The organism is Mucilaginibacter endophyticus, assembly GCF_003351025.1.
Classification (GTDB): Bacteria; Bacteroidota; Bacteroidia; order Sphingobacteriales; family Sphingobacteriaceae; genus Mucilaginibacter; species Mucilaginibacter endophyticus.
In genome coordinates this window covers 1-57,082 of sequence record NZ_QPCG01000010.1, presented here as the reverse complement: position 1 = coordinate 57,082, position 57,082 = coordinate 1, and the positions used below count along the sequence as shown (strand labels likewise).

61 protein-coding genes (1 of these 61 cut by a window edge) are annotated in these 57,082 nt (G+C 45.2%); 22 read left to right on the top strand and 39 right to left on the bottom strand.

Annotated features, from left to right (window positions below):
* The 17 genes from DUL71_RS28455 to DUL71_RS28345 all read right to left on the bottom strand — a co-directional run.
* Positions 1–738: the 5' portion of a helix-turn-helix domain-containing protein gene (locus DUL71_RS28455; protein ID WP_114941211.1), read on the bottom strand. It extends 66 nt beyond the left edge of the window; the window shows 738 of its 804 coding nt (coding positions 1–738); the start codon lies at positions 736–738; its stop codon lies beyond the left edge, outside the window.
* Positions 739–768: 30 nt separating this feature from the next.
* Positions 769–2,187 (bottom strand): aldehyde dehydrogenase family protein, encoded by a 1,419-nt coding sequence (locus DUL71_RS28450; protein WP_114941210.1) that lies wholly within the window; start codon positions 2,185–2,187, stop codon positions 769–771.
* A 409-nt stretch (positions 2,188–2,596) separates the two neighbouring features.
* Entirely contained in the window at positions 2,597–3,199 is a 603-nt protein-coding gene (locus DUL71_RS28440) for an FMN-dependent NADH-azoreductase (protein ID WP_114941208.1), read from the bottom strand.
* Between the two features lie 40 nt (positions 3,200–3,239).
* Positions 3,240–3,491, bottom strand: a complete 252-nt coding sequence (locus DUL71_RS28435) for a hypothetical protein (protein ID WP_114941207.1) — start codon at positions 3,489–3,491, stop codon at positions 3,240–3,242.
* Positions 3,492–3,542: 51 nt separating this feature from the next.
* Complete coding sequence (locus DUL71_RS28430) at positions 3,543–3,959, bottom strand: adenylate/guanylate cyclase domain-containing protein (RefSeq protein WP_114941206.1); 417 nt, start codon at positions 3,957–3,959, stop codon at positions 3,543–3,545.
* Positions 3,960–4,399: 440 nt separating this feature from the next.
* Positions 4,400–5,323: a helix-turn-helix domain-containing protein gene (locus DUL71_RS28425; protein WP_114941205.1), complete on the bottom strand. Its 924-nt coding sequence runs from the start codon at positions 5,321–5,323 to the stop codon at positions 4,400–4,402.
* A 1,240-nt stretch (positions 5,324–6,563) separates the two neighbouring features.
* Entirely contained in the window at positions 6,564–7,037 is a 474-nt protein-coding gene (locus tag DUL71_RS28415; RefSeq protein WP_161964530.1) for a Crp/Fnr family transcriptional regulator, read from the bottom strand.
* A 442-nt stretch (positions 7,038–7,479) separates the two neighbouring features.
* Positions 7,480–8,949, bottom strand: coding sequence for an aminotransferase-like domain-containing protein (locus DUL71_RS28410; protein ID WP_114941203.1), 1,470 nt, complete (start codon positions 8,947–8,949; stop codon positions 7,480–7,482).
* A 30-nt stretch (positions 8,950–8,979) separates the two neighbouring features.
* Positions 8,980–9,630 (bottom strand): sterol desaturase family protein, encoded by a 651-nt coding sequence (locus DUL71_RS28405; protein WP_208645674.1) that lies wholly within the window; start codon positions 9,628–9,630, stop codon positions 8,980–8,982.
* 711 nt (positions 9,631–10,341) lie between these two features.
* Complete coding sequence (locus DUL71_RS28390) at positions 10,342–10,788, bottom strand: GNAT family N-acetyltransferase (protein WP_114941200.1); 447 nt, start codon at positions 10,786–10,788, stop codon at positions 10,342–10,344.
* Between the two features lie 667 nt (positions 10,789–11,455).
* Positions 11,456–13,039, bottom strand: a complete 1,584-nt coding sequence (locus DUL71_RS28380; protein ID WP_114941198.1) for an MFS transporter — start codon at positions 13,037–13,039, stop codon at positions 11,456–11,458.
* On the bottom strand, positions 13,036–14,079 hold the full coding sequence (locus DUL71_RS28375) for an HlyD family secretion protein (protein WP_114941197.1): 1,044 nt from the start codon (positions 14,077–14,079) through the stop codon (positions 13,036–13,038). The genes DUL71_RS28380 and DUL71_RS28375 overlap by 4 nt, the downstream gene beginning before the upstream one ends.
* Before the next feature lie 24 nt (positions 14,080–14,103).
* Positions 14,104–15,465 (bottom strand): TolC family protein, encoded by a 1,362-nt coding sequence (locus DUL71_RS28370; RefSeq protein ID WP_114941196.1) that lies wholly within the window; start codon positions 15,463–15,465, stop codon positions 14,104–14,106.
* Between the two features lie 87 nt (positions 15,466–15,552).
* Entirely contained in the window at positions 15,553–15,933 is a 381-nt protein-coding gene (locus DUL71_RS28365) for a group III truncated hemoglobin (RefSeq protein ID WP_114941195.1), read from the bottom strand.
* Between the two features lie 15 nt (positions 15,934–15,948).
* Positions 15,949–16,356, bottom strand: a complete 408-nt coding sequence (locus DUL71_RS28360) for a cytochrome C (RefSeq protein ID WP_114941194.1) — start codon at positions 16,354–16,356, stop codon at positions 15,949–15,951.
* 290 nt (positions 16,357–16,646) lie between these two features.
* The gene (locus DUL71_RS28350; protein ID WP_114941192.1) at positions 16,647–17,654 is read right to left on the bottom strand and encodes a cytochrome c; all 1,008 of its coding nucleotides are present in this window, start codon (positions 17,652–17,654) and stop codon (positions 16,647–16,649) included.
* 17 nt (positions 17,655–17,671) lie between these two features.
* Complete coding sequence (locus DUL71_RS28345; protein WP_244228860.1) at positions 17,672–19,798, bottom strand: cbb3-type cytochrome c oxidase subunit I; 2,127 nt, start codon at positions 19,796–19,798, stop codon at positions 17,672–17,674.
* Between the two features lie 656 nt (positions 19,799–20,454).
* On the opposite strand from DUL71_RS28345, the gene DUL71_RS28340 reads away from it, so the two are divergent.
* On the top strand, positions 20,455–21,240 hold the full coding sequence (locus tag DUL71_RS28340; RefSeq protein WP_114941191.1) for a sensor histidine kinase: 786 nt from the start codon (positions 20,455–20,457) through the stop codon (positions 21,238–21,240).
* A gap of 107 nt (positions 21,241–21,347) precedes the next feature.
* Here the strand turns inward: DUL71_RS28340 and DUL71_RS32455 are convergent, their stop codons facing one another.
* From DUL71_RS32455 to DUL71_RS28315, 8 genes are all read right to left on the bottom strand, one after another.
* The gene (locus tag DUL71_RS32455; RefSeq protein ID WP_208645673.1) at positions 21,348–21,779 is read right to left on the bottom strand and encodes an NAD(P)/FAD-dependent oxidoreductase; all 432 of its coding nucleotides are present in this window, start codon (positions 21,777–21,779) and stop codon (positions 21,348–21,350) included.
* Entirely contained in the window at positions 21,752–22,036 is a 285-nt protein-coding gene (locus DUL71_RS32715) for an FAD-dependent oxidoreductase (protein ID WP_208645672.1), read from the bottom strand. The genes DUL71_RS32455 and DUL71_RS32715 overlap by 28 nt, the downstream gene beginning before the upstream one ends.
* Positions 22,037–22,047: 11 nt before the next feature.
* On the bottom strand, positions 22,048–22,443 hold the full coding sequence (locus DUL71_RS32585; protein ID WP_341867753.1) for an FAD-dependent oxidoreductase: 396 nt from the start codon (positions 22,441–22,443) through the stop codon (positions 22,048–22,050).
* Between the two features lie 11 nt (positions 22,444–22,454).
* Positions 22,455–22,625 (bottom strand): NAD(P)-binding protein, encoded by a 171-nt coding sequence (locus DUL71_RS32735; RefSeq protein WP_208645671.1) that lies wholly within the window; start codon positions 22,623–22,625, stop codon positions 22,455–22,457.
* Between the two features lie 103 nt (positions 22,626–22,728).
* On the bottom strand, positions 22,729–23,181 hold the full coding sequence (locus DUL71_RS28330) for a DoxX family protein (protein WP_114941190.1): 453 nt from the start codon (positions 23,179–23,181) through the stop codon (positions 22,729–22,731).
* Between the two features lie 52 nt (positions 23,182–23,233).
* Positions 23,234–24,442 carry an NAD(P)/FAD-dependent oxidoreductase gene (locus DUL71_RS28325; protein WP_114941189.1) on the bottom strand — a complete coding sequence of 403 codons (1,209 nt, stop codon included), beginning with the start codon at positions 24,440–24,442 and terminating at the stop codon, positions 23,234–23,236.
* Positions 24,443–24,691: 249 nt separating this feature from the next.
* Complete coding sequence (locus DUL71_RS28320) at positions 24,692–27,022, bottom strand: sensor histidine kinase (RefSeq protein ID WP_114941188.1); 2,331 nt, start codon at positions 27,020–27,022, stop codon at positions 24,692–24,694.
* A gap of 68 nt (positions 27,023–27,090) precedes the next feature.
* Positions 27,091–28,992 (bottom strand): sigma 54-interacting transcriptional regulator, encoded by a 1,902-nt coding sequence (locus DUL71_RS28315; RefSeq protein ID WP_114941187.1) that lies wholly within the window; start codon positions 28,990–28,992, stop codon positions 27,091–27,093.
* A 420-nt stretch (positions 28,993–29,412) separates the two neighbouring features.
* Here DUL71_RS28315 and DUL71_RS32435 point away from each other — a divergent pair, with 420 nt between their 5' ends.
* The 5 genes from DUL71_RS32435 (at position 29,413) to DUL71_RS28285 (ending at position 35,975) form a co-directional block, all read left to right on the top strand.
* Complete coding sequence (locus tag DUL71_RS32435; protein ID WP_208645670.1) at positions 29,413–32,094, top strand: sigma 54-interacting transcriptional regulator; 2,682 nt, start codon at positions 29,413–29,415, stop codon at positions 32,092–32,094.
* A gap of 285 nt (positions 32,095–32,379) precedes the next feature.
* A complete protein-coding gene (locus tag DUL71_RS28305) occupies positions 32,380–33,138 on the top strand; it encodes an SDR family oxidoreductase (RefSeq protein ID WP_114941186.1) in 759 nt (252 codons plus the stop codon).
* A 270-nt stretch (positions 33,139–33,408) separates the two neighbouring features.
* Positions 33,409–33,831 carry a cupin domain-containing protein gene (locus tag DUL71_RS28300; protein ID WP_114941185.1) on the top strand — a complete coding sequence of 141 codons (423 nt, stop codon included), beginning with the start codon at positions 33,409–33,411 and terminating at the stop codon, positions 33,829–33,831.
* An 81-nt stretch (positions 33,832–33,912) separates the two neighbouring features.
* Positions 33,913–34,668 carry an SDR family oxidoreductase gene (locus DUL71_RS28295; RefSeq protein WP_114941310.1) on the top strand — a complete coding sequence of 252 codons (756 nt, stop codon included), beginning with the start codon at positions 33,913–33,915 and terminating at the stop codon, positions 34,666–34,668.
* 908 nt (positions 34,669–35,576) lie between these two features.
* Complete coding sequence (locus DUL71_RS28285; protein WP_114941183.1) at positions 35,577–35,975, top strand: hypothetical protein; 399 nt, start codon at positions 35,577–35,579, stop codon at positions 35,973–35,975.
* A 1,145-nt stretch (positions 35,976–37,120) separates the two neighbouring features.
* Here DUL71_RS28285 and DUL71_RS32095 read toward each other — a convergent pair.
* Positions 37,121–37,276 (bottom strand): hypothetical protein, encoded by a 156-nt coding sequence (locus DUL71_RS32095; protein ID WP_154402499.1) that lies wholly within the window; start codon positions 37,274–37,276, stop codon positions 37,121–37,123.
* 37 nt (positions 37,277–37,313) lie between these two features.
* Between DUL71_RS32095 and DUL71_RS28275 the strand changes: the two genes are divergently transcribed.
* A complete protein-coding gene (locus tag DUL71_RS28275; RefSeq protein WP_114941181.1) occupies positions 37,314–37,514 on the top strand; it encodes a hypothetical protein in 201 nt (66 codons plus the stop codon).
* A 637-nt stretch (positions 37,515–38,151) separates the two neighbouring features.
* Here DUL71_RS28275 and DUL71_RS28270 read toward each other — a convergent pair.
* The 5 genes from DUL71_RS28270 to DUL71_RS28245 all read right to left on the bottom strand — a co-directional run bounded on the left by DUL71_RS28270 (position 38,152) and on the right by DUL71_RS28245 (position 41,047).
* A complete protein-coding gene (locus DUL71_RS28270; RefSeq protein WP_114941309.1) occupies positions 38,152–38,310 on the bottom strand; it encodes a lmo0937 family membrane protein in 159 nt (52 codons plus the stop codon).
* Positions 38,311–38,465: 155 nt separating this feature from the next.
* On the bottom strand, positions 38,466–38,882 hold the full coding sequence (locus DUL71_RS28265) for a DUF1810 domain-containing protein (protein ID WP_244228859.1): 417 nt from the start codon (positions 38,880–38,882) through the stop codon (positions 38,466–38,468).
* A gap of 18 nt (positions 38,883–38,900) precedes the next feature.
* Positions 38,901–39,236 carry a hypothetical protein gene (locus DUL71_RS28260; RefSeq protein WP_114941179.1) on the bottom strand — a complete coding sequence of 112 codons (336 nt, stop codon included), beginning with the start codon at positions 39,234–39,236 and terminating at the stop codon, positions 38,901–38,903.
* Positions 39,237–39,555: 319 nt separating this feature from the next.
* The gene (locus tag DUL71_RS28250; RefSeq protein WP_114941177.1) at positions 39,556–40,422 is read right to left on the bottom strand and encodes a DUF808 domain-containing protein; all 867 of its coding nucleotides are present in this window, start codon (positions 40,420–40,422) and stop codon (positions 39,556–39,558) included.
* A 370-nt stretch (positions 40,423–40,792) separates the two neighbouring features.
* Entirely contained in the window at positions 40,793–41,047 is a 255-nt protein-coding gene (locus tag DUL71_RS28245) for a hypothetical protein (protein WP_114941176.1), read from the bottom strand.
* 86 nt (positions 41,048–41,133) lie between these two features.
* On the opposite strand from DUL71_RS28245, the gene DUL71_RS28240 reads away from it, so the two are divergent.
* The 4 genes from DUL71_RS28240 (at position 41,134) to DUL71_RS32710 (ending at position 42,731) form a co-directional block, all read left to right on the top strand.
* A complete protein-coding gene (locus DUL71_RS28240; RefSeq protein ID WP_114941175.1) occupies positions 41,134–41,562 on the top strand; it encodes a hypothetical protein in 429 nt (142 codons plus the stop codon).
* Positions 41,563–41,796: 234 nt separating this feature from the next.
* A complete protein-coding gene (locus tag DUL71_RS32085) occupies positions 41,797–41,967 on the top strand; it encodes a hypothetical protein (protein ID WP_154402497.1) in 171 nt (56 codons plus the stop codon).
* Between the two features lie 134 nt (positions 41,968–42,101).
* Entirely contained in the window at positions 42,102–42,539 is a 438-nt protein-coding gene (locus tag DUL71_RS28235; RefSeq protein ID WP_114941174.1) for an Hsp20/alpha crystallin family protein, read from the top strand.
* 60 nt (positions 42,540–42,599) lie between these two features.
* Positions 42,600–42,731 carry a hypothetical protein gene (locus DUL71_RS32710; RefSeq protein WP_279629802.1) on the top strand — a complete coding sequence of 44 codons (132 nt, stop codon included), beginning with the start codon at positions 42,600–42,602 and terminating at the stop codon, positions 42,729–42,731.
* A 191-nt stretch (positions 42,732–42,922) separates the two neighbouring features.
* On the opposite strand, the gene DUL71_RS28230 is transcribed toward DUL71_RS32710, so the two are convergent.
* Complete coding sequence (locus tag DUL71_RS28230) at positions 42,923–43,423, bottom strand: DUF4142 domain-containing protein (RefSeq protein WP_114941173.1); 501 nt, start codon at positions 43,421–43,423, stop codon at positions 42,923–42,925.
* Positions 43,420–44,421, bottom strand: coding sequence for an SDR family oxidoreductase (locus DUL71_RS28225; RefSeq protein WP_114941172.1), 1,002 nt, complete (start codon positions 44,419–44,421; stop codon positions 43,420–43,422). The genes DUL71_RS28230 and DUL71_RS28225 overlap by 4 nt, the downstream gene beginning before the upstream one ends.
* A gap of 105 nt (positions 44,422–44,526) precedes the next feature.
* Between DUL71_RS28225 and DUL71_RS28220 the strand changes: the two genes are divergently transcribed.
* The 4 genes from DUL71_RS28220 (at position 44,527) to DUL71_RS32580 (ending at position 47,982) form a co-directional block, all read left to right on the top strand.
* Positions 44,527–46,074 carry an FAD-dependent oxidoreductase gene (locus tag DUL71_RS28220; protein WP_114941171.1) on the top strand — a complete coding sequence of 516 codons (1,548 nt, stop codon included), beginning with the start codon at positions 44,527–44,529 and terminating at the stop codon, positions 46,072–46,074.
* The gene (locus DUL71_RS28215; RefSeq protein ID WP_114941170.1) at positions 46,064–46,507 is read left to right on the top strand and encodes a hypothetical protein; all 444 of its coding nucleotides are present in this window, start codon (positions 46,064–46,066) and stop codon (positions 46,505–46,507) included. Before DUL71_RS28220 ends, DUL71_RS28215 begins: the two co-directional genes overlap by 11 nt.
* Positions 46,504–47,550 carry a glycoside hydrolase family 130 protein gene (locus DUL71_RS28210; protein ID WP_114941169.1) on the top strand — a complete coding sequence of 349 codons (1,047 nt, stop codon included), beginning with the start codon at positions 46,504–46,506 and terminating at the stop codon, positions 47,548–47,550. The genes DUL71_RS28215 and DUL71_RS28210 overlap by 4 nt, the downstream gene beginning before the upstream one ends.
* 72 nt (positions 47,551–47,622) lie before the next feature.
* Positions 47,623–47,982, top strand: coding sequence for an SDR family NAD(P)-dependent oxidoreductase (locus tag DUL71_RS32580; protein ID WP_244228858.1), 360 nt, complete (start codon positions 47,623–47,625; stop codon positions 47,980–47,982).
* Positions 47,983–48,516: 534 nt separating this feature from the next.
* Here DUL71_RS32580 and DUL71_RS28200 read toward each other — a convergent pair.
* The 5 genes from DUL71_RS28200 to DUL71_RS28185 all read right to left on the bottom strand — a co-directional run bounded on the left by DUL71_RS28200 (position 48,517) and on the right by DUL71_RS28185 (position 51,906).
* Positions 48,517–48,990 (bottom strand): CinA family protein, encoded by a 474-nt coding sequence (locus tag DUL71_RS28200; RefSeq protein WP_114941308.1) that lies wholly within the window; start codon positions 48,988–48,990, stop codon positions 48,517–48,519.
* A 177-nt stretch (positions 48,991–49,167) separates the two neighbouring features.
* Positions 49,168–49,650 carry a hypothetical protein gene (locus DUL71_RS28195; protein ID WP_114941168.1) on the bottom strand — a complete coding sequence of 161 codons (483 nt, stop codon included), beginning with the start codon at positions 49,648–49,650 and terminating at the stop codon, positions 49,168–49,170.
* The gene (locus tag DUL71_RS28190) at positions 49,647–50,777 is read right to left on the bottom strand and encodes a zinc-dependent alcohol dehydrogenase (RefSeq protein ID WP_244228857.1); all 1,131 of its coding nucleotides are present in this window, start codon (positions 50,775–50,777) and stop codon (positions 49,647–49,649) included. Before DUL71_RS28190 ends, DUL71_RS28195 begins: the two co-directional genes overlap by 4 nt.
* A 26-nt stretch (positions 50,778–50,803) precedes the next feature.
* On the bottom strand, positions 50,804–50,965 hold the full coding sequence (locus DUL71_RS32080) for a hypothetical protein (protein ID WP_154402496.1): 162 nt from the start codon (positions 50,963–50,965) through the stop codon (positions 50,804–50,806).
* Complete coding sequence (locus tag DUL71_RS28185) at positions 50,965–51,906, bottom strand: manganese catalase family protein (protein ID WP_114941166.1); 942 nt, start codon at positions 51,904–51,906, stop codon at positions 50,965–50,967. The genes DUL71_RS32080 and DUL71_RS28185 overlap by 1 nt, the downstream gene beginning before the upstream one ends.
* 229 nt (positions 51,907–52,135) lie before the next feature.
* On the opposite strand from DUL71_RS28185, the gene DUL71_RS28180 reads away from it, so the two are divergent.
* From DUL71_RS28180 to DUL71_RS28155, 7 genes are all read left to right on the top strand, one after another.
* Positions 52,136–54,340 carry a hypothetical protein gene (locus tag DUL71_RS28180; RefSeq protein ID WP_114941165.1) on the top strand — a complete coding sequence of 735 codons (2,205 nt, stop codon included), beginning with the start codon at positions 52,136–52,138 and terminating at the stop codon, positions 54,338–54,340.
* Entirely contained in the window at positions 54,337–54,474 is a 138-nt protein-coding gene (locus DUL71_RS32075; RefSeq protein ID WP_154402495.1) for a hypothetical protein, read from the top strand. The genes DUL71_RS28180 and DUL71_RS32075 overlap by 4 nt, the downstream gene beginning before the upstream one ends.
* 117 nt (positions 54,475–54,591) lie before the next feature.
* Positions 54,592–55,059: a low affinity iron permease family protein gene (locus DUL71_RS28175; protein WP_114941164.1), complete on the top strand. Its 468-nt coding sequence runs from the start codon at positions 54,592–54,594 to the stop codon at positions 55,057–55,059.
* Positions 55,056–55,400 (top strand): inorganic diphosphatase, encoded by a 345-nt coding sequence (locus tag DUL71_RS32800; protein WP_114941163.1) that lies wholly within the window; start codon positions 55,056–55,058, stop codon positions 55,398–55,400. The genes DUL71_RS28175 and DUL71_RS32800 overlap by 4 nt, the downstream gene beginning before the upstream one ends.
* Complete coding sequence (locus tag DUL71_RS32705) at positions 55,376–55,552, top strand: inorganic diphosphatase (protein WP_161964529.1); 177 nt, start codon at positions 55,376–55,378, stop codon at positions 55,550–55,552. Before DUL71_RS32800 ends, DUL71_RS32705 begins: the two co-directional genes overlap by 25 nt.
* Positions 55,536–56,021: a DUF421 domain-containing protein gene (locus DUL71_RS28160; protein ID WP_114941161.1), complete on the top strand. Its 486-nt coding sequence runs from the start codon at positions 55,536–55,538 to the stop codon at positions 56,019–56,021. The genes DUL71_RS32705 and DUL71_RS28160 overlap by 17 nt, the downstream gene beginning before the upstream one ends.
* A gap of 87 nt (positions 56,022–56,108) precedes the next feature.
* Positions 56,109–56,666, top strand: a complete 558-nt coding sequence (locus DUL71_RS28155) for a YciE/YciF ferroxidase family protein (RefSeq protein WP_114941160.1) — start codon at positions 56,109–56,111, stop codon at positions 56,664–56,666.
* Between the two features lie 212 nt (positions 56,667–56,878).
* Here the strand turns inward: DUL71_RS28155 and DUL71_RS28150 are convergent.
* Positions 56,879–57,082: ATP-binding protein (locus tag DUL71_RS28150; protein WP_161964528.1), on the bottom strand; the 204-nt coding region annotated here is incomplete at its 5' end.

Here is a 57,082-nt window from a genome sequence, read left to right as displayed (position 1 = left end):
ATGTGAGAGATCCTGGAATCCAACTTCCATAAATACATCAAGCGGCTTCATTTTTTTTTCATGAATCATAAAATAAGCTTCATCCAATCTTTTCCTGACTAGCCATTTAGAAGGGGAATAGTGAAATGTTTTTTCAAAGTCACGTTTGAATGCCGAGAGGCTCCGCCCTGTTAAATATGCATATCGTGATATTTTTAGATTGTACCTGAAGTTCTGTTCCATATAGGCTTTAAGATCAATTTTGGACGGTTCAGTAAAATCAAACAGAATATTTTTTAATTCTGGTTGTACTTTTAAGAGAATAACCAAAATTTCCTCCAGCTTAAGTTTAACCAAAGAGTCATCATCGCCGCTAGGAAACGGGAAATATAGCTGAACAGAAGATATGAAAGCGCGGTAGAAACGGTGGTCTTTAAGCTTCAGAACCGGCGGCTTTTTTTGCCTGACTGGTAAAATGCTGATCTGACGCTCAGATGCAAATTCCTGAAGAAATTCTCTTGAAAACGTCAGCGTTACGGATCCGTAATCGCCGTTCACGGGGATTTTTACAAAACGTGCCAGGCTGTTCCTTATACCAAGCCTGAAGTCGCCCGCTTTAAATAATGAGGTTAAGGCCCCATCAACAACCTTTAGCGTCCCGGCCGTCTGGAACGCAAACATATGGTCGCTGATGAAGCTTTCCCCTGTTACTGATTTCGTGCTGTAATGAGCTTTGATTGCCTGTAATTTTCCATTCATGTTATAAATATTCAGTAATTCAATAAAGTATCAACTCCAGGCAATAACTTTAGGTTCGAGGTGCATTTCTATGCCATAACTCCAGCCAGTGCGCCCGATACCGGATTGTTTGAATCCCCCGAAAGGTGTCCTGGTTTCTGTATTGATAATCCCATTAATGATCACGCGGCCGGATTCAATTTGCCTTGATAGTTTTTGGGCTCTTGCAACATCTCCTGAGCTTATGTAAGCTGAAAGTCCGTAGATCGAATCATTAGCAATAGAAATTGCTTCTTCTTCAGTACGATAGCTGATCACTGATAATACCGGGCCGAAGATTTCCTCCCGTGCGATAACCATATCTGGAGTGACATTTGTGAAAACGGTGGGCTTCACGTAAAAACCATCCAGGCCATCAGGATGTCCCAGCCCTCCAATAAGTAATTTTGCTCCTTCATCGATGCCTTTTTGTATATAGGACTGTACACGGTCAAACTGCTGGGCGTTGACCATAGGACCGATTGAAGAGCTCGGATCATTTAAATGACCTGTTTTTATTCCCGCTACAGTCTGCGTCAGTAATTTTGAAACCAATTCAAGCCTGTGCGCAGGTACAATCAGGCGTGTGCCTGCATGGCAGGCCTGCCCGCTATTGCTGAACGAGATTGCTATAGCTCGGGGTATAGCGGATTCAAAATCGCAATCATCCAGAAGGATGTTTGGAGATTTTCCGCCAAGTTCTAAAATTGTCCTTTTCATGGTATCCGCAGCTATCTTGCCAATGGCTCTCCCTGTTTGTGTCGAGCCGGTAAATGAGATCATCGAGACATCCGGGTGCCTTGTTAGTGCAGAACCCACGACGGCCCCGGTTCCGTTTATGATATTTATCAGACCTGCGGGAATGTCCGCACTTATAAAGCATTCAGCCAAAAGCTGAGTCTCGATGGCATTAAATTCACTTGGTTTTATGACAATGGTGCATCCGGCAGCCAGCGCAGGTGCGATCTTGCCGCAGATGTGTATATAATCAGCGTTCCATGGTGTTATTGCAGCAACAACGCCAAGTGGTTCCTTGATGACAGCTGCTTTGTCGAAAAGTGTTTCAAATTTAATTTCTTCTAAAGCATTTTTGGCGTCGAGAAAGAACTGGGCGGCCAGTTTTGTCCTGCCCCTGGTTGCCGTTACCGGGGACCCATATTCCAGTATCGCTGCTTCACTCAATTCATCTTCCCGGTTCAGAACGGCATCGTGCAATTTCTGTAGTATTTCAGAACGCGCTTCAACAGAGCGGACCGCATGTTTTTTGAACGCTTTTTTTGCAGCCCGCACTCCAAGTTCTACATCCTGTTCGTTTCCCAGCCTAACTTCGCCGATAATTTCGGCTGTTGATGGGTTATATAAAGGCATCGTTTCACTGCCGATCGGTTGAATCAGTTTTCCGTCAACCAAAATTTGATTTACTGTTTTCATATGTTTTTTTTACAAAAATAAATCTGATTGTGCTTCGATACTTTGCCCGGTGGTCCAATTTTGGTTTGTTGAGTAGTCCAGGACAATTTTTTCATCAATGTGTTTTTGCAAAAGCAAGGAATGTTCCTGTTTTTCAAGTGTCTGTTTAACAGCTGTTTTATCGTTTTTTGCTTTGGTTGTACTTCGAAATAACGTAGAAAACCCGATCAGTAGCGATATAAAGTGTAGACAATAATTAATCATGTACAGCTGATTCTTCCGAACACAATGGGAACGTGGCCGAATGCGAGCCATTGTTTTCAGAAGCTACCGGGAGAATAACCTGTGCCTTACCTGATACAAAAGGCCACCTTGTAAAACAAGCGACCTCATACTATTGCTGAACTCTGAAAATTAAAATTTTTTTTGTTTAATCCAGGGTTATTGAGGCAATACCTTTTTCGACTGCATTGTCTTTAAATTCAGCCAGACCGGTTCCTTCTACCCTGAATGTCGTCACATCCGTCATCCCTAAAAATCCTAAGATCGTCGTTAGGTAAGGTGTAACGAAATCAAAACGCTTTGCATCCCCATCCGAATAGATTCCGCCGGAAGACATAGCGATATAGACTTTCTTTCCTTTAACAAGGCCTTCGGGGCCATTTTCAGTATAATTGAAGGTTTCTCCGATCCTCGTGATATGGTCGATCCAGGCCTTTAATGATGAATGGATCCCAAAGTTGTACAGCGGAGCTCCGATGACAATGATATCTGCACTCCTGATTTCCCCGATCGCATCGTCAGAATGGAACAACGCCTGAATAGCTTCCGGGCTTCTCTGATCGGCCGGAGTATAAAATGAGGTTACGTGATGTTCCTCCAGATGCGGGAAATTTTTTGAAATGAGGTCATAATTACGTATGGTGCTCCCTGGGTAAGTCTCCTGGATTTTGTTAACTATAGCTTCGCCTAGTTTGATACTAAATGATGAATTGCCTCGCGGGCTTGAAATGATATGAAGGATCTTTTTCATGTATCATTTGAATTTGTATATGGTGAATTTTTGTGGATTATTAACCTGCCACGGCCATATGATATGGTAGCTGATCTTCAGCCGGGGCTACGGGCGGGGCTTTTTCGTAAGGGTTACCCAAAAGATGTAATTTTACCGGATTGGACACCCCCCTGAGCATAACGGAAAACGACTCATGAGTTAAATCCTCATCAGCAAGCATGGAGAAGGCCTCCTCGGAAACCAACAAATTATTGTTGAGTATTTTTGTTTCTCCCTGAATACGTGACGCTATATTTACCGGAAGGCCCATGACGGTCAGTTGTGATCTCCCCAAAATTTTAGTCCTGCCTACGATAACATTTCACTGGTGCAGTCCGATGCCTATTTCCAGGATTGAATTGCAATAGGGAAAAATATGTTCCTGGTTGAATTCCTTGAGTTGGGCGAGTACAGCTCTTGCGGCTTTTAAAGAAGACCTCACCGCTGACCGAAGATCAGAGTTGATTCCAAAGACTGCGTAAATGTTATCGCCGCTTACTTCAATAATTTTGCCGCCTAGTGAAATGATCGTTTTACAAAAGCTTTCCAAAAGAATTCTGGCGATAAAAAGGACATCGTAATGAGCGTATGTATCCATTAACTTCGTGTAGTTCCTGATATCAAGGAAAAATATAGCAAGCTGCTTTTCCCTGCCAAGAGAGCGTCGGGCAAGGCAATGACTTTCTGAATTTACATCCGGGCAATGAATCTCGTTGTTATTTAGCTTTACACAGTACATCGAAATGATATTTAGTGGTTGATGGTGGCGGGCAGGATTTAAAATGTTCAGCAGAGGGAATTAATCGGAGTGTGTACCAGAAAATATCGCAGCTTTTTAACAAAGCGGTACCCTCCGGTAAGCTTTGTTATGACCGCTTTTAACGCAAAACAACACGTTAATCTCGTGTTATTAACTGAAGGTGGAATACCGATGTAAACCCTGAAGCGAAAACCATTTTTTCGGATTAACCGATTGAGAGACAATTTGCGGGTTCGATGTGAGTCTCTTTCAGTCTGTATTTGCTGAAACAAGCTGGCACAATATGAATGGGGTACTATTCTATTATATTTGCTTTCCATGACCTATGAATATTAGTGTTATTCGTTTTATTGAACACGCCAAAGTTCCGGTTATAGCGAGCGGGAATAGTCCCTATATTTCGGTAAATAGAACCAATTTTACAGTTGTTGCTGGTATTGTAACGGCGTTTTGCCTTCAAATTGTCTGAAGAATCGACTGAAGTGGGAGCTTGTATCGAACCCCAACCCCAGCGCGATTTCCTTTATGCTTTTTTGTGACTGGCTCAGGAGGAATTGAGCTTCGAGATAAATACGGCTATGGATGATGTTTAAAGCAGTTTGTCCGGTTTCCTTTTTCACAACTTCAAGGAGGTACTTAGGGGAGATATGTAATATTTGAGCATATTCCTGAACGCTGCGCTTCTCCAAAAAATAGCGGTCAACATGTTTTTTAAAATCCATTACGATCTTACTGTGCCTGCTGGCTTGTTTTGCCGCAGAAATTTTACACTTTTCGCAGGCTCTGCTCATTTCAAAAAGGGACTGAATCAGCAAGAGCCTTACTATTTGTTGATTATAGGCTTTTCGCTCCCGGTATTCCCGGTCAATCTGTTCAAATAGTGTTTTTAGCTGATAGAAAGCATCTTCGCTAAGATCATAAATAGGGGTTATGTCGGGGGAGATTTCCAACAGCTGCAGAATGACTTCTTCTTTTATGAATGACCGGGTGAGGAACTCCAGTTTGAAGAGTAGCATATAAAGCTCCAGATCGTCTGTTTTATCACGATAGGAACTGATATATTTCGGAGATACCAAATGAATGGTCAGAGGCTTAACGTCAATTGTGAATGGGCCAATGTTTTTCTGGGACTCTCCTTTCAAACAAAGTACCAGGATGTAAAAATCTGTTCTTAACGGTGGCCCGGTTTTCAGGGAACCTTGATTGCTTAACGGAATAAATTCTTCTGTAGTGGTGAACGGATCAAAATTGTTGATCCCAAAGGTCTCTAAACGGCTTTCATCAAAGGAGATATGGGATTTGACCGTAGTTCTGATACCAGATATTTTGGGTGATTTATTCATTGAACTAAATTAATGTAATTTGCTTTCCTGGAATGATGGCATAGCGTTAAAAATTAATTGAGAGGCCTTCATGACTTTTAAACTAGTCCTATCATTAAATTTGAGTATTGCTGATTTATTGCGGTCAGATTACCTCAAACTCCTCGCCCGGCAGGAGAAAAGTCTCTTTCGGCTTTTTAGAAGATATTGCCGAAATCAGGCCTCCCGGCCTAAACACATTCCGATCAATTATTTTGTCAATACATAAAAGGTTAAAATATGGCCGTCCCGTTAGATACGGCCACTTGTCGGCAATTTGGACGTTTGTTCTTAAAGACCGAATCCATAAGCTAACCTTAAGCCGATGAAATTATTAGAAGTCCCTCCCGTTTTAAATTTAGTATTGCCTTCCCATTTCACACCCGCATCAATATAATTCGAGCCTACGGGAAACTGATAGCCAACTTGAGGAGCATAGCTGAAAGCTGTCGAATTATCGTAACCGTTTTTTGCTTTATATAAAAGGAAGGATGCACCAGCTTGGCCCTGAATGTAAAAATTGTTTAGCGGAAAATATTTCAGACCCGCTTTTACCGGTATTATCTGCAGATCGGGACATTGGTCAGTTCGTTTTTGGAGAAGAAATTATTGAAGCCTGCAAGCCCTGTTAAATATATGGGGTTCCCGCTGATCGGTACATCAACCTGCACTGAACCTCCAAGGTTCCAATTGTACCGGTCATTCATGTTCCCGACAGGAATTCCGGATTCCGGACCAACGCTTAACCGGATTCCGGAATTGGTTTTTGTGTTTTGCGCTAAGGCTTTGTTTAATGTAATCTGGCTTATCAATACCAATGTCAAGAATAATTTGATGAAGTTTTTTATAATTTTTTGTTTTTAAAAATTGTATGATCTATCGTTCGAACGTTACAAAGTTGCATGGAGAGGGTATGCTGTAATAGCGACATTCGTCAAAAATATCTTGCCTTTACATAGGTGATTTCGTTGAATGGAGAGCTTATGGGGTGAGGACATCTGCCATTAAGCGCCGGCTATTTAGCTTACGACGAGTCATTATTACCTGTAAGGGAGAAGCCAGGCTGGAGATGATATAATCAAATTTCAGTAGTTCAGCGACGGATCGGATTTCGATCTATCTGAGAGATTGAATCCGGTCAAATTGTGGATGGAATTTCAACAGAAACAGTTTTGCAGATCAGAAACAAAATCAATTCGGTATTTGACATATATCAATAAGGTCAACGCTTTCTGAAGCGGCTTAGCGTTTCTACTTTAATGCCGAGGTACGAACCGATCATATTTTGCGAAAATCGCTGTATATATTCTGGATTACATGCGATCAGATCGTGAAATCTTTCTTCTGCGGTCATGCTTATCGCCGCGCGGATGCGTTTTTGTGTATCGATTGCAAGTTGTTTGTTTTGAAGCCTGACCATTTCGGCAATGGCCGGGACGGTTTGAGACAGGGTAACCAATTGTCCTGTTGTAAGCTGGAAGATCTGTGTTTTTTCTATGGCTTCAATGTTGTAGACCGAAGCTGTTTGCAGCTCCATACTCTCCCTGTCCACCATCAAGCTTTTTTCGATACTAAAAGCTATAATCGCTTCATATCCCCTGTCGTTAAGATTGTACATGTTCAGCGCCCCACTCGAAACAAAGGTCAGATACCGGCAAATATCTCCTTCCTGAAGCAGATACTGCCTTCTTCTCAACGTTTTAAATCTGACAGTTTGAGAAAGCAGGGTAGTTTCTTCCGTTGTCAGTCTGACCCCGGTGTAGGACTGAACGTTTTGAATCAATGTTCTGAATGCCTCATTCCATTCATTCTGCTCTGAATCCATCCTGCGCCGGCAACAGGTCGCATGTTTGTACCGGTTAAAATAGTTGTGGGCAATAATCTGGTTGCAGCTTGCATAATTGTAAAGGTTTCCGGTCAAAGCGTTCCAATAAGAACGCCTGTTTATAAACACCTGGTGGCCAGCATTTTATTTCGGGCCGGCATCTTATTGTATACTTTATTTCGCGTAACTGCTTAATCTCATGGGTTGTCAGTACAGCAGTCTGAATGTCGTATGGCGAACATTTGTAGAAACACGTAGCGGCATTTTCAGTTTAAGTGTGACTAGAAGAGGGGGCGAACGGTTCGCTGCTGGTCTAAGTAATCAGTTTGCTAAGTATACAGATTGCCTGGGTAATCTCTTGTTCTTCCAGGGAAGCAAAGCCGAGTCTGATCGAATTATTATGTCGTGAATGTTTATTGTGGCAGACATTGCCAAGAAGATGCAAGCCATTTTCTGCCGCCTTCTTGATGAGCTTTTTCAATTCACACGAGTGATCAAATTTCACCCATAAGGCCAGTCCCCCCTGAGGTATCTTAAAGGAAACTTTATCCCCAAGATATGTCGTAATCTGTGTTGACATCAAATGACACCTGGATGCGTAGACTTTGTTTACATGCTGTATGTGCCGGTCCAACGCGCCTGACATAATCATTTGTGCGATTACATATTCGCCAAAAACATCCCCTTTCAGGTCGAATAATCTTTTTAACTGTAGTGCACGCTGTGTAAGCCTGGGGGAGCTGACCATAAAGCCCAGCCGTACCGAAGGGCCCAGTAATTTGCTATAGGATCCTACATAGATGATTTTGCCGTTGTGGCAACTTGTAGCAAGCGGTAGTATAGGCCGGTTACTGTGGTGATAATCATAGTCGTAATCATCTTCCAATACCCAAAAATCAAATTTGGACATGAGTTGGAGTAACCCGAGCCTTCTTTCAGAACTCATCGTTACCGTTGTGGGATGGTGGTGATGTGGAGCGAGATAGAGCATTTTTACAGGTTTACTTTGGAGTATTTTTTCAAACTCTTCAATGATCATCCCTTCTTCATCAACGGCTATCCGGTTAATCACTGCTCCGGCGTTCTTAAAAGTTTCATCAGCAAATATATAATTCGGCTCTGTTACCACCACTGTTTCTCCTTTTTCAACAAGAAGAGTGATTGCAAGATAGATCGCCATTTGTCCTCCCCTGGTAATGATGATATTATCCTCTCCTGCATTTAACCCCCTCGTTCCGTTCAGAAATGTAGCGGTGGCAGTTTTTAATGAAGGATGACCGCCCTGGTCTAAAAAGTAAGCAGCCCGGTTGAGCGCAGTGTTGATGAAATGTTTGCGGTATTCTCGATTCATTTCCTGGTAGGGCGTAAGCCGGTAATCGGGAAGTCCGTCATTGATCAACAAGTCATTATCAGCTATCCTGCGTTTTTGGAGTTTGGGAATCTCCTCGTGTTCTGTTAGTGGCGGTTGTTCCAAATCTGTTTTTTCGAACTTATTTTGCGGGTGGAAAGATCTGGGCTTTATCAGAGGAAGATTTGTTTTGACCCGAAAGCCCTGTCTGGGAACCGACTCTATCCATTCTTCGTTCAGTAACTCTTCATAGGCTTTGTTTATTGTCTTCCTGTTCACTCCGATTAGATCGGCAAGCACCCTTGTTGCCGGAAGCAGTGCGCCAGGAACTACTACGCCATCCCTGATGAGCTTCACGATTTGATTGCTAACCTGTTTAGCGATTGTTATTTTGGAGTTACGGTCAGCTACGATAAGATTATTGAATGGTAACATGCTCTTTGCTCATTATCTTCAAATTCCGGTTTATTTACGATATGGTCCAGCCGATGTGTTTTTACTAAACAAAGATCCTGTAATGTGGTCCCATAAAGGCGAACTGACGCCATAACCCTTTTCTGGTTCCTGATAGTGATGGCGCATATGGTGTTGCTTGATTTTCTTAAAAATACCGCTTTTAAAATTAAAGTGATGCATTGCATAGTGGCCAATGTCATAAACCAGATAACCCACCAGGAAAATGGCAAAGAAAAACCGAAAATAGCGGGCCGGTAAGAGGGCCCTGAAGAGCGAGAAAAATCCAAAAGCAAGTGGAATACTTAAAGATGGCGGCATGACCAACCTCAGCCTGTCACTTGGGTAATCGTGATGGACTCCATGTATGATAAAATGAAGTCTTCTGCCAATGGTCCCGGGTAATTCGAAATGGAAGACATAGCGATGCATCACATATTCCACCAGTGTCCATACTATTAAGGCAATAATCAACACGGGAGGGTACTCCCACCAAAGCATGGCTGAAGCCGCGGAACGGTAACAACAGTAAATAATTACCGGCAGAAACAGGTAAATCGGTACAGTAAAATGAACTTTCGAAAGTGCTTCCAAAAGGCCACTTTTAAACATCCTGACAGATTCTTCAGAGTTTGAGATGAATTTTTTTTTAACAGAAGTCATTTTGATCGATGATTAACAGTTTATATTTTTAATTTGATTCAAAAGCGCATCCTGATCGATGATCTAGTATTCCCCGGTGAACCAGAAAGCCAGTCATGGAGATCGAATGGGCGCAAAATTACAGGTACAAGTAACACTTTGAAGGGACCAATTGAACCAGGGCCAGGGGGCCAACAAAAAAATGATTTGCATGAGTTCGCCTGCGATCCAAATCTCTATAATACAATAATTCTGTTTCTTTGATGTGGTCTCAACCAAGTAAAAGTGCGGACACGAAGCGATTTTTACCGGACGGAAACCTGTTTTTTCATTAATACTTTCCTGATGACTCTGGTTGTAGCGCGTAATGAAAAAATATCACTGTCAAATGTTTGAGTCAGCGTATTAGAAATATAACGGCATACAGAGATCAACATTAAATGATTTTACAGTAGTTTTCTGCATGAGTTTCGTGAGCTCATTTAGGCTAATTCTAAATTCATCATGAAGCGGGCAGGGGTTAAGTTTTGAACATTAATCAATTCCTTCTGATGTTTTTTCTTTAATTCCAACACTGGAACCGTGTTCGGTCTAATGAGCGAGAAAAAATGCCACGCGGATAGCACATTCATAGGTCCTGATAAAGACGCCCATAATGCTTTCGAAATCACAGAATTATTGGTGCTATAAAACTTTTTTATTGTCATTTACACTTTAAAATCTGGTTTATTATTACCTTTTATTAACGGTTGGGATGTCTTTGGAAAAATGATTGCAGGCAAGTATAAAGCCTCGGTTCAGGTAGAGGCGGTGAGCCGGGTGAAGAGTGTAACCACTATCCAGGTGGATACTTTTTACCTGCTCTTGTCTGGCTTCGTTCTCGATGAAAGATAGCAAGAAGTTACCGCACCCTTTCTTTCTGTTGTCGGGTGATGTAAAAAGGTCGTCAATATATATGATCTTTCCTGTTCTCAACATCTCGTATTTACGATACCCGGCAAACGCCATCGCTTTTCGGTCGCTTTCTTCAAATGCGTATATGAGTTCATAACTATCGTTTCTGATCATTTTTTCGACATGGTCAGTTACTGTTGCCGGGTTTAAATGTGGTCTGAAATCCAGGATCAGATTTTTACAAACTTCGATATCTGTCCGGGAATTAACTTTTTTGCATAGCATAAATTTGATATTTTATATTGGTAATCATTGAGTTACATTTCGAGTAAAATATGTACTGAAACTTCATGTAACGTTAAAGGCGAAAGCGTTTCGAATGATGGGGCAGAAAATCCTATTGACCGGGCCAGTATAATGTTGGTTGCATTTTGCTTTCTGGCCACTGAATCGTCATTCAACAGGCTGACCGAGGAATTCGTGATGATTGCATTCGTGATAAAACCCCTTTTTCACCATTGAAAGTATCAATACTGTGAACGTATTTAAAACAATGATCAACGTGATCATAACCTTGATCTATGACACGTATCGCTACTTCATATGTGGTAAAATATCGCTATTTTGCACACAAATCAGTTGCCCGGCTTTCATTGTAAAATCCTGATCGTATCCCATGCCATGCAATTCAATTACTCTTTTGGTGATAACACAATTTAACTTTCGGTTTCTTCTGAAGTACAAATACATAAGAACATGATTTATTACAAAATGCATATTTACATGGTCGTAAACGTCAGTAAATATCATATGGTTCGACTTAAGTTATTGTTTTTTAAACGTTTGTGTGTTTTTTTTAAGTTTGCGCCTTCCCTGAGTGCAATAGAAGCGGCTGGCGATATATCCCGTGCGCTGCTTACCGCTTGGACTTTTTCTATATAAACAAATTTTATTATACCTGCATTTGTCTGGATTTTAGGATCGCCGAAAGGATAATTATGATCAGTGCGGTTACCATGATCAGAGCTGCGATTATTGAAAGTGTCATAAATATCGCCCTGATAGTTAGTAATTGTGTTTGCATGCTGAGTGTTTTTGCCAATGCTGAGTTGGCTAACGCACTGGCCTGGCTGGCTGCGAACCCTCGTGTGCTATAAAATTCAAACAGTTTATCGAGTCTTTCGCTGATTGGTCCGTCCAGCACGGTGATCTTACCAAGAAAAGATTCTTTGTATTGTTGGTTAAAATAGAGCTGAAGATTAAAGAATCCAGCGCTGGCATTTAGCAGGGAAATAAAACGGGCATAAGCGCCAATAACTAAGCCAGTATATCCTGCCTTGGGGGTTGCTGTCTTCACTATGAAGATGACCATCGGTATAAACATTATCCCGGAAGCTGCGCCTTGAAGGAAAAATGGAATCATGAGATCCTCAAAGGAAAGGTCGTTTGTCATGACCAGGTATATCCAAATATGATAAATGAAAAGCAAACCAAAACCACTCGCAATATACATCGGTAAATTAGTAAAGCCCCGAACCAAACATATAGTTGAAATAGTTATGCAAATGGTTAGGCCGGCTATGTTTAACAATCCGAGCTGCATGGTTTGTTCCGGGCTCCATGTAAGAATTGTACTGGTATATCCAAACAATAAATTAATACTTTCCTTCATACCGTAATAAGTGCCAAGCAACATTAGTCCAAGCCACATCTTTGGTTTTTTCAATACTGTAACCTGAATCAAAGGGCGCTTAAAAGTTATTTCCCTTGATAAAAACAGAATTAGCCCGAAAATCAAAGCGACTGCGGACATTTTTATCCGGCTGTCAGCGAACCATTCATATTTTGATCCGTAGATCACACAATAAGCCATCGCTATAGCCGATAAAACGAAAAAGACAGCTCCGGCCCAGTCAATTTGCCAAAGCGGATAGGGCCTTCGGTCAGTATAATTTTTAAAAGCAAAGATCACGATCAGTAAAGAGGTCACAAGGAAGAGGATAATGTAATAATACAGGTGCTGAAAATCGCCCGTGAGTGTCACCCTTGAGGCGATCATGCCGATCAGGATGGCATTAGCCAGCACGGTACCGTATAGCAGGACAGAGGGTGTTACCTGACGGTGCGCTGGAGTTAAGTATGCCGTAATGTGCACAAGCATGCATGCAGCCATCCCGCAAACGACTATACCCTGTAAAAAACGAATAATAAAGAACAGGATCAGGTCCTGAACCACCATGCAGGCGGCAGCCAGGAAAATTCCTGATGAAATTACAACAATCAAATAATTTCTGGGTTGGAAATAACGCTGAAACCTAAATTGTATCGGCAGCATGACAAGAATCCCGATATAAGTCATCTGTAGGGCCAAGGTTACATCCTCCGGCTGGGCTCCCAGATAGGATACAACAAAGTTTTGGCTGAGTGCAAACACACCAAATTGAAATACTCCGGAGAGCATAATAAACTGCAGTAATATGCGTGCGACTGCGGGGCGGGCGTGCAGCCAAGGCTTGAGATACACAGGAGGATTCATATATTTTTATTTTTTACAGATACGAGAACATTCATACCCGCTTTCACCGCCGCGATATCCTTGCTGACAAAGCGGATCCTAACAGGAACCCGCTGCACAACTTTTACAAAATTTCCGGTCGAATTATCCGGGGGCAAAAGTGAATACTTGGACCCCGTAGAAGCCGAAATGGCCTCGATCTGTCCGTGATAAATTTTGTCATCTATAGCGTCGACGCTGATTTCGACTGGTTGCCCTACGTACATTTTACTTATTTGGGTCTCTTTAAAGTTTGCTGTAATCCACTTTCTCTGCTCATTTACAATTAATACAAGGGGTTGTCCCGGTTGAATTTGCTGTCCTTCCTGAATGGTTTTTCTCCCCAACTTTCCCGCGTAGGGAGCAGTGATAGCCGTATATCTCATGTTAATACGTGCCAGCTCGAGTAAAGCAGATTTTCGTTTCAAATCAGCGGAGAGCAATGCTCTGTGGGTTTTCAGTTCATTGATCTTAGCATAGTTCGTTCTCAATGAGTTTACCGCAGCACTATATTCACTGCGGGAAACATCAAATCGTGATTGAACTGCGTCAAGGTCAGCCCCAGTTATCGCTTCTTCTCTTATCAGTTTTTTATAACGGTCAATATCTGCCTTCTGTAATGTAAGTCTTGCTTTCGCAGCTTCAATTTGATCAGTGTTTACTTTTGAAGCGGTTTCCTGACTGGCTATACCTGCATTCAAAACAAGCATCTGCGCCCGTACATCTTCAACAACGGCTTCGGCTTCCTTCACTTTTTGGAGGTATTCTCTGTCATCCAGTATCATAAGCGTATCACCGGCCGCAACTATTTGATGCTCTTCAAAGGAGACCGACTTAATATAACCGCCAACCCGCGCTGAAACTGGGTTGATGTAGCATTCTACCTGAGCGTCATTAGTCTCCTGGAAACTGTTTCCCCTCCACAGGTACGCGGCATAGAAATATAGGCTCACCAAAATTACACAGATTGCAAGTCCTGAGAAAACAACTTTAAGCGGGTGTTTGATAGAAGTACCATTCATGATATAGGTATTTAAATAGATTATTCATAGTTTACCTGAAACGTACAGCATCCGGTAATATATTAGTTGAGCATTAGTTTGTGCCAAAACTATGTTGTACCGTGCCTCTTGCAATAGATTATCGGCATCTAAAAGGTCCGTTAGTAAAGCCAGCTGGTTGAGGTACTTGGCGTTTATGATTCTGTAATTGATCTGTGCCTGTTCGATTGATTGCTCTGCAACAATTATTCTGTTTAATTCTTCCTGATATTTGATTACCAGACTCGCGGTTTCCTGCATTACGTCGTCATTAACATTTTGCTGTAGGTACTCTAATTCCTGGTAGCGAATACGCCCTGCCGATACTTTATTTTTATTCTGGTACAATGAAGATATATTATATTGCACTTTGACTCCGATGAAACCAATCGCGTAAGCCTGATCAACCGGGGGGTAGAAAATCGCGTTTGGATAAGTAAGACCATAAGCAGAGAACAGCGAAATCGAAGGCCGGTTGCTACTTCGTAAAGCTTCGACCCTTGCGGCCTGAAAGCGAAGATTTTGAGCGGCTTTGCGCGCCAGGAAAGAATTTGCAGGTGCTGTGGCCGCCAATGAAGACAACTCAGCGGCCTGAGGGCGCACCATGTTGGCCGAATCCGTTGGTTCGATTTTTACATAACCGGGAAAATTAATCAGAACGTTCAGTTTCTGATTGCTGATGGTTAGATCATTTTCTATTTGCTCGAGATTCAGCTTTACTGCGGAAAGGTTCAATTCTGCGCGTAACAAATCACTACGTGTTACTTTTTGGTTATTGAAAAAGGCGGTAATGTTCCTGTAGCGCGTTTCGGCCCTTTTGACTTGATCAATGATCAACCTGCGCTGGTCGCGGAGTCTAACCATGTCCAGGTATTGATTGACGACGCGGAGCCCGATTGCTGCACTTTGTTCCAGTTTGCTTGTTCCCGCAAGATCTTTTCGATGCTGTTGTTCCTGCTCGGCTGCTCTTTGTTTTCCTCCTGAATATATATTGAAAATAGCGGACAATCCTGCATCTGCACCATATTGCGTGGGGCGCTTAGGGATCGAATGGGCACTTCCAAGCCCGCTTTCGAATAAAGTCAGTTTCGTAAAACGCTGATAATCGGAATTTGCAAGTATTGTCGGAAACGCATTCATTTTTGTATCTTTCAGATCTTCTGAAGCAGCGGCCTCTTCGCTTGCGGCTGCTTTTACCAAATTATTTTCCGTTTTTCCCAGTGCGATGGCCTGCTGAAGGGACATTGGTCGGATTTGGGCCGAAGGAACATTCTGTTGTGCATAACTTGGATTTTGCATGCCGAAGAAAAAACTGGTCGAGGTCATTAAAATCCAGCGGATAAGCGATATAGACCTGAGAGCGTTCATAATTGGGTTTGATTTTAAGCTGATCACTATTAATATGGACAGTAAGGAGGGGGCATTTCATTTGATTTTAAGCTCCTTTGATAGACATCACAGTATGATCCTGTCCTTGTCTCTTACTCTGGCCAGTTTATTTTGAAAAACAATCGCCATTTTACCTGCACTTACTTTTGCCTCTTCGGCTTTAGAGCCTTTAAAATGCGTATCTACGGTTATTTGAAATAATTTCAGCCAGCGCTCTAAGTGCCGGGCAGTGATTATGAATTGGTCATATTTTGCAAATGGATTTTCGGTATAGCCCGGTGTACCAAAGAGTACCACCTTCCAGAACGAATTCATCGTGTACAAGTGTGCCTCGGAATCTCCGATCATTGCGAAAAAAACAGGCCCCAGAAGTTTGTCCTGCTTGATGTTATCATAGAAGTTACTTACGAGCAGTTGAATACATATATCGTTGTTGATGTCCGTCATACCAAAGTTTGCGTTTCAAAGTTTAATTGAAAGTGATGAAATAATAAAATAGCCCGTCCAGGCAATAAAAAGAATAATCCAGGTAACAACCCACCACGGTATACTTTGAGGCGTTTCGCTGCCATGGAGCAGAAATGTTTTCTGGTCTCCTTTTCCATAGGCATTAATCATCAGAGGTAGAACGCCTTCGACGATCTCATCTTTTTTCAGGCCTTCCACAGCAATAGCGGGACCATTGCGCACAATAAATGGGATTGTTCTAACGCCCTCTCGGCCAGACACGTCCCTGCTGATGATCCTCAGCGTATGTTTGCCGTCGGTCAATTTTCGCGTGTCCAATTCAAAGGAGACGGGGGCCGGAAATTCTCCAATGGCCTGCGGCTGTTCATCTATGAATAGGGTGACAAAACTTTTATCTTTCATGTCAGCTATTGTTGAAAAATTATGTTCTTGATGTGCGCCCTGTTTCGCTCTGCAGGCCTCAGTAAGTATTTTAAGGATGCGAAAAGAACATACAATGTAATGAGGACCATGATGGCTACTACAAGGTAGTCCCAACTGTTCTCGGGTCCGCGGCCATGTGTAATTTCTGTAAACGGGTTACTTTGTTGTTTTTTACAGGCCTCACAGGCCAGTAAGCATTTGCTGCTCGTCAATTGTAAAGCGATGAATATGTATTTTTTCATTATCTCAGGATGTTAAATTAAAGGTGATTATTTAAGTGCTGATATAACTTTTTTGACTTCCTCCACGCTCACTTGTTTGCTGTCGTTTCCCCAACTGCTTCGCTCGTGATTTATGATCGCCGCAACTTCTTCGGGTTTCAGGTTATTGTTTGTTCCGACTGCAGGCATAGCGCTATAGCCTTCGCTTTCACGACCGTTATAACCTTTCATGATGATCGTAATCTGGACATTGGGATCGGGGTTAAGGACGATCTTGCTTCCTTTAAGTGGTGGGAAGGCACCAACAAGACCTTCACCGTTAGGTTGATGACAGCTAGAACAGTTACTCGAATACAGGGCCTCGCCGTCAAATTGGGACTTTTCAGATAATTTTGCTCCGGTAAGCAGGGAGGCGTTGCTCGCTTGTTTTCCGTATAGGAATACAGGGACAGGGCGGCCGTCCGGCAATTTCACCTGCTGGAGGGATTGCAAATAGGCTACCAGTGCCAGTGCCCTGTGGGATGCGACAATCTTTCCGCTTCCACTTTTGAATTCCTCAGGAACATTGACCAGAGTTTCTTCGGGGAATGGATATTCTTTATTTAGAAATAACCATTCATAGGACGGCATAACTGATTCCTTAACAACGGAACGTGGGTTGTAAAGATGAAGCAGGTGCCAATCCGTACTCGGTTGCCTGCTGCCGATACTAGTCAGGTCCGGGCCGGTGCGTTCCGATCCCATCAGGGTGGCGGTATTACGCCATATGTCAGTCCTGTTTATAACGGCGTAATCTGCGGCGATGCTCGGGCGGTTTCCCCAGACTTTATCCATTTCAAGGTTGCGAACTTGTTGTGTATGACAGGCAACGCAACCTTCTCCTATAAATACAGCTTTTCCTTCAATCTGCAATGGTGTCAAAGGCTTTGCCCCAGGCAAGATATTCACAGATTGCTGGTTGTTCATAGCTGGGAGTATGGCTACAAAAAGCGTCAGTGTTCCAAAGAATCCCAAGGCCAGTATAAATAGCTTTTTATGATTTGAATATATTTCCATAATAATTCATGAATCGTTTATATGGCGGTTGTAATATTTATGCTGTCATCTATTGCATCCAGTACCTTTCGTCTTATTTCGCTTTCAGTTTTCCTCAGAGTCATCGAATACATATTCCAGCAGAAGATCAGGTGGGAAAGCCACATCAGCGTGCCGCCGATTGCCCTCCACAACCAATAAGGAGCCATTAAGGTCACGCTCTCAATGAATGGTCTGCCCGTCTGCCAGGCCATACCCCTTAAGGTTCCACCGATCATTAATGGAATTGTATAAAATAAGAGGCCCAGCAATGCAAGCCAGAAATGCGCTCCAACCCAGTGTTGCGCCGGTTCTTTACCGGTAAGTCTGGGAACAAGGGTGTAAATTGAGGCCCACAGCAAAAAGGCAATGATTCCATACATAGTCAGGTGGGAGTGGGCGGTGGTAAAATCTGTAAAATGCCAGACGAGGTTCGTTTCGCGGAAGGCTTCAGCGGTGCCCTGGGTTGATCCGGTGAAATAAAATAAAATGCCTACTAAATAAAATGGAAGCGTATAACTCCTGCCGATCTTGTTGAAGTTACCGCGCATGGTCATCAAAAAATTCGTGGTTCCGGCAAAAACCGGGATTAGCATACCAACGCTTCCAACGATCGCTATGGTCTGTAGCCACCATGGAATGGAACTGAATAAAAAATGATGAGTTCCTATTAAAGTGTAGAAAAGTATTTGTGCCCAGAAAGCTAGTATCCCGAGGCTGTATGAATAGATCGGAGTGTTGAGTTGTTGGGGAAGGAAATAATATATAAGCCCCAGATTAAATAGCATAAACCACATGCCAACTGCCTGGTGCATGTAATACCCCTGCACGATGGTTTCGCCAAGCCCGTTTTGCCACCAAGGCACATATCCGACAATTGCAATGATGGCAATGAACATCATCGCCGATACGATATACCAGTTTGAAATATAGATCTCTTTTGTGCTGCGGCTTCCAATGGTTTGAAAATAGTTATACAGAGAAAGAAGAATGCCTGCAGTGAAAAGACTCATGACCGGCCAGGTGTATTCTCTGTATTCACCGCCGCCATTATTGATGCCAGCCATTAATGATACTGTACCGCATATGATGGCAGTATTTATTGCAATGAGTGACCAGTAGGCGATTCTCAGGTTGAAGATATGACTGTTGCCGACCTTTGGTACAACATAATAGCCTAATCCAATCATAGCAAGAGAGGACCATCCCCAGAATACCATGTTGGTATGTACTGGTCTCAGACGTCCGAAACTCAGCCAGCTAATATGATCTGCGTCAGGAGACACAAATTTTATTCCTAAATATTCCCCTATAGAAGTTCCGATAATTAGCCATACTGTTGCGCTGGCCAGATACCAGAGAATCAACTTTACAGTCCCGGGGGGCAGTTCGTGGGGTAACAGGGCCTTGCGTTTCGATGACAGGAATCGAGGTGAATGGACTTCCGACACATTATGTAACATACCACGTGTATCTGCAACAGGTTCACGACCTCTCAACTCTGAATCGGCGAGCCGAAAATCAAGTGCTGCTTTTCTCTCTATCAATTTACGATAGAATTCCGGATCAGCAAATGCAGTATTGGTCAGATCTGAAATGTCTTTTTTAATTCTTCTGTACTGCGCTCTTGCAATGATTCTCGATATTTTAATACCGGTCAACCACAAGGCCAGCAATAATGGGATCAGTATGAGCGTAAGCATGATGATCATCCCTGGGCTTTTCATCAGCCCTGCGTCGGCAGGAGTAATTTGAGCATGGGCTTTCGTTGTTGTGATTATTACAATCATCAGGAGGATGAACTTGCTTTTTCCTCCTGTCTTTTTTTGACGAATGTCGTGACGGGCGATCAGATGGTCGATTTCTGCCTGGTCAAGTCCCGTTAATTGCTGTTCGCACCAGTTTTGAAAATCGGGGTCCCGTTCTCTAGTTTCCGAACGTAACCGCGTTACCAGGCGATAAAGCCATAGTGAAAGAAGTAAGAGTATAAATACAACCATACCCATAAGTAGCCCTAATAAAATGGCACTGATTTCGTTGTCAGAATATCCTGAAATCGTATCTGCATGTGTAGCAGGTGTGCTGCCCATGAAAATTACGGTCATCATCTTTGTTTTTGTTCTCATATCTTAACAGTTCATTCGATTTTACATTGATATTCCATTTGCTCGCACATGCCATTAGCTACACTGACTACTGATCTGTTCCGGATAATACCGCTTGATGATACAAAGAGCATCTGAGTATGCTGCGCTTTTTTTCATACACGTGATGCTGATCGGTTTTGTATCGCTTGCGGTGTTTTGCTACTATTGTGCCATTGCTTTAAAATTTTGTATTTCAACGAATTGATGTAAAAGAGAGGATTATGATCATACGATAATTCGGGCTTGCGCTCTAATGCGTGGCCCGCGGCGCGATATAAAGTGGGTTGCCAACCTGAAATGTACCTGAAGGAGGGCGCTGACCGATTTCGAAAATCCGTTGAGCGAACCCGCAGGACCGAAGATAAAAATCTGTCAGCCTTAACCGTTCTGTAGGCGGTTAGCCAGTGGCCCGTAATGGTTTTTTTGTTTTGAAACCGCGATATTAAGCGGCGATATTTTCATAAATACTGGCCAAGGTCTTTTCTACCAGTGCTTTGAGTGTTGGCACCGGCATTGAGTAACATAAGCTTCGCAAAAGAGAATGTAAAGCGAACCTGCTGAAAACAAAGACTTGGAGGTCGTCAAAGTGACACGTAACTGGTATTGCCCTCCCAGTAATTTCTAAATAAATAGCTATGAAAATTAACAACATTGAAACAACGCTCGAAGCAATCCGAACATTGGGAGCAGCTCATCTGGTCCATAATTCCCTGAATAAAGAAGTCGCAGGCACAGAGGCGACTGGAAATCATTCTGCTGAAGCAATCCAAATCCTCGGTCATGAACTCAAAACGCCGCTCTCCCTGATCAAGATATATCTTCAAATGGCTCAGCGTTTATCCAACGGAAATTCTGACCAGGTTAGTGGTATCCTAGAGAAGGCAAATGTACAGGTCGATGCGATCAGTAGAATGACCGATGATTTTGTGCAAAAATTCCGTTGTCCACAATCCGGGAGGTCGCTTACATTTCATCAGTTTGATTTGGTCGACTTGATCCGGGAACTATTGCTGGAAGCCGATCAGCTTTATCCGGAATTCGTTATCGAATTTAACGGGAGCGAGAGCGTGGTGGTGAAGGCCGAGCGGCACCGGATCAAACAAGTATTGAATAATCTTCTCAGCAACGCTGTTAAATATTCCGGAGGACTAAAGGATATCAGCATATATTGTATTCGCAGTTCAGAGGATGTGATCGTCGCTGTCAGGGATTTTGGAATCGGGATCGAACCATCGTTATGTGAACGGATATTTCAGAAGGCTTTCCGCCCCGATACTTTAGCTGTTCAGAATATTGAAGGAAGCGGCCTTGGCTTATTTATCGTTAAGGAAATTATCGACGAACATGGGGGCAGGGTCGGTGTTTCAAGTGTCGTTGGAGAAGGATCCCATTTCTTTTTTAGCCTGCCGGTGATATACTGAACCTGGAAATTATGGAAAAAAATACAATTAGTTTTGGTCAACATTGATTTTAAAACGATAACCCGATAGGCTAAGCATCAAACATGATCATTCATGAAGCGGACTTTTTAGGGCTGGTGTTTTTCAGTACGAAAGATCATTCGGAGCGACTTGTCTTTAGAGATATACGCTGTCACCCAGTCATACAAGGTGATGAACTTATTCCGGAAACTCACCAAAGAAAGAAGGTGTATGAACAGCCATATGATTAAACCTAAAGGTCCGCTAATGTGTACACGAAGTTTGAAAAGATCAGCCATGGCCTTCGTTCTCCCGATAATGGCCATGTCCCCTTTATCGAAATATTTAAATGGTTGTAATGATTCGTTACGGACAAGGGCGCTGAGATTCGCGGCAAGTTTTTTTCCCATCTGGATTGCCGGCTGGGCAATCTGGGGATGCCCCTTAGGATAATCGGGGTCGTTACTGATCAGAGCGACATGGCCAATAGCAAAGATGTCGGTCAGTCCTGCTACCCTCGCCATCCTGTCAGTGCACATACGTTTACTAACCCCAAACTCGTGACTGGAATGCCATCGAATGTATTCGCAGTTATCCCGGCTGTCCAGATCAACGTCATGGCCCTGATCGATCTATTATCGCTCAGCTTGACCGTATCACCATCAAAATCTTTTACGGTCGTATCCAGGATGACCCGTACGCCACGATTGGTCAGGAAGAGATAAGCTTCCTCGTGTGTTTTTTTGCCCATCGGCATTAATAGGCTTGGGGCGCCTTCCACAATATAAATATCCATGACCTCGTGTTTCAGTTCAGGATAATCCCGCGGCAGAATGTGTTCCTCATTTCTGCCAGCATCCCTGCAACTTCGACTCCGGTAGGCCCTCCGCCTGCTATTACGGTGGTTAGTAGTTTCCTTCGTTCGGCGGGGTCCGTATTTATCACAGCTTTCTCCATTCTATCAAGCATTATATTACGCATGCGTAGCGCATCGTCGATGGTTTTCATCGGGACCGCGTGATCAAGGAAATGCTCGTTCCCGTAAAAGTTTACCTTGCTTCCTGCTGCAAAAACCAGGAAATCATAATTTATTAGCCCGTTATTGAGATATAACAAATGTAGGTCAGTGTCGACGCTCATAACCTCGGCATACCGAAAGTGCACCCTGCTCCTACGAAATAATTTGCGAAAAGGCGCACTGATGCTGGATGGGTCTAAAAATGAAGTTGCAACCTGATAAAGCAGGGGGGGGAATAATTGTAATTGTTCTTATCTATTAGCGTAATGCGGAATTTCTTATCGTTAATAAGATGTTGAGCAAGGTTAAGTCCTGCAAATCCACCACCAACGATCACCAGGTGCTTTTGAGGTGTACAATTTTTCATATCTAATTATAATCGGTTTGCATTGGGGATTAATGATAACAGCATCCGACGCTGACTACTATTTCGGCGCCGGAAATCCGCGTCGGTATGACGATCTGAGCCTTTATTTAAGTATACTGTCACTGGTTTTCACGATATTATCCAAGCTCCACCTGAAATCTGTAAAAGCTGAAAGCAATAATGCTCCTGCACATACAGATGGGACAGAATAGTTGAACACGGCTTTCATTCCCACCGAAAAAATCATGCAACATATGAAAGTCAAAGTGAGGAGAAAGGCCCCGGCCGCACTGGCCCTAGTTTGATAGCCGAGCACCAGGAGCGCCCCGATCAGTGCTTCGGCAATGGTAGCAATAAGACCCAAAAAACTGGTCAGTCCCTGCGAGGCCCAGGGGATAAGGACATGGGTATAATTAAGGAAGTTTTGCCAGTTTCCCCAATTGATATTATGACTCCCCGGTCCGCCTAGCCATCCAATCCTATCAAGAACGGCAGAAAGAAAGCCGATACCAATCGACAGACGGAGCAAAATTTGAGCGTAATCTTTTTGTTTCATAAAATGATATTTAATAATTAAATGTTTAGATAAAAGTTCGAATTAGCGGAACTCAAAATTCAGGTATTTCGGGATATGAGGCTGTAACGGCATCCTCAGCATCAGCAGGCGGATAGATCAGTTGGGTGTTGATGAATGTTTTTACTTTGCTCGCGTCGCTACCCGTCAGTTCAAGAGCCCGTTCCCAGCCTCTTGTAAAAAGCGCTTCGCCGTGTCCGAGATCAAGGCAAGTAACGTAACCTTCCTGGATATATTTCTCCAAAGGCATTCCGAACATGTCGTTCACTGCATTGTGCCCAGCCCATCGACCCTGGAAGTTGCTGTACTGAAATGCCATTGGAGCTGTTAATCCGTTATCAACTGTCACGTTTGCTGCGTCTCCGGCGACAATTACGTTGGTATATCCAGGCAATTTTAAAAATTGATCAACCTTCAACCGACCGTACATATCCCGTTCCCCATAAAAATACTCTGTCAACCGGCTTGCCTGCATCCCTGCGGTCCATATGACCGTTTGTGTCGGGATGCTCATTCCATTACTGAGGTGAACTTTTCGCGGCTCAATCGACGATACGGCCGTTCCGGTGATAACTTCAATGTTTTTAAAGGAAATAATGCCCTGGATATACTTTCGTGCTTCTATAGAATATTCGCTTGCTATAGAAGCCTTCCTTTCGATGACAATCGCTTTAAAAGATGGTAACGCATCTAAATAGTAATGACTGATATGCTCCGCTTTTCCTATAATGCCGGTTACAGCTTCTATACCTGTGAGCCCTCCACCGACAATAACAAAGTTTTCCGAGCCATCTGCCCGGAACCCATTACCAGCGAGATCTATCATGTGGTTCTCCAGTTTCTTCGCGGCTGCAAAAGTATCTATGTTGTATGTGAGTTCCATACCTGGGATGTCGAACGATTGAAGGGTGCTTCCTGCTGCCAATACAAGATAATCGTAATTCAATACCAGTTTTTCCTTTAGAGAGGTTATATACAAAAAATGGGAAGCAGGGTCAATAAGATTGACATAACCGGTAATACGTCTTATACCCAGCGGCTTTGTATAATGTGCGAGTTCGATTCTCAGCCCTTCCAGTGAAGCCTCATAAAGGCGAGGCCTAATCGTTAAATATTCGTCCGGATTGATCATTGAAATCTCCAGTTCATCCTGTTTTTGGAGTGCCCTGCTCTGCCTTACGGCACTCAGAGCACTCCAAAACCCTGCAAAACCAGCACCGATGACGACAAGTTTTTTTTTCATAGTTCCATAAGTTCTCAAGCTTGTATGACTCCGCTAAAGTTGGTTGACAACATAAACAATAGAAGTGCCATGCTGGAATTTATTGTGCGCCAGATTTTTATCTAAAGGTCGTCCGGACTAGCAATGGCGTTATATCGCGGGGATTACTCTCTGTGACGATTGGTCGCAGCCGCATGGAAATGGTATGTGGAAATGGGAGGAAAAAGAAAGTAATAAAATGGCGTTATATTCAGTCTTGGGCGTGCGATGTTACCTGGGTAGGATCCCGGTTTCCAGCATTGAGAACTCATGGCTATTTATTTTGAATACAATAGAAATCAAAGCCCCCCCTTCATTTTTCCATTCAAAGGTCCCGTTGATCTGTCGGGCAAGGGCTTTCATCATTTCAAGTCCAAGTGACGGTGGATCATTTTTCATTATATCCCTGAATCCTGGCCCATTATCAGCGATAACCAGTTTAACAAGCCGCGGCTGCAGGTATTTGGCAATGATCTTTATTTCACCACCAGACTCACTAAACGCATACTTTATCGAATTTGTGATCGCTTCATTCATGATTAGACCAATCGGTACCGCCTGGCCAGTATCGAGGTCAATCACATCCAATTCCTGGGTGATTTTAACCTTGCGGAGCTTGGGCATGTAGACTCCGGAAAGATAGCCGATGAGATCCTGAACATATTCCGACAGGCGTATCGTCGAGATTCCCGATTTTTTGTAAAGTTTTTGATGAATAATTGAGATCGACTGTATCTGATCCTGAACATTACGAATCGCCCTTATTGCTTCCGGGTTCTTTGAATGGGAAGATTGGCTATAGAGCAGACTAATGACAATTTGGAGATTATTTTTTACGCGATGGTGGACCTCTCTTAGCAACAACTCCTTTTCGACAAGGAGCGAATCTTTTTCTTCGATCAATGTTTCCTTGTCGGTCAGAAGAGCAGAAAGCTGATGGTTTTGTTCATTAATTTGGGCCTGCTTGCTGCGTAACGCAACGTTTGCTTTTTTCTTCTGGTTATAGGCATAATATAAAGTACAGGTCAGAATAAGGAACAGAAGTGAGCCGATCAATGAGCTGTAGAGTTGCGTTGATCGCCGCCGCAGCCGTTCTTTCTGCATTAGCGATTCATTATGGAGACCCTGGATCGTTTTATCCTTAGCCAGAGACCGATACCTGGCCTCAAGTTCCCGAATGTGCTTCGTTGCCGCTGCATTGTTGATAGAGTCATTGATTCGCGTAATTTGCCTGTATCTTCGGAGCGCAGCCATCAGATTTCCGCTGATGGAATCCCGGGTGTAACTATAATCCAGCATACGCCTTTTGATCAGAATCGATTGACCGGTTTTCGGCAAAGATTCCAGTTGCCTCAGGGAATTCAGAAAATCATCCCATTTTCCAGCCTTTATAAAATATCTTAAAAGGGGGTCTGAGATGGCAATGTAATTGTCAATCTTATAGTACTCAGTCTGATTACCAATGTCAGCCAGGACTTTATGAGCCACATTTCGGAACGGGCCGATGAGCGCAGCGGCTTTCTGTAGTTGCCCTCCCTGTGTATAAAGCTGTAATTTTGCTGAGAGTATCAACATTTCGTCATACGGGGATTTCTTCGGAAACCGGTCATCATTGTTTTCGAAGAAAGTAATTCCTTCATGAAAACGATGTAATTTACTGTAACATAAGCCAGCGCCCCTCACAGACAAATAATAATAATCTTTTGCACCCGCCTTTATGGCATATTCCATACACCTCACATACGCCTCAAGCGCGTTCTGGTTTTGCATGTCGTTGTAGTACGCTCCGGCGAGATTAAAATAAAAACGTGCTCCTTCAAGCGGTTTTCCCGTCGGATCGTTGTCAAAACTATTTGCAGTTTCAATTCTTGCGATCAACCCTTTTTTAATATCGTTTTTCCGATAAAGTATTTCGCCAAGTATGTAGTAACCGTAATAGATTTTCGAATATTTTAGCAATTTATATTGCTCAATAGCCGACTCTATTGCTTTCTCAGCCGCGTCCAGTTTGCCAGCGCGCAGGTATGCATCGGCAACCTGTCCAAGAATGTCAGCCGCTTTTTGTTTTTCATTGAGGCTACTCAGAATGCCGTAAGCATTGAGATAAGCCTTTGCCCTGAAGTCCGAATGTTCTGTATCCACGTACCATATCCAGTTACCGTATAATTCCCAAATCTCAGCAGCTTTTCTTTTGTTCCCTGAATTTTCATAATACCTGGCAGCTTGCGTGAATAGCCGGTTCGCCTTTTCAAAATCGTGAAGTGTCGCAGTGAGGCATGCATTAGCAAGAACGCATTCATAAACGTAATAAGTCAGGTGCAGGTCTTCACTGAGCTTTGCAGCTTTATTGATATAGAAAGCTGTGCTGTCCATATCAATCTTATCATCACCCGGTTTATCCAGATAATATCTCCCCAGTTTCAATAGTGTGACGATCCGGTTACTGTCGACACCAGAGCTTTTCAGATTCTGCAATAACCGGTCGCGGTTTTGCGCTGATGTGCTGAGCCAGATTGCTGCCAATGCAAGGCAAATCAGTAATTTCCCAATAGTGATGCGCATTCCGTCTCTCTCTTTGATCTATCGTTTGTTTTGTTAAAAAGCCGCCATCAGATACACCTGCAAATTTCTCAACGTATTCCCAGCCGCTTCATCTTAGAATGGAGTGTGGTCGGCGGCAGCCCCATGATTTCGGCAGCACCTTTGGCGCCGCGGATTCGCCCGTGGCAATTTTCGAGCACTGCAAGAATATAATCTCTTTCATTTTCATCAATAGTCTTCAACACAGGGCGTGATGTCGGCCCGGGTGCCGTTGGTTTCACCTGTTGAGGTAGTTCTGCATCTGTGATGAGCATCCCTCTGGTTAAAAGTACGGAGCGCTCAATAAAGTGTTCCAACTCCCTTACATTTCCAGGCCAGGGATAAGTGGACATCCGGTCCATCAATTCTTTAGAAACCCCACTGATCGCTTTTTTATATTTTTTAGCATATCTGTCAACGAAATATTCGGTTAATGCTACAATATCTCCGGGCCGGTCACGAAGGGGCGGAATTGTAATCGGGAACACGAACAGCCGGTAGTAAAGATCTAGCCTGAAATGGCCCGCCTCCATCTCTGCTTCCAATTTACGGTTAGTTGCTGCGATGATTCTGACATCGATCTTGATCGGCGACCTACCGCCAATCCTGTCGATCTCCTGCTCCTGGAGCACCCTCAGTAATTTCACTTGGATATCCATCGAGAGTTCACCGATTTCGTCTAGAAAAATAGTTCCACCGTCTGCTATTTCAAATTTACCTAAGCGCCGCTCAACAGCACCGGTGAACGCTCCTTTCTCGTGGCCGAAAAGTTCTGTTTCAACTAGGTTCACGGGTAAAGAGGCGCAATTTACCACGGTCAACGGGCGGTCCCTACGGTTCGATCTTTGATGAATGCTTCGGGCGATCCGTTCCTTCCCTGTGCCACTTTCGCCCAGGATCAGAACAGAAGTATCCAGGGGAGCAACAATCTCGATTTTGTCCAAAACCGATAACATTTCTGGGCTTTGGCCGACCATGCCGTCAAAATTCATTGTTGTAATTGTCTGTAATTTCATGCTTAGCGCCTGATGGCCTTTACCATGGACAGTATCAGTAAATAAGTTCGCCATTGTTGCCTGGGTACGGGTTAAGAGTACTGCATGCTGTATGGTATAAATGTTAGGTCTCCGATTGTAAAACTCCAGTCGGGTGACAACTGGCTCCCCGGTATCCATGGGAAAAAAGAATGCTGATTGTATATTATATATATCGGAGATCAACTGGCTTCTTGTATTCCCCCGGAGCAAATTGGAAAATTCCGCTTCTTTGAATATTCGAGGTTTTTTATAGGTATTATGGCTATTTAAATCATTTTGAATCTCATTTGACGTATACCCTGTTATGTTTCTAAAGCCTCCGTCTTCAATATATTGATATTCCTCAAAACCTATTCTTAGTAACCCTGCATAATCTTCGCCGGAAGTAGCTGTGTTGATTTTTACGATATTGAGGTAGTCAAAGGGAACGTGGTGCTGTATGGCTTCGGCAATCTTTATTAGCAAAGCCTTGAGATCGCCAGATTCATCTGTAATGTTCTTCAATTTGATATCCAGTTCCTGCTCATTTTTATATCTGGAATCCATCATGTGCTCATGCCTGTAAAATGCGACGTCCAATGTCGTCAACAGGTCATATTCCCGGAAAGGCTTGACGATGAAACCCAGTGGCAAGGTTTCTTTGGCCTGTTCGAGTAATTTTCCTTCAAAGTTTGCTGTCAGGAAGACGAAAGGTAGATTTTTGGACGTGAGCGACCTTGCGAGATCTATTCCGTTAAGATCTCCTTTCAGCTGGATATCGATTAATACGAGATCAGGATGATACTCCTCGATCAATGCAAAGGCTTCTTCAACGTTATCTGCGATCCCGCTAACTTTGAAGCCTGAATTCCATAATACCGATTTGATATGTTGTGAAACGAGTGATTCGTCCTCCACGATCAGTATTTTTTTCATAATAGATGCCGGTGTTTATTTACGTAAGTCTCATGTTATTTTTCAGTTACACTTTCCTGTTGCCCGGTGATCCGAAACAGCAATTACGTAAAAAACTGAATGAAATAGTCTTGTTTTACGCTTGTGATTAGTACTTTAAATTTTCTTATTCCTCAAGATAGATACACCTAAATTCGGGATAAATCCCCGACTTTTCAAACACATTTTAATTTGGAAAAATAATTCTGAATTGATTAAAATATGGCATGGCTGGTATCGTGTCTTGCAGACGATATGCAGTCGGATGAAATTGCCTGAGAGACGATATTTCGGCTGTTACGGAATCCAAACGTTCATATAAGACCTTTTTAAATGTGGCACACCTTTAGAGTCGCTCTAACGGGAATTGTATATAACCTGTTTATTAAAATTATCATAATTATGTCAGGAGCTTTAAATTTTTCGCAGGAGATTGAAGATGTATCATGGCTTGCCGAATCAACAGAACGACTGGACTCCTTGTCCAGCTTCAGTAGAATTCTCGCTACAATTCAAACCGCGCCTGAACTATTTGGAATGCTGAAAAGCCTCATCTCGCCAGTTTTGGGAACTAAAGAATTTTGTATTTATGCGATATCACGGGAGACAGCATCATTTAGAAACATATTTCTTGAACAGGATCAGCTCATGGGAATGGTGCCTGTTTGTTTCAGGCCGGAAATTCCCTTCAATCATATCGGTGGATTTGAGGAACAATTCAGGAATGGGATTACCTCGGAGCTGCCAATTGATATTGATCGTTTGGTATCAACTTTGGCTATTGATCTTTTTGTAGAAAAATTATATTTCAAGGATTCGTTTTTACATCAAATTATCGGTTTGCGGCTGGGTAAGCAGCTAATCGGCATTTGTCTGTTTATTTTTGAAGGAAAAAGGGTGCCTGTTTCTTTCAGGACCCCATCTATGCAATTTTTTTGCGACCAGGTTAGTCAAACCGTAAATCGAATAATAGTCAATAATACAATCAGTAAACAACAGGAAGAGCGTGATCTCCTATTGTCCCTTAGTATTGCTATTGCCAAGGTGCGGAACCAGGAACAGTTGCAGCTGACCTTAAGCCAGCATCTGAAAAAGTACCTTGGTTTCAGTCATACGGCGATTGCTTTATATGATGAGTCGAGAAAGTCTTACAATCTTTTTTCGCTGGATCCGCATTCAAAATCCAAAGACCATCCGGAATATCCGAAATTAAAAACGAAAAACTTCGAATTAAATGACGCTTTTACCAGGAAAATGAGTGCGACGCCATATACCGTTAGTTTTAATCTGGAGGACTACGCGTCGGAAGATTTGCCAGTCTACCTGCGGGTCAACAAGGAATGTGGAATCAAAGTATTGTGGGGGCATGGCTTTCGAACTGAAGAAAAAACACTGGGTATTCTTGTTTTCTTTTTCGACAAAGCGACGCAGTTAAACAACGATACGATGGCGTTACTAACGGGTATCGGTCATCAGATCTCGGTAGCTGTATCCAATATTCTTGCGTTGCAGCAAGTCAATAAATTACTTTGGCTAAAATCGACCATGTTATCTTTCGGAATTGAGTTAAGAATGACTAAAGATATCCGGTTACTGTCCCAGATTATCAAAAAACAAATTCAGGAGTTGTTGCAGGTCCGAGAGTTTGCCATAACGGTTATTTCGGAGGATCGGTCTTCCTGTCGACTTTTTTTCTACGACCATGCGCATGAATTCGTAAAAAATCAGGCATTCCGTTCTAATGGTGCGAATGAGATTTCCCTGGATCACGAGCTCTTCAGGGAAATCATGAAAAGTCCTACCCCGTTGAGATTTCCTGCTAATAGTCTTGAAAATTCTGTTTTTCAGGACCTGCTCACGCCGACAGACGATGATGTGCTTGTCGGAGCAAAGATCACGATAGGCGATGAAGCGGTTGGTATTTTACTGATGACCTGCGAAGGAATGCGCGCAATCAGTGCTGAACGACAAATATTCGACAGTTTTTGTTCTCAATTAGGCATCATCATCACCAACATAACGGCGCATCAAAAGCTCGAAAACCAACTTAAGGAAACGGATCGCTACAGGCAGCGTTTGGAAGTAGAAAAAACCTATCTTTTTGAAGAGATCAGTACACTTCTCAATAATTCTGAGATCGTCGGAACGAGTAAATCCCTCCGTAGTGTATACCATTTGGTTTCACAAGTGGCAAGGTCGAACAGTACTGTGTTGATCCTTGGAGAAACCGGAACGGGAAAGGAATTGTTTGCCCGGGCTATACACAATAATTCTCCACGAAAGAATAAACTGATGATCAAGGTTAATTGTGCCGCAATTCCACCGAATCTAATCGAAAGTGAACTTTTTGGTCATGAGAAAGGAAGTTTTACAGGAGCGACAGAAAGGCGGATCGGTAAGTTCGAACTCGCTCATGGCGGTACGCTTTTTCTGGATGAGGTAGGTGAAATGCCGCTGGATCTTCAGGTAAAACTTCTGCGGGCTCTGCAGGAAAAAGAGATCGAGCGGGTAGGCGGGAAAACAACCATAGCCGTAGATGTCCGGATTATTGCAGCAACGAACAGGGACTTGGAAGAGGAAATGTCTGCCGGGCGTTTCAGAAAGGATTTGTATTATCGTTTGAATATATTTCCGATCAGCCTCCCTCCTTTACGTGAAAGGCGCGATGATATAGAGGTGCTGGTCAATCATTTCATCGAAAAGTATAGTAAAAGATGCGGTAAAAATATTCAGGGAATAGGACCAAATGCTCTTTTAGACCTGAAAAGGTATCATTGGCCTGGAAACATTCGCGAGCTCGAGCATATGATCGAACGAAGTATTTTACTGGCAAACACGAATATCATCAAACAGGTTCCTCTGCCGCTTATGAAAGTAGAGCAAGTATTTGTACCTGGAAAAGAAGAACAGGTAATACTAAGAACTATCGATGAGCACGAGCGCCAGCACATCCTCAATATATTAAACCATTGCGGCGGAAGGATTGCCGGCATCGGAAACGCTGCAGAGATTCTTGGCGTCCCCCCCACGACTCTGAATTCCAAAATGAGGCGGTTAGGCATTAAAAGAGGTCATACCTTATAACTAATAGGAACTCAGCACCGTCAGGAAATATACCTTACCCATCCTAATCACCCGTCACATTTAATTGTTGAAAACCGGAGCGATCCGGTTTTTTTAGCGGTATACAAAAGGTAGCCAAATATCGTGCGTGGAATGAAATCCGCTTTATATAGCGTGGAATATCTGCAGTGCTTTATTGTAATTAATTGGTAATCAGTTTTTTTAAAAAACTGGAATGTCACTTGCGTTCTCTGGGGAAATCAAGTTGTGCTTCGATTGAACGGAGGCAAAAAAATAATTCTTAATATGAAAATAATAGTCATAGGTGGAACCGGAATGATCGGGACCCAACTGGTGAGCAATCTGAGGCTGCATCATTACGAAGTGATAGCTGCTGCGCCGGCAAACGGAATTAACAGCGTTACGGGCGAAGGCCTTGCTGATGCGCTTTCAGGCGCTGAAGTTATTGTCGACGTTTCAAATGCGCCGGTTTATAACGAATCGCTGCAGTTTTTTGAGACTTCGGGCAACAACCTTGTGGAAGCGGCAAGAAAGGCCGGGGTAAAGCATTATATTGTGCTCTCTATTGTAGGCACTCCGCAACTTACAGAAAGCAATTATTTCCGTGCGAAGGCAAACCAGGAATCGATTGTCAGAAACAGTGGTATTCCTTACACCATTGTCAGAGCAACCCAGTTTTTTGAATTTCTAGGTACTCTTGCAGATCTCTATACCCAGGAGGGTATAATTCACCTTACTCCGGCAACTGTTCAGCCAATTTCATCTGCAGACGTCGCTTTTGAGCTTGCTAAGACTGCATTATCTGCCCCGTTGAACGGGATCAAAAACATAGCTGGTCCAGAACGATTCATTCTTCCGGAAATCGTTGCACGCTATCTTCAGAAAATAGGGGACAGCCGAAAAGTAATCACTGATGACAAAATAGGGTATGACGGTGTTTTCGTAAATGATGCGCGTCTGTCACCAGAATTTCCCGATTGGGTTGCCGCACAAACATTTGATTCCTGGTTTGCGGAATCTTCTGCGAAATCTCTAAACGCCTGATGAAGGAAATGCCTGCTGCCCGGTTTGAGCGATATTTTTGTTTTTGCGCCGAAAGGTGTATGGTTCATTCATTGTTTTTATGTGTCGTTGAGAACAGGGTGGCGGCATTCCTTAGACGTTGAGATCAGATACCAAGAAGAAGTCACCCGGATCCAATGAACAGCGTTCTGGACCATTTTAATTAGAATGCCTGGACCATCAGATGGTTCAAAACCTGAAATAAATTTGCAACAGCAATTGCAACTATCAATTGCATAAACACTTAATAAAATGAAAAAAGTAATTTTGCCAGTAATCCTTTTGGCCACATTTTTTGCTAATAAAGTCAGTGCTCAACATGCTGGACATGAAACGGTAACTGCGACACCTCCAAAAGTTATTTTCTCAAAGATACTGAACACGGAGTCTCTTAAAAACCAGGAGTTCAAAATGGTTGTCGTAACATTTGGTCCCGGTGAACAGTCTTCCGGTCATCGTCACCCGATCCCAACCTTCGGTTATGTTCTTGAAGGGGAACTCGAATCCACTTTCGAGGGTAAGGTTTATCGTTACAAAGCAGGTGATACTTTTTATGAGGAGCCTAATGGTTTGCATAACGGAACACGTAATGTCAGCAAAACTAAACCGGCAAAATTACTCGCCATATTCGTAGGGGACGCCGGAAAACCGTTCTTAGTTCCTGAAAAAAAATAAATGTCTTTAAAGGATGATACCGATACGCACCGGCATCATCATATTATATTACTCAAATACACATGCAATAAACCGATTCTTATGAAATTCTTAATTATTGGGGGGACCGGGCTGATCGGCTCTAAGGTCTCTCAGGAATTACAGAACGCTGGTCATACCGTCTTAGCGGCATCTACATCCTCAGGCATCAATGCGATCACCGGTGAAGGTCTGGACGCAGCATTCGATGGGACCGATGTTGTTCTCGATCTCATAAACTCTGCAACATTTGAAGATGAGCCTGTTATGGATTTTTTTAGGACTGCCAGCGCTAACCTGGTCCGAGCCGGTAAAAAGGCTGATATCGGACATTATATTGTATTGTCTATCGTTGGCAACGATCTCATGCAGAACATTGGTTACATGAAGGCAAAAAAGGTTCAGGAAGATACTGTAAAACTTTCTGGCATACCCTATACAATCGTCAGGAGCACCCAGTTTCATGAATTCGTACCTACTTTAACCAGTATAGCGACCCAGGGAACGGTTGTCCATCTTTCAACACTGGATTTTCAGCCGATCGCTGCTGCAGACGTAGCTTCGCTGATCGCCAGGTTTGCTCTGGAGGAACCTGCTAACACTATCATTGATATAGCCGGCCCTGACCGTAAAGGTATGGATCTCTTTGCCGATGATTACCTGAAAGCCGTCAATGATCAGCGTACGGTGATCGCCAACAACGATAGGGTGTACATTGCTGCCCCGGTTCCGCAGTCGGCGCTGGTTCCGGCAGGAGAGGCTTATACAGGTAAAACAAGTTTCTCACAGTGGCTTGACAGTAACGCGGCAAAAAATTAAATTATGGGTACCGGACGAGAGAAATAAGCACACCTGTCTTTTTATCCCCAAATTATGGTTTGTGTCTATTATGCAGACCACTTTGTATTTTCCGGCCGTTTTCGGCCGGAAAATTTGTTTTTTTTAGAGGACTTTTAAATCGCAAATTCTTACCAAAGCTGTTTGCGAAAAAATATTTAATTGAGTGCAGGTTTTGCATTTTTATGACTTCATATATGTCCAGGATAAATACATAATATAAAAACATGATATATGTGCAGGACATCCCGGCAATTCCAATTATAACTTTTTTCATTCGTTGATTCTTATAATTTCCTATTGTCAGACTGCCCTTGGCTTTGCGTCTTTTAAAGGTATATTTACAAAACAAAAACTTTTTCCGTAGTTTATTGATCCTTAATAATGGCAAACTGCCATTGTACCTTCATATAGTTGATTAATTCCTCCGCCGGGCCGGACAACCCGGCTTTGGTTGCTATAACTCCTTCATGGTCCCGTATTTATTCCTGCCGGTCCATTAACGCATGCCGAAATGTCCGACTACGATACAGAAAAGCTAAATCCCCAAGAATCGATCTGCAGTATTTTGCAATTTATTTTTTTGCACAACAACGAGCCCGGGTGATACAGAAAACACCAAAAGGCATTTTCTGTATCCGAACTTAATTTAACGAAGAGGGAGCAGGATCTGATAATTACTTTCATCCCGGTAACGCTTTCTTACCGAAATATCAGTATCCGCCCCCACTGATTTATGGGCAGACTTCAAAAAACCAGATGCAGTAAAGTGATATTTCCCGGGGGGGAATTGCCTGAAGGCCGCACTTCCATCAATTGCGGAAAGCTGCATCTCGTGATATCTAATGGTGCGTAAGCTATCTTTTACAGGTAGCCCGGTGCAGTAATAAATGGGGATATCAGGTGCGGCTTGTTGGTTGATCGACGAAGCCTATAATTATAAAAAAGGACCGCAAAGCGATACTATACGTAATCAGGTCGTAGCCCGCTTTCTTGGAACGGTCGTGGACGATGAGATCATGAATGATTTTCCGGAACTGAAAGCGGAGATGAAATTTCCGCTTGCAGTAAAGGTGATCTGTCTGTCAGTAACCCCGAAGGACCGGCACTTACTAGAACTGAAACACCAAGTCAGTTGCTTTACCAACAACAACCCTTTAGCAGATTGTGAAATGCCAGAGGAGATCAAGGATATGCTGCCTAAATTTTTGATACGCGGCAATTTGGAGTATACGCTTGCGCCGAAATGGTGTGGTCTCATTCATCATAATCTCCAGTCTACTGTGTAATTTTTACAGTCAGTCGCGTTTTTGATTATCGCTGTAATAAATGATTTACAATAATTGTTACCTCCAGTCCAATAAGTAAAAAGTGTTCGCCAAAATAAAAATTCAGACAACAATTAAGCAGATCCCTGTTGATTTACTACTCCTCCCTGATGTAAAATTTATTATGGCATTTAGTGCACATAAACCTTTTAACCGGCATCCAAAAAAACACGGCTTTTACAATTCTTTCTTTAGGAATCCTTTTGGTTGTGATACTCCTGCACTTGGGGCAAAGAATATTCCTTTTATAGTCATTTTGAAAGATAGAAACGGGCATGACACTTTAACGTGTGTTAAAACACATGGGTTATATCCAGTTTAGTTAATTTTTAGAATTAAGATCTTTCATACATTCGAAACAAGCCGTAAAAGTTTACAGTTTATTCATTTCATTAATTTTAAATACCTAACATATTTGCTAAAACGAGTTAAGTATTTTCAGTAAACATAACCTGCCCCACCGACGGGATTTTGTATTTGCTCTATTGCCATTTGGAATTTTCCTGAAAATATGGTATTTTAGTTATTATGTTATTTTAATAGGGGTATTAAATAACTAGCTTTTTGGCCACGCTTCATTAGAAGCGTGGTTTTTTATGAATTCATGAATTAATGATTTTCAGCATGTTTTGTTCCTGTTTCTGTGGTAAAATTTGCGGCAACTCTTTTAAAATGCGGGTAATCTATACCAAGTTATTGCCCTGCCCCCCAATCCGTGGTTGTCTGGTACCGACCTTGCCGCCAATATTCCCTCGCCCGTGACCCGATTCTTCATGAAAATGAAAATCAACCTGAAGGGCCAAAGCCAGAAGAAGGAAGCGTAATCGTGCCCTCATGCAGCCTTGTGCTCCTAGAAGAAAGGCAGGAAATTGTGTGGCTCGGGCGGATTTAGTGGCGTGCGCGACGGGCCTTTAAAAACAAGAAATCAGTCCGATAGTTCTAAGAATTAGGAAAGAAGATAAGGAGGCGGGGCAATTAACAATTTCCTCGATAGAACCCGAAGATCACCTGCTCTGATTCTTCCGGCACTCTTTTCAAAAGGATTTATAGCGCTGATTCTATTTCTGGTTGGAGGAAAGGGTGCAGTACCCCATTTGTTTCACCCGTTAACGACCGGGGTCAAGACATGGAATAGGTTCTCCCCCCGGAGGTAAGGGGCCGAATTCTGGCTTTATAAAAATAATTATCATAATGGCAACAATCGCAAATGCTGTTAAAAATGCGGCCCAAGCTAATAAAATTCCTTTATAAGGTTCTTCCATTATTAAAGTTAATATATATTTATGAAAAAATAGGGATATGAATTTTAAAGTTAATATTTCAAATGTCGCAGCATTTAATGATGCCATTGATGAACTTTGTGAAAAAAACAGAATTGATGAACCTAATCACATCGAAATTAACAGTGATGATAGCCCGCTAATTAAAATCTTCATAAGCGATACATTCATTGCACGCTTATCCAGAGAAGATGTAAAAAAGCTTAAAACCTTCGGTTAAACCTCGGCGAAGAGAAAAAGGCTAACCACGCGCTTATCAATTTTTTAATGAAATAATAAGAAAACACCGGGAAACAGTATATTTTATATAGATTAACTTGATTAAGTCCTTTAATGGTATGACGTTTACATTATCCTATTCATTCAAATAGCCCGAACAGATCGATAAGAATTATCTATTGCTTTATTTATATTGAGCGGCAATTTCGAAGATACCGCAACCTGCAAAAAATCAGCGTTCGCCAATAGTAAACAGCCTCAATACTGGATATTCTCAAATCAATAAAATTAGGAACGGTAAATAAGTCAATCGGGATGATGTATTATGCTGATGAGGTGTTGAAATTAAACCTGAAACTTTAATTGGAAAAAGCAGGCTGGCGAATTGCAGTGATTCTACCAATATTTAATTTAGAGTATCTGTTTTACGATACTTTAAAAAACTTATTACACTTCAATTAAAAAAGGGGAAACACTCGCTGTCGCCCCTCTCTCCTATTAATTAAACATGTTCAAACTGATGAACGGGTATATGACAACTGCTTTCCACTAATGTTTCAAGGGTAAAAAAATAATTATGTCGCTTAACCATTTAGTCGGTGTTGACCGGGCACTTGTCAATGATAGTTTATATATTATTATACCGCGGTTGTATCCCTGCGCAGGAAACCCAGCACTAGCGAAATGATAGCAATGACCAGCAAAATATGAATAAGCCCGCTGGCGGCATAGGCAAAAGTTCCGATCGCCCAGCCAATGATCAGGATGACAGCGATAATATACAATAATGATCTCATGGTAGTTGTTTTAAATGAATAATAAACTACGTCTGCAAATGTGGTACCACCAGGGGCAGTTAGCAATTCCTGCCGGATCAGTCCCTTTTAGTGTAGCAAAGCGGGGCCTCGCCGCTTAGTTTAATGGACAGGTTCAGAAGGGTAAGTCCTCCCGCCTAATCATGCTGATAGCTCAGCAACTGTATCGTGGCGGGGTCTTTTTCACTGTCAAAGAATTTTTTGAGGACAGCTTCGAACACCGGATCAGCGTCCGGCAGCAGGGCGAAGAGGGTCATCGCCGAGCGGAGCTTCATGTTGTCGGGGCTGCCCATGATTTGCGTGGCATTATTTCCCGGTAAAATCAGTAAGGCCTGCGAGATCGCAGAAAGTCTTTTACCCAGGATTGGGTGGTTCAAATAAGCGATCGCTTCTTCGCGGTCTCTGATGGCGTAGCGTTTGGGGATATCACTGTAGCCGAGTCCAGCGAGTTGCGGAAAGATATACCACATCCAGTGGCTGCGCTTCCGGCCGATTTTGATCTCAGCCAGCGCGGTCGCATAGTCACGCTGCTGCGCGTCCAGAAAACGTTTCAAGTGATTTTCCTGCTCAATCTAATCCCGGTGCCAGCAGGTCCGGATCAGTAGCGCCGTCGTTGGCCCGGGTGATCTTGTGCAGGTTGTAAACAATGGCACCGCCTTCTTCCGTGCCATTAAGCAGCCCCTTATCAACAGTGCTTTCAGTGTCTCGGGTATAAAAGCCTGTTGCTGTTCATCAAGATCGCGGCCTTGTAATTGCTTTACTTCCGCAGCTACCTGTTCCGCGGTGGCTTCACCCAGTTCGGCCAGGGCAAAGATCAATTGGTTTTGCTGCGTATCCGCGGCATCGAAGTGCGCCGGCACCTGCAGCGGATGGTAGGCTTCATGGAATTCTTCGTCGGTCAGGCTCATGGTTTGATGGTATCTGTGGTTAAAGATTTGGGATAAGCCCCGCAGACGGCTACCGGGCGGGTTTTTTCAGGTACTGCCTCGGCCCGGCTACGGTTGCACTGACCCAGGGCTACATAAATAATGACAAATATGACGATCGTGGACAAACAGCCACCGCCCAGCTTCCTGGCCCCCCAGGCCGCAATGATCGCTCGGAAAAATTTATTCATGCTTTTTTCGTTAAAGTAACAATGCTGTTCGTGTTCCGTTCCTACGTTTAACAATAGTAAGTGCGAAAAGTTGTAAGCCTCTAAAACGATACGCTTACGCTTTACCGCTTTTAGCGGGCATGCCTGAGAAGTTCGATCATTTTTTTACCGCCTGTCATGAGGGCCACAGCGATCAAACCGCCGCCCGCACCCAGCACGAATTCGGTAAGAACCACTGGCGAAGCCGAAAAAAGTTCATGAAAATATGTCGCGTGATGTAAAAATATTCCACCGGCGACCAGTATAAGCGCAATAGTACCCACGATGCCTAAAAGCTTGATCACGACCGGCAAAGCTTTTACCAGCAAGTTACCCAGGGCGGAGACAACTCCTTTATTCCTGGAGCTCCGGATCAAATGGTAACCTGCATCATCCATCCGAACGATCAGGGCTACGATCCCGTAAACGCCGATCGTTGCCAGCATTGCAACTACAGCTACGGTGATGATCTGCACGGTGAGAGTTTCTTCAAGTACCGTGCCCAATGCAATGATGACGATCTCGATAGACAGGATAAAATCTGTAGTGACCGCGGCTCTGACCTTGGATTTTTCAGCGTTAGCGGGATCGGGTTCCGTCTTTACTGCCTGCGGCGTTTGGTGACGGTGAAAAAAGAACTCGATGATCTTTTCTACCCCTTCATAAGCCAGGTAGAACCCGCCCAGCACCAGGATGACTTGGATAGCCGCTGGCAAAAAGGCGTTCAATACCAAAGCGATAGGGACAATGATCAGCTTGTTGAGCAGCGAGCCTTTGGTGATCGACCACAATACCGGCAACTCCCGGGACGCTAAAAATCCGGTCGCCTTTTCCGCATTAACCGCCAGGTCATCGCCCAGGATGCCTGTGGTTTTTGTTGCTGCCACCTTGGTGTTGACCGCGACATCATCCATCAGCGACGCAATATCATCCAGTACCGCAAAAAATCCTGACGCCATCGTGTTTTAATATTGGGTAAAGCTAAGGAATTTCCTAAATGATAAATTCAACCGGCCGGCGATTCCCGTTTTTTCAGCCGAAGCTGACTACCAGCGCCGCCAAGATCAATGCGGCTGACAGGAAGAATGCCGCATGTACCGATAAATGCGCTGCCACGCCTGCGATAGCCGGACCCACTGCTTGTCCAATGGAAGTATAGGACTGTTAATGCCCATCAGCCGGTCGGTAGGCCCAACAATTCTTTATCGATGCCGAACTTTTTACCGTAGCTGTAGATCAGCTGGATTACGATACCGAACCCGATTCAATCGATCAGGCAGGCAAAGGCTAGTATCCAAAGGATCTTATTCGGCTTCACCGTTGCCAAGTTTATTCGCCCTTGTCAGTTTGGTCGTGGCCTTCCAGTTTTACCAGCTTGTTATAAATACCGAGCAGCAGGAAAGGTGCGGCCCACTGGCCGACAAATAAAGCCGTATGCTTCTTGCCCATGATCTTCAGGGTCAGTGATACCGCCATCGATCCCAGGGCAGCCCAAAGGAACAGGTCAGAAGGAAATTTAGCCGTTTGCTCTTCAATGGCGGTAGCTACTTTGCCTTCGCTTTTTAGGTCTTGCTGATTTTCCATGGGAATTTGTTTTAGTTAAAGGTGGAACAAAGGTCGATACCTATTGTTGGTTAAAATGAAAACTATTTTCCCTTAACGAAAAAATCATGAACAAACCCATCTCAAAAAACCTGCACGGACTGATCGATTATACTTACGCGGCTATCGTACCTGTGCTGCCCGAACTGGCAGGCTTCCGGAAACGGGAAACAGCAAAAGTTTTATGCCGGAGCTTGGGCGCAGGCGCGCTAACCTATACACTGCTTACCAAAGCGCGCTGGGGTTTGATCCCGCTTTTGCCGTTCAAAGCGCACCTGGCCATTGACCTTTCGGTCAGCTGCCTGGCGCTGGCAGCACCCTGGCTGCTGGGTTTTTCCCGAAAAAAAACCGCCCGCAATGCTTTGCTGGCGGCGGGTATAATCGGACTGACTGCTAGCCTGCTGACCGATCCGGAAGAAAAGCACGGCAGGGAACAACTTATTTATTCATTTAACAGACAGGAGATTGCAAGCCAAAAAATGGGCTTAGCCGGGTAACTTTGGCAAGGCGGAAAATAAATTTGTGCGCATCGATAATAAAATAAACTTGGTATCCTAAGTACTTTTATGATAGCAAATCAATTAACCAACCGACCCTTTTTTACGCCAGCTTTTAATAAACGTCTTTTATTCGGGGCTATTGCCGGTTTAGTGATCGTGTGCTTTTCGTGATCGCCGCAGGCAAAGGGAACCCTGCGTGGGGGGATTATTGGCGGATCAAACCTATTATTGTTGACACCGTTTCTGGGCGCGGTAACCGGCGCCTGTTATGATGCCACCGAACCTTTGCGGAGCCTGGCAGGCGGGGTGAGCAAACTGTTCCGGTTATTAAGCTTTATTGGCTATTGTATCGGCCTGTGGATAGCCCTGGTACTGGGCCTGGCCGGAACGATGTGGAACTGAAAATTTGACACGGGCGCTAAAAATTTTGCAGCGAAAAAATGTAATTTTTTCAGTGTCAAGGGGCTGGCACAGCGCTTGTTAAGAATTTTATAGTTTAATTAATCTTATTGTTCAACTTTTAAATAGAGAAGGCCATGACCTTAGTTAAATTCAACAACAAAGCTAACAACTCATTAATGCCAGGCTTTAATGATGTTTTTGATTCCATCTTTAACGACACTTTCTTTAACGACCGCATGATCACCCGCGTCCCCGCAGTAAACATCAGCGAAAGCGAGAACAATTACCACGTGGAACTGGCCGCGCCGGGTTTGAAAAAAGAAGATTTCAAACTGAACCTGGATCGCAACCAGCTGGCCATTGCGGTGGAACAACAGGCAGAACAAAACGACCAGCAAAAGAATTACAGCAAGCGTGAATATAGCTACAGTTCTTTTGTGCGTTCCTTTACTTTGCCGGACAGCGCTGACCACAGCCAGATCGAGGCCAGTTATACCGATGGTATCCTCCGCATTGATATCGCCAAACGCGAAGAGGCCAAAGCGGTGCGCCGCCAGATCGAGATCAAATAAGTGTAAATAGTTTTTTATACAAGAGCTCCTGTATCAGGGGCTCTTGCTTTTAATATGACTATGGAAACGCAATTTTATATCCTGTTGAGTTTAAAAACACCGCAAGGGTTCAGTGATTATGGACAATATTTCTTCGGCAATGACCGCGAGGCGGCGTACGGATTATTCCGTCAGCTAAAAGGGACCGAATAGATCAAAGATGGCTGCTTGCTGCACATTGACTTAATGGAAACCGTGAACGAACTACCGGTAAAAATCAGAACGATCTGTTGTACGCTGGAGGAACTGGGTACGAATAGCAAACTTATCGCGCGGGAGATCTTCCGGCTCAAAAATCTGGAGGAAATGCGATAAAATAGGCGGGACATCATCCCGCCTATTTATTATTTCAACTTTTCATCGATGGCCTTGATCTCCATCAGGTGATGCTTCAGCGTTGGGAGCATTTGCTGGGCAAGCGCCTTCACGGCCGGATCCTTACCCGTCGTGGCATAATTCTCAAAAACTTCAATCGTGTTCTGATGACCGCTGACCATGCCGTGTACATATAATTTATCAAATTTTGCGCCAGCCTGTTCCAGCATTAGATCCGGCTTGATACCACCGGTAGCCGCCGGCGGCAAAACGATTCCTCGACTTTTTGCCAAAGCCAATAGTTTTTGCTCCGCGTCGCTATGGTCTTTGACCATCATTTGGCCAAAAGCCTTAACATCGGGGCGCATCGCTTTTTGTGGGGCCTGTTGTCCGGCACTGACTTCCTGCAAATTCTTGATGCTGGCTACGATGAGGAAATGTTTAGCCGTGGTATCCGGGTCCGGCTGTGGGATCTGGGCTTTAGCGGCTGCGCCAAAACCCAGTAAAACAAATAGTAATAGCTTTCTCATGGCTGTCCGACCCCTCCTGAGGAACCATACACCTGCCCGCTGGCAAAGCTGGCATCAGCAGCGGCTAACTGTACATAGATGGATGCCAGTTCCGCCGGTTGTCCCGGCCTGCCCAACATCGTCCAGCTACCGAACATCTGCTGTTTTTCCGACTGTGCACCACCGCTGATCTGTAAAGCGGTCCAGATCGGGCCGGGAGCTACACCATTGACGCGTATGCCTTTTGGACCCAACTGTTTGGCCAAAGATTTGACATAATTCATCGTCGCAGCCTTGGTTTGTGCATAGGCATACAGATCGGGCGAAGGATCATAGGCCTGTTCGGAGGTGGTGCCAATGATCGCCGAGCCCGGCGGCAGATGCGGCAGCGCCTCCCGGATAATCCAGAACGGCGCGTAAATATTGGTCTTCATGGTCGAATCAAATTCCTCGGTGGTCACATCCGCGATAGAGTTGATCGATTGCTGGCGCCCGGCATTGTTCACGATGATATCCAGCCCGCCTAAACCGGCGATCGCTTTATGCACCAGTGATCTGCAGAAATCTTCACTGCGCAGGTCACCGGGAATAGCAACCGCTTTACGACCTTCTTTTTTAATTAAGGCAATTACTTCCTGTGCGTCTTGTTCTTCTGTCGGGTAATAGTTGATCGCGACGTCCGCGCCCTCGCGGGCGTAAGCGATCGCAGCTGCCCGGCCCATGCCGGAATCACCGCCGGTGATCAGCGCCTTGCGGCCAATCAGCCTGCCGGAACCTTTGTAACTGGTTTCCCCGCAATCCGGTACCGGGTCCATCTTGCTTTGCAAGCCGGGCCAGGGTTGCGGCTGGCTTTTAAAGGGTGGCTTGGGATAGAGTTTGGTGGGGTCGCTGATCTTCGCCGGTCCGTCTGCTGCGCTCACGGGTGAAGCGCCCAACGCGGGCGATACGGCTACCGCCGCCAGCGTAGCACCTAAACCGGCTACCACTTGTCTTCGTGTCATTTTATCGTTGTTGTTCATAGATACCCGGTATTGATGTCTATGTTTAACTTGCAGTAAATTTTTTTGTTTAATAATATGTGAAATAGCTTGAAACACAGGCGCGGTTCTTGTTGTAGTAGGATCATGGCAACACAAACAAACCCGATCATCGCGCGCGACGGCGTGCAGGAAAGCCCCTGGCAAAACGGTATAACTGATCTGAAAACAGCTGCAAATAACGCAAGCACACCGTCATTTGATGTGCTGGTCGTCGGTGCCGGCATCACGGGGATGACGGCCGCACTGTTGTTACAGCAGGCCGGCAAACAGGTCATTATTGCGGACGCGTATACGCTGGGCTTCGGCACAACCGGCGGTACCAGTGCGCATATCAACACGTTCGCTGATACCACTTATCCCGAAGCTGAAAGTGCTTTCGGTGAAGAAGGTGCCAAATTATTTAAAGAAGCCATCGCCGAAGGTTTTACGCTGATCAAAGATCAGGCTGCGGCGCTGAAGATCGACTGTGACCTGGAAAGCAAACCGGGCTACCTTTATGCCGAGAACGAAAATGAAGTAAAACAACTCGATGAGATCTACGAAGGCGCTGTCAAGGTGGGTGTGGCCGTTAGCTATTCCAAAGAAGTCCCCACGCCTGTCCCTTTTCAAAAAGCACTGATCTGGGACGGGCAGGCCCAGTTCCATCCCTTGAAATATGTACAAGGTCTCCAAAAGGCTTTTCTGGCTGCCGGCGGCAGTATACGGGAAAACATGCTGATCACCGGCGTGGAAACCGGTGACGGTGTCCACACGGCCAGTTCAGCGTCCGGCAATATCCGGTCTAAAGCCGTTATCTACGCCACGCACATGCCGCCGAACATTAACCTGTTCAACTTTGAATGCGCACCCTATCGCAGTTACGTGATGGCGGTTAAACTCAAAAGCGGCAAATACCCTGACGCGCTGATCTACGATACGCAGGAACCTTATCATTATGTACGCACACATCTTATTAATGGCGAACAATTACTACTAGTTGGCGGCCTCGATCACAAGACCGGTCATGAAGATCCGGAAAAAGCTTTCGATGATCTCGAAAAATATATCCGCAAGTACTATAGTATATCCTCGGTGAAATACCGTTGGTCATCGCAATATTATGTTCCGGTAGATGGTTTACCGTACATCGGACAAATGCCGATGGCGGCGGAGGGTATTTATTGCGCCACCGGCTATAATGGCAACGGGATGATGCTCGGCAGCGTGGCCGGGAAAATACTCAGCGACCTGATCCTAAAAAAAGGAAGCCGGTACGAAAAATTATTCAGCCCGGCACGCATTAAACCAATGGATAGTTTCAGCGAATTTGTCAAAGAGAACGCTGACGTGGCCTATCATTTTGTCGCCGATCGTCTCCAGGTCCATGAGACCGATTCGCTGAAAAGATTGCAGCCGGGCACAGGAAAGGTCGTGGAAGTGGACGGGCAAAAGATCGCGGCTTATCGTGACGATGAAGGAAAAGTTCATGCGCTTAGCCCGGTATGTACCCATGCGGCCTGTATTGTGAACTGGAACGGCGAAGAAAAAAGCTGGGACTGTCCCTGCCATGGTGCCCGTTATGATATTGAGGGCAACGTATTGACCGGTCCGGCTACCAAAGGTTTACTAAAGATCGCGCAGGATGAAAACTAAAGCCGTTTTACTTTCGGGCGTCACCGGGACCACGTTCATGACGCTGTTTAGTTACCTGGTCTCCCTGGCCGACGGTGACAACTTCAGCGAACCCGAGCGGCTGGGCCAACTGGCCAGCCGGCTGATCCCGAAGGTGGATAAGCAAGAAAGCCAGGCCTTGGGCTGGCTGGGGCATTACGCGGTAGGGCTCCTCTTCGCGCTGGTTTACGTGGAACTATGGCGTAAAGGAAAACTAAAACCGGACAGGAAAACCAGCCTATGGCTGGGCGGGATCAGCGGGATATTTGCCGTCGCTATCTGGAAGGCCACTTTCAAAATGCACCCGTTGTCGCCGGCGTTGAGTTTTAATAAATATTACCTGCAATTGATACCGGCGCATATTGTCTTCGCCGTATTTGCGGGAATCGGTTACCAAATCCTGCGCAAAATATGAAAGATATTGCCCGTCGTTTCACCGAAAACCCTTTACTGTTGCCCAAAGACCTGAAACCGAGCAATGAAGGTTTGCAGATTATCAGTTTACTCAACCCGGGTGTCTTTCGTTTTCAGGGCAAAACCTGGCTGCTGGTACGGGTAGCCGAAGGGGTCGCGCATAAAGAAGGCGTGATCTTTTTCCCGGCGCTCAATGCCACGGGCAATACCGAGATTATCGAGGTGCCGCTCAGCGATCCCGACCTGATTGCGACCGACGCCCGCGTGATCAGCTATAAAGGCCTGGATTACCTGACCACCGTTTCACACCTCCGCTTATTGTGCAGCGAAGACGGTACTCATTTCTCAGAGCCGTCAGCCAATGCCTCCTTGTTTGGCGAGGGCTATCTCGAACGTTTCGGCATCGAAGATTGCCGGGTAACACAAATCAAGGATACTTATTACCTCACCTACACCGCCGTTTCTGACAGCGGAGTTGGTGTTGGTTTAAAAATCACCACAGACTGGCAGCATTTTGAATCCGTCGGGATGATCCTGCCGCCGCATAATAAAGATTGCGCCATTTTTGAAGAAAAGATCAATGATAAATATTATTGCCTGCACCGCCCCAGCAGTAAAGAGATCGGCGGTAACTATATCTGGCTGGCCGAATCCTCTGATACCCGCCAATGGGGCAACCATCAATGTCTGATCAAAACCCGGCCTGGCATGTGGGACAGTGCCCGTGTGGGTGCCGGCGCAGCGCCGATTCGCACCGAAAAGGGATGGCTGGAGATTTACCACGGTGCCAATGCCGAACACCAGTATTGCCTGGGCGCTTTCCTGATGGACCTGAACGATCCATCTAAGGTAATCGGCCGTGCCAAAGATCCGATCATGGTGCCGACCGAAGCCTATGAACTCAGTGGTTTTTTTGGTTACGTGGTTTTCACTAACGGGCATGTCACCAACGGCGATCAGCTGACCATCTATTATGGTGCCGCCGATGAATTTGTCTGCGGCGCCCATTTTTCTATTCAGGAAATTCTTACCCTAACAAATTAAACTGATGATGAACAAACTACAGCAACTACAAGGCTAGATCATCGTCATTACTGGCGCTTCCAGCGGTGCGGGATGGGCAGCGGCATTAGAATTATCGAAATATCATACAACGTAGTACTGGCTGCGAGAAACCAGGTCGCGCTGGAGAAGGTGAAGGCGGAGTGTGAAGCATCTGGCGCACAAGCGCTGGTTGTTCCCAGCGATACCAGCGATCCTAAAGCAATGATCGCTTCGGCCAACACTGCCATCGACTGGCAGAACCGCATTGATGTCTTGCTCAACAACGGCGGTGTATTGGCAGCGCGAGACTTTGATCAAACGCCGATGGCCGTACACGAACAGGTGATCAAAACAAATCTTCTTGGCTATATGAAGGGTGCGCATGCGGTATTACCTTTTTCAAAGAGCAAGCTGGGGCACCGTCATCAATAACATTCTATCGGCGGTTTTCTGCCGGTCCCTTACGGTGCGGGTTATACAGCAGCTAAGTTCGGTTTGCGCGGCTGGTCGGAGGCGCTCAAAGTTGAACTGACCAAATTCCCGAATATCTATGTCCGCGACCTTTTCCCTGCCTTTCTGGATACGCCCGGTATCCAGCATGCCGGCAACCATACCGGTAAAGTACTGAGACCCGCACCTCCGGTCTACGACCCGGTAAGGTTGGCGCAGGCCATGGTGAAGGTCGCTGCCGTACATAATTCCAATACGTATGTGGGAAGCGCTTAGCTACTATTGAAATTGTCGCACGCCATCTTCCCGGATTTCATGACAAAAATGACAGGGATAGTCATGCGCAGGTATTTTAAAACGGCTGACCCGATCGTGCTGAGCGACGGGAATCTGTTTACCACCGTAGATTACGGCATGAGCACGCATGGCGGCTTTGGCCTGCCTGGCGAACCCAGGGCGCACCGGAAATATCTTGTTGGTGCATTGCTAAGCGGTTTGGCTTTGGGTTTTACCTGGTCAGGAGACATGACTGATCAGCAGCTCAGCAGCCGCTACAATGGTTTGCTGGATGATCTCTTCGCAGCTACCTTTGAATTCATAGCGCCGCGAAACCAATTGATTTTGGATCAACGCGGATACGAACATAGTGCCAACCGGTTTATCGGCGTTTTCACTGCCGCCCGCCGTGGTCAGACCCGTAACCGCGACCGTAATATCGGCAGGGATCAGTTTCCCTAAGCGCATGGCCAGTTCATCGGTCACTTCCTGGGATTCGGGGGTGCATTTTTCGATCAGCGAATGCGGCACGCCCAGCAGGTTTTCTTTGAGGTCCGCATTATAGCAGGTGATCCCGCCCTGTAATACCTGGCCGGACTGTTCGGTCAACGCGAATTCCGAGCAAAGCCAGCCGGCGGTGGCGCTCTCCACGAAGGCAATACGCAATTTTCGTTCAGCCAGCAATTCGGCGCAATCGGCGATCTTTTGTTCCATAGCAAAGTCGTTAATAGGAAAGCCGCCCCAAAAGGGGCGGCGATCAAAACTATACACTTAAATTTATTATTTCATTTCCGCCTGGATCTTGGTGATCTCGCCCAGATGATGCTCCACCACCGGTGCGGTCTTAGCCGCGAAGGCTTTCAGATCAGCGTCTTTACCATTAGATGAATATTATTTTTTTCTTTTAAGCAGGGCATATAAGGCGATACCGGTGAAGGCGGCCACTGCTGCTTTTTTGAGCAGGCCGGCGCGGTTATACTTCCATTCCATGGCCAGGCCGCGTTCCTTGATCATATTAGGGATATGCAGGCTGGCGATATCTGCCACCAGGCCTTCCACGACATTGACGCGGTCAGCTAATAACAATGGTATCCAGTGGCGATAACGGTCCTCGCTGTGCTGGAAGGCATAGCGACGGATCATCCCGCTCAATCCGGACGGGGGTATGGTCGTGCCGAATACCCGGGTGATCGCCGGCCGCTCGTTGGACATTAAGATCTCTACTTCCTGCGCTTGCTGTTCAGACTGCTCGTAGTTGATGCGGCTATGATCGTCGCCCGTATAATTTTTCATCGGGTAAGTAGGCTCATTCTCCGGGTCGGCATCCATGCCCCAGCCGGGTATGTTTTTATAATCTTCGTTTAGCGGTTTCATGGGATCAATACAGTTTTAATACAGTTATCCAGTTTGGAAGAAAAAAGGCGGTAGGCATCGGCTACCTCGGCTAAGGGCACCCGGTGCGTGATCAAGCCTTTAGGATCGAGCCGTCCGGAGAGAACGTGATCGATCAGTTTGGGCAAAAGGCGTTTAACCGAAGCCTGGTTCGCACGCAATGTAATTCCTTTATTGACAATATTACCGATCGGCGCCAGGTTGAACGGCGGGCCATAAACGCCGACCACAGAAACAATGCCGCCCTTTTTAACGGAATTGACTGCCCATTGAAAAGCGGTTGCTGCACCGGCCTGCATCAGCATCACACGTCCGCTAAAGGTTTGCAGGGTATTGCCTTCAGCTTCGCAGCCCACGCAGTCGATACAAACATCGGCACCATACCAGTCGGTGGTTTTTTTAAGGAACACCACCGGGTCTTCCATATCCTTAAAATTGTAAGCTTCGCACTTCGCATAATTTTTAGCAAATTCCAGCCTGTAATCGATATGATCAATAATGATAACGCGGGAGGGGCCGAAGAACCAGGCACAACGCGCCGCCATGATCCCGATGGGACCAGCGCCAAATACCACGACCGTATCGCCTTCCTTGATGCCGCCCATTTCGGCGGCCTGGTAACCGGTGGGTACCACGTCCGTTAAGAGGACCGCGTCATCAGGGTCCATTTCGGCAGGGATGACCGTCGGACCCACATCGGCATAAGGTACCCGTACATATTCGGCCTGGCCGCCGTCAAAGCCGCCGGCCGTATGCGAATAGCCGAAAATACCGCCGACCGCGGTCGCCATAGGATTGGATTCATGACAGTTGCCGAATAATCCCTGCTTGCAAAAATTGCATTTGCCGCAGGCAATATTAAAAGGAACCAGCACCTGGTCGCCGACTTTGAGTTTTTGCACCAGCGGGCCAATCTCTTCAACAATGCCGGTAAATTCGTGGCCGAAGGTGGAACCGACACGCGTATCAGGTACCATACCATGATATAAATGCAGATCCGAGCCACAGATGCAGCTCCGCGTTACCCGGATGATCGCATCCTCAGGATGCAGGATCTCCGGCATGGGTTTGTCAATGGTGCGGACCCGGTAAGGGCCGCGGTAGTTCATGGCTAACATAATGATTTAATTTAAGTTTATCCGGCGCTGTTATTATCCTGGAGGTCGTCCGAAGGAAATGTTTGGGTGGCGCCGCTATCCAGTTTGACGACTATGTTATCGCCGATGGCATCCGCCACTTCTCCTTCGCCTTCAGGCGTGATAACCCGCTGGCCTTTTAAGAACAGGTGCTCGTCCATTATTTTACTTTTTCTTTATAAGTGCTCCATTGCGCGACACCATCCGGCTCCGCATTTTTAACTTCGGCGCTTTTAGTTTCGCTCATTTGCTTGTCCAACTTGTCTTTGGCTTTTAGTTCTTTACTGAAATCTTCCGGAAGTTTGCTTTGGCCTTCGGTTTCCTGAATCTGTTGTAAAGGATCGGCTACATAATTGAATTCGACGCCCATACCTTTGATCTCACCTTCATTCCAGGGTCCGCGGACTGCACCGTCAGAAAGGTTATAGACGTTCTGCAGGTAACGCGGGTCAGCTGCTAATACGCCCGGCGGGAAATTAGGCTGTATATCATTCAGGGCGGCTTCAAACATTTGGTAGTGGGTCACTTCACGGGTCATCAGGAAGGACAGTGTTTCCTTCACATAAGGATCATCCGTAAATTTCATCAGGTGTTCATAAACCAGCTTTGCGCGTGATTCCGATGCCAGGTTACTGCGGAGGTCGACCGTCAGGTCGCCATTAGAATGAATATAAGACGCACACCAGGGCACACCCTGACTGTTGCGCGGGGTCGGCCCACCGCCAGTGATGATGGGGAACTGCGGATTAGCTGCTAAAGCCGCGTGGATCACGCTTTCTTTGGCTACTTTACCATTCATAGCCACCATGAAATCGGTTTGTTCGGCGGCATCTTTTAATTCGCCGTTAACGCCTTTGAGGAGCATCTGTATGGTCGCACCGACGATCTCCAGGTGGGAAAATTCCTCGGTAGCGATATCCATTAGCATGTCATATTTATCAGGATGCGGCACTTTCGCGCCAAATGCCTGGGTGAAGTACTGCATGGCCGCGGCCAGCTCGCCGTTTTCGCCGCCAAATTGTTCTAATAACAAGTTGGCAAATCGTGGGTCAGGGCGCGAAACCCTGGCATTGAATTGTAAGTCTTTAACGTGGTGAAACATAGGTAATTATTTAGTGATGAAAGAAAATGATCGGGGATCGGGCTCAAAGAATGGCTGTTACTCTTACAACTCCTGGTGATAGAACTATGTTTTTAATTAATTTTTTTATTTGTTAAGAAATTAGAAAACAAATCTTACAACTATAGGTTATGTTCCTACGTTTTATGGGCGCTTGCCGGCGCGTTCCCGGTGTATTAAAGTTTTGATTAACGATTAAATTTTTATTACAATGAATGCAACCTCAGCCTGGCTGTTAACAGCCAATTCCAATTTAAATGACCCTAATCTAACCGCAGTGTTCGAACAGCAGGCCGCGGGTTATTCGTTTACAGTGCACCTTATCGCGGACAGTTTGTGGCTGGTCGTCGCCTGGCCAAAAGGCAGCCGGATCGCCTTTCGTTTGGCCTACTCACCAAATGACCAGCTGGAACTGAAAAAAGTACTGAATAAAAACGGCCAGGTCAATTTTAAAATTGGTTCGTTAATAGGCGACTACAACACTGTTGTAACCCTGCCTTCAGCAGCTAACCCGGTTCTCCACCTGAACACAACTCTCACGGCCGCCTCGCCGCTATTATTTCCTTACTGGCCGCGGGATATCGTAGTGCTTGGCGCTAAAAATAGTGACCTGCTTGCGGAAGGCGGCATTAAGGTTAACCAGGTCGGCATCCGCTCCGGTCAATTGTATTTTAATTTAACACGACCGAAGGCAGGCTCGGTGCTGTACCTCCAGAACCTGACGGCGCTGGCAGATTATAATCAGGATACGGAAACCTCAGCGGGCGAAACCGTGGGTGGTACCTGGCCGGAGATCGGTTTTGCCTTACCGCCAACCATAAAGAACAAACCGCTGGAAGCCGGCAAAAGCTATGTGTTGAGTGATGCCTTTATCGCCCTCAGCGAAGAAGTGCCGGCCGATGAAGCGGCCATGGTGCGGCAATACCTCGATCTGACTGCAGCGGTTTATTTACAACTGCCAAAGCCGCCTACAAATTATAAAGACTGGCCGGGTACATTGCAAAAAGGTTTGACAGATCTGCAGGATAGCCCCGGCTGCTGGTCACAAGTGGCCGGTAACCATTATTTCAACGCCTATGTCTGCGATTATGACACCCCGCCCGAGATAATGGTGCAGCTGGCGATCCTGCTGCCCCTGGTCGATTATATCGAATGGACCGCGGCGGAGCTGGAAATGATGAAGACCATCAAGGATGGGCTGACCGCATTCTATAACGAAGAGTTGGGTACGATCATGCGCTGGCACCCAAAGTCAGCTGAAAACATGGAGGCCAGGGAGGAGCAAATGAAACCCATGGTCATGGATTCCTGGTACCTGAACCATCCGCTGCTGAACCTGTCCCGACTGGCTTTAAAAGGCGATAAGGTGGCTGAAAAGCTATTCCTGGAGTCGCTGGAATTCGCGATCAAAGTTGCGCATCACTTTGACTATACCTGGCCGGTATTCTATAAAATGGATACGCTGGAAGTAGTGAAAGCAGAAACCCAGCCGGGCAAGGGTGGTGAAAAAGATGTGCCGGGGCTGTTTGCGCATATCATGCTGCAGGCCTGGGAACTGACGGGTAAAAAGCGTTACCTCGCTGAAGCCGAAAAGTCGGCTTTAAGGTTACACGGCCTGGGCTTTGAACTCTTTTACCAGGCGAACAATACCGCCTTCTCGGCCGGTGCGCTGCTGCGCCTATACAAGATCACTAAAAAGGAAGTTTACAAAGAACTCAGCTATCTCTGTATCGCCAATATCATGCAGAATACCAGCCTTTGGGAATGTAATTATGGCTACGGCAAAAATTTTCCGTCGTTCTTCCGGCTGTTCCCGCTTAATGACGCGCCTTACACGGCCGCTTATGAAGAGGAAGAAGTGTTCTGCGCTTTTCACGATTACCTGAAACATGCCGAAGGCGAAGAGGTCCTGCCATCCTTAAGATTACTCATGGCGGAATATATCCGCTACCTGGTGGACCGGGCGATCTATTATTACCCGCCGATGCTGCCCAAAGAAATGCTTTCTGAAGAAGTGAAGACCGGCGAGGTCGACCCGAATCTTTGGATCGCGCTCGAAGACATGCATGACGGCTGGGAGAAATCCGGCGCTGTGGGTCAGGAAGTTTACGGGGCAGGCAATGCCTTTGGTATTCTGCCGCGGCACTATATGCAGGTGGACGGCCAACCCTTTATGATCTATACCGATTACCCGACCTATGGCTTTTCGCCGAAGAAACATCGCCCGGCAAACTTCAAACTCGCGGGTGACGGCAGGTTGAATGCCCGGTTATTGATCGTCAAAACGGATAAAGGTAAAATGCCGGAATTCGAAGTGAAAGCCGGAAAAGAGTTAATCAAGGGAAAAAAGGCAAAAGACGGTCACCTGGAATTCACCATTCCCGGTGATAGCCACATACATGTTGACTGGAAATGAACTTGACAAAAAACTATGATAAGGCCTATGACTGGGTGATCCGTTTCGGGCCGCAGCTGGTGAGTGAGATCATTGATCAGGATAAGGCCTGCCTGAAAACGCCGGATCGGGATATCACAGCTGGAACAGGATAATTTTGTGATGGCCATCAATGTGTGGGTAGCGCCACACGGTTTTTGGGATACCAAGATGGGTGTGCAGCGGGCCTTGTTGCAGGGTTTCAAAAAAGGAGGTATTAAAATCGGCGGATTATGAAAAAGAAAAGCAATTTTTTTGAGCGGTTCTCCAATTGGGCGACGGCGGCTACCGGTAGTTCGGCGGCATTTATTCTGGCAGCAGCCACGATCGTTATCTGGGCGGTTACCGGCCCTATATTTCATTATTCAGAGACCTGGCAGCTGATCATTAACACCGGTACGACCATCGTTACTTTCCTCATGGTCTTCCTCATTCAAAAATCGCAGAATAAGGATTCCAAGGCGATCCATTTAAAACTAAATGAGCTGCTGGCCTCGCATGAAGGTACCAGCAACCGGATGATTAACATTGAAGACCTGACCGAGGAGGAACTGGATCACCTGTATAAATTCTACCGGCAACTATCCGACCTAGCAGAAAAGGAAAACGATCTGACCAAAACGCATTCCATTGATGCGGCAGAAGAGAACCAGCAGCGTAAATCCAGTAGCCGGAAGGCTATTGCTAAACCCGCAAAATGATGGTACCATTTAGAATGATAACCGCCATGGTCGAAAGCCCCAAGGGCTATAACCAGAAATTTGATTATGATCCGGAAGCCCAGCGTTTCAAGTTCAGCAAGGTGCTACCGGCCGGCTTGGTGTTCCCTTTTGACTTCGGCATGATACCCGGTACCAAAGGGGAGGACGGCGACCGCTGGATATCATTATCGTTTCGGAAAGCGGCACCTTTCCGGATTGCCTGGTGGATTGCCGCCTCATTGGCGCGCTCCAGGCCGAGCAGACGGAGCGGGACGGTTAAACGATTCGGAATGACCGTTTCATCGGCGTGCCGGGCGTGTCCCAGCTGTTCTCGGAGGTAAATGCCCTGGATGAATTGCCGGAAGCGATCCTGGACCAACTGGAACATTTCTTTAAGAACTATAATGAACAGGCCGGCAAGGCATTCCGGGTCATCACCCGGCTGGATGCCGAGCAGGCTTTTAAGCTGATCGAAAATGGAAGTACTGACTAAACTTTTTGGCGAAGGCAAGGATTTGAATGCCCTTCAAATGAGTGACCGCGGCGTGGTCATGTTTGTTATCGCACTGATCCTGATCCGGATCTCCGGCCGGCGCTCGTTCGGCGTGCGGACGCCCCTGGATAATATCATTACGATCTCGCTCGGTGCAGTGATGAGCCGGGCGATCGTCGGTGCGTCTGACTTCGTGCCCGTCGTGGTTTGCTGTTTCGTGATCGTGTTGCTGCACCGGCTGTTCGGCTGGCTGATCGCGCACAGCAAGGCTTTCGGGCGATTCATCGAAGGGGACAAAATGGTACTTTTCGAAAAAGAGCGATTTAACCAGGAGCACATGAAAGACGCGCTGGTTTGTGAAGAGGACATCATGCAGGGCGTCCGGAAATCAGCCATGACCGAGGATATGAACAAGATCGAAAAAGTTTATATGGAACGCAACGGCGAGATCAGTTCAATAAAAAAATAAGCACTTACTGGAATAGTATTTGTACTGTTTATGTGCGATTGATTCCGCATTCAAAAATCAAATCAAAAACTATTAAAATCTAACATTATGCCTACAAAAACAAACAAAAAAGCGACTGCAGCAGCTGCAAGCCGCTCTGAAGAAGCCGAAAGCGCTTTAAAAGAATTATTCGTTGACGAATTGAAAGATATTTACTGGGCCGAAAAGCATTTAGCTACCGCCTTACCGAAACTGATCAAGGGCGCAACTTCGGAAGATCTGAAACAAACGATCACTACCCACCTGGAAGAAACCAAGAACCAGATCACCCGTCTGGAAAGCGTGTTTGCCTCAGTTGGTGAAAAAGCGGCCGCTAAAAAATGCCTGGCCATGGAAGGCTTGTTAGCAGAGGCGACTGAACTGTTATCAGATACGGATAAAGGAACTGAAGTACGCGATGTGGCTATTATTTCGGCAGCTCAGAAAGTAGAACATTACGAGATCGCCTCTTATGGCACCCTACGCACTTTGGCAGGAACTTTAGGTTACAGCGAAGCGCAAAGCCTGCTGGATGAAACCCTGGCCGAAGAAAAAAATGCAGATTCCCTGCTGACCCAGGTAGCCGAGAATTATGTAAACGAAGCCGCTGCTGCGGAGGTTGAATAATTTTTTTTGTTTAAATTGATCAGGGGATGCCGCAAGGTGTCCCTTTTTTTTATCCGATGTCCTACGAGCAAATCAGTAAATACAGTGCTTCGGTACCTGATTTATAACGAGAACTTACAATGAATCTTTTTGTTTGTCTTATTATATAATTTATTAAATCAATAATAAAACAACATTAGCCAAGAACTTTGGGCAAGACGCCGTTATAGTAATCAAATGGGCAAAGTGAAACAGAATTTAGCGCCTCTCCCTGGCTCGCTTTCAACCCATATTTTACCGTGGTGACGCTGTATTATTTCGGAACTCAAATATAGCCCTATACCGAATCCTGATATCTGCCGCGTCTCTGCGATATCAACACGGTAATACTGGCCAAATATTTTATCTATGTCGGCAGCGCGGACACCCATGCCTTC

Excerpts from the sequence above, each read along its gene's own strand:
- DUL71_RS28345 (WP_244228860.1), bottom strand. The coding sequence starts at position 19,798 with ATGAGAACAAAAACAAAGATGATGACCGTAATTTTCATGGGCAGCACA.
- DUL71_RS32095 (WP_154402499.1), bottom strand. The coding sequence starts at position 37,276 with ATGGAAGAACCTTATAAAGGAATTTTATTAGCTTGGGCCGCATTTTTA.
- DUL71_RS32735 (WP_208645671.1), bottom strand. The coding sequence starts at position 22,625 with ATGAAAAATTGTACACCTCAAAAGCACCTGGTGATCGTTGGTGGTGGA.
- DUL71_RS28220 (WP_114941171.1), top strand. The coding sequence starts at position 44,527 with ATGGCAACACAAACAAACCCGATCATCGCGCGCGACGGCGTGCAGGAA.
- DUL71_RS28240 (WP_114941175.1), top strand. The coding sequence starts at position 41,134 with ATGAACAAACCCATCTCAAAAAACCTGCACGGACTGATCGATTATACT.
- DUL71_RS28360 (WP_114941194.1), bottom strand. The coding sequence starts at position 16,356 with ATGAAAGATAAAAGTTTTGTCACCCTATTCATAGATGAACAGCCGCAG.
- DUL71_RS28250 (WP_114941177.1), bottom strand. The coding sequence starts at position 40,422 with ATGGCGTCAGGATTTTTTGCGGTACTGGATGATATTGCGTCGCTGATG.
- DUL71_RS32800 (WP_114941163.1), top strand. The coding sequence starts at position 55,056 with ATGATGGTACCATTTAGAATGATAACCGCCATGGTCGAAAGCCCCAAG.
- DUL71_RS28225 (WP_114941172.1), bottom strand. The coding sequence starts at position 44,421 with ATGAACAACAACGATAAAATGACACGAAGACAAGTGGTAGCCGGTTTA.
- DUL71_RS32715 (WP_208645672.1), bottom strand. The coding sequence starts at position 22,036 with ATGGATATTTATATTGTGGAAGGCGCCCCAAGCCTATTAATGCCGATG.
- DUL71_RS32435 (WP_208645670.1), top strand. The coding sequence starts at position 29,413 with ATGTCAGGAGCTTTAAATTTTTCGCAGGAGATTGAAGATGTATCATGG.
- DUL71_RS28410 (WP_114941203.1), bottom strand. The coding sequence starts at position 8,949 with ATGTTACCATTCAATAATCTTATCGTAGCTGACCGTAACTCCAAAATA.
- DUL71_RS28325 (WP_114941189.1), bottom strand. The coding sequence starts at position 24,442 with ATGAAAAAAAAACTTGTCGTCATCGGTGCTGGTTTTGCAGGGTTTTGG.
- DUL71_RS28425 (WP_114941205.1), bottom strand. The coding sequence starts at position 5,323 with ATGAATAAATCACCCAAAATATCTGGTATCAGAACTACGGTCAAATCC.
- DUL71_RS28275 (WP_114941181.1), top strand. The coding sequence starts at position 37,314 with ATGAATTTTAAAGTTAATATTTCAAATGTCGCAGCATTTAATGATGCC.
- DUL71_RS28390 (WP_114941200.1), bottom strand. The coding sequence starts at position 10,788 with ATGCTATGCAAAAAAGTTAATTCCCGGACAGATATCGAAGTTTGTAAA.
- DUL71_RS28245 (WP_114941176.1), bottom strand. The coding sequence starts at position 41,047 with ATGGAAAATCAGCAAGACCTAAAAAGCGAAGGCAAAGTAGCTACCGCC.
- DUL71_RS32710 (WP_279629802.1), top strand. The coding sequence starts at position 42,600 with ATGGAAACGCAATTTTATATCCTGTTGAGTTTAAAAACACCGCAAGGG.
- DUL71_RS28430 (WP_114941206.1), bottom strand. The coding sequence starts at position 3,959 with ATGTACTGTGTAAAGCTAAATAACAACGAGATTCATTGCCCGGATGTA.
- DUL71_RS28450 (WP_114941210.1), bottom strand. The coding sequence starts at position 2,187 with ATGAAAACAGTAAATCAAATTTTGGTTGACGGAAAACTGATTCAACCG.
- DUL71_RS28305 (WP_114941186.1), top strand. The coding sequence starts at position 32,380 with ATGAAAATAATAGTCATAGGTGGAACCGGAATGATCGGGACCCAACTG.
- DUL71_RS28320 (WP_114941188.1), bottom strand. The coding sequence starts at position 27,022 with ATGCGCATCACTATTGGGAAATTACTGATTTGCCTTGCATTGGCAGCA.
- DUL71_RS28160 (WP_114941161.1), top strand. The coding sequence starts at position 55,536 with ATGGAAGTACTGACTAAACTTTTTGGCGAAGGCAAGGATTTGAATGCC.
- DUL71_RS28190 (WP_244228857.1), bottom strand. The coding sequence starts at position 50,777 with ATGAACTACCGCGGCCCTTACCGGGTCCGCACCATTGACAAACCCATG.
- DUL71_RS32580 (WP_244228858.1), top strand. The coding sequence starts at position 47,623 with ATGGGCAGCGGCATTAGAATTATCGAAATATCATACAACGTAGTACTG.
- DUL71_RS32075 (WP_154402495.1), top strand. The coding sequence starts at position 54,337 with ATGAACTTGACAAAAAACTATGATAAGGCCTATGACTGGGTGATCCGT.
- DUL71_RS28375 (WP_114941197.1), bottom strand. The coding sequence starts at position 14,079 with ATGAATGGTACTTCTATCAAACACCCGCTTAAAGTTGTTTTCTCAGGA.
- DUL71_RS28370 (WP_114941196.1), bottom strand. The coding sequence starts at position 15,465 with ATGAACGCTCTCAGGTCTATATCGCTTATCCGCTGGATTTTAATGACC.
- DUL71_RS28260 (WP_114941179.1), bottom strand. The coding sequence starts at position 39,236 with ATGAGCCTGACCGACGAAGAATTCCATGAAGCCTACCATCCGCTGCAG.
- DUL71_RS28440 (WP_114941208.1), bottom strand. The coding sequence starts at position 3,199 with ATGAAAAAGATCCTTCATATCATTTCAAGCCCGCGAGGCAATTCATCA.
- DUL71_RS28230 (WP_114941173.1), bottom strand. The coding sequence starts at position 43,423 with ATGAGAAAGCTATTACTATTTGTTTTACTGGGTTTTGGCGCAGCCGCT.
- DUL71_RS28405 (WP_208645674.1), bottom strand. The coding sequence starts at position 9,630 with ATGACTTCTGTTAAAAAAAAATTCATCTCAAACTCTGAAGAATCTGTC.
- DUL71_RS32455 (WP_208645673.1), bottom strand. The coding sequence starts at position 21,779 with ATGTGCACTGACAGGATGGCGAGGGTAGCAGGACTGACCGACATCTTT.
- DUL71_RS28285 (WP_114941183.1), top strand. The coding sequence starts at position 35,577 with ATGGGGATATCAGGTGCGGCTTGTTGGTTGATCGACGAAGCCTATAAT.
- DUL71_RS28340 (WP_114941191.1), top strand. The coding sequence starts at position 20,455 with ATGAAAATTAACAACATTGAAACAACGCTCGAAGCAATCCGAACATTG.
- DUL71_RS28300 (WP_114941185.1), top strand. The coding sequence starts at position 33,409 with ATGAAAAAAGTAATTTTGCCAGTAATCCTTTTGGCCACATTTTTTGCT.
- DUL71_RS28270 (WP_114941309.1), bottom strand. The coding sequence starts at position 38,310 with ATGAGATCATTATTGTATATTATCGCTGTCATCCTGATCATTGGCTGG.
- DUL71_RS32080 (WP_154402496.1), bottom strand. The coding sequence starts at position 50,965 with ATGGACGAGCACCTGTTCTTAAAAGGCCAGCGGGTTATCACGCCTGAA.
- DUL71_RS28380 (WP_114941198.1), bottom strand. The coding sequence starts at position 13,039 with ATGAATCCTCCTGTGTATCTCAAGCCTTGGCTGCACGCCCGCCCCGCA.
- DUL71_RS28330 (WP_114941190.1), bottom strand. The coding sequence starts at position 23,181 with ATGAAACAAAAAGATTACGCTCAAATTTTGCTCCGTCTGTCGATTGGT.
- DUL71_RS28180 (WP_114941165.1), top strand. The coding sequence starts at position 52,136 with ATGAATGCAACCTCAGCCTGGCTGTTAACAGCCAATTCCAATTTAAAT.
- DUL71_RS28315 (WP_114941187.1), bottom strand. The coding sequence starts at position 28,992 with ATGAAAAAAATACTGATCGTGGAGGACGAATCACTCGTTTCACAACAT.
- DUL71_RS28210 (WP_114941169.1), top strand. The coding sequence starts at position 46,504 with ATGAAAGATATTGCCCGTCGTTTCACCGAAAACCCTTTACTGTTGCCC.
- DUL71_RS28350 (WP_114941192.1), bottom strand. The coding sequence starts at position 17,654 with ATGGAAATATATTCAAATCATAAAAAGCTATTTATACTGGCCTTGGGA.
- DUL71_RS28200 (WP_114941308.1), bottom strand. The coding sequence starts at position 48,990 with ATGGAACAAAAGATCGCCGATTGCGCCGAATTGCTGGCTGAACGAAAA.
- DUL71_RS28435 (WP_114941207.1), bottom strand. The coding sequence starts at position 3,491 with ATGGGCCTTCCGGTAAATATAGCGTCACGTATTCAGGGAGAAACAAAA.
- DUL71_RS28235 (WP_114941174.1), top strand. The coding sequence starts at position 42,102 with ATGACCTTAGTTAAATTCAACAACAAAGCTAACAACTCATTAATGCCA.
- DUL71_RS28185 (WP_114941166.1), bottom strand. The coding sequence starts at position 51,906 with ATGTTTCACCACGTTAAAGACTTACAATTCAATGCCAGGGTTTCGCGC.
- DUL71_RS28295 (WP_114941310.1), top strand. The coding sequence starts at position 33,913 with ATGAAATTCTTAATTATTGGGGGGACCGGGCTGATCGGCTCTAAGGTC.
- DUL71_RS28215 (WP_114941170.1), top strand. The coding sequence starts at position 46,064 with ATGAAAACTAAAGCCGTTTTACTTTCGGGCGTCACCGGGACCACGTTC.
- DUL71_RS28175 (WP_114941164.1), top strand. The coding sequence starts at position 54,592 with ATGAAAAAGAAAAGCAATTTTTTTGAGCGGTTCTCCAATTGGGCGACG.
- DUL71_RS28365 (WP_114941195.1), bottom strand. The coding sequence starts at position 15,933 with ATGACGGACATCAACAACGATATATGTATTCAACTGCTCGTAAGTAAC.
- DUL71_RS28195 (WP_114941168.1), bottom strand. The coding sequence starts at position 49,650 with ATGAAACCGCTAAACGAAGATTATAAAAACATACCCGGCTGGGGCATG.
- DUL71_RS28155 (WP_114941160.1), top strand. The coding sequence starts at position 56,109 with ATGCCTACAAAAACAAACAAAAAAGCGACTGCAGCAGCTGCAAGCCGC.